The following is a 57,220-nucleotide window of genomic DNA, read 5'->3' as shown; positions in this document are numbered from 1 at the left end:
CGTCGTGCTGGTCGGCCCGTCCGGCTGCGGCAAGTCCACCACCCTGCGCATGATCGCGGGGCTGGAGGAGATCGACGGCGGCGAGATCCGCATCGGCGGCCGCGCCGTGAACACGCTGGAGCCGAAGGACCGGAACATCGCCATGGTGTTCCAGAACTACGCCATCTACCCGCACATGACGGTGCGTCGGAACATCGGCTTCGGCCTGCGCAGCGCCCGGCTGCCGCAGGCGGAGAAGGACCGGAAGGTGGAGGAGGCGGGGACCCTGCTGGGCCTGACCCCCTATCTCGACCGCCGCCCGTCCGAGCTGTCGGGCGGCCAGCGCCAGCGCGTCGCCATCGGCCGCGCCATGGTGCGCGACCCCGCGGTGTTCCTGTTCGACGAGCCGCTGTCCAACCTCGACGCCCAGCTGCGCGGCCAGATGCGGCTGGAGATCAAGAAGCTGCACCAGCGCCTGGGCAGCACCATCGTCTTCGTCACCCATGACCAGGTCGAGGCGATGACCCTGGCCGACCGCATCGTGGTGATGCGCGACGGCCACATCCTGCAGGTCGGCAGCCCGGCCGAGCTGTACCACCGCCCGGCCAACATGTTCACCGCGCGCTTCATCGGCAGCCCGCCGATGAACTTGCTGCCGGGGCAGGTCGCGGTGGTCGACGGCCGCGTGGCGGTGGCGCTGGATGGGGGCGGTGCGGCGCCGCTGCCGGCGGCGGCCGCGGGTGTCGCGCCGGGGCGCCGGATCCTGCTGGGCGTCCGGCCCGACGACCTCGCCGCGGTCGAGGGCCAAGCCGCGGCCGATGCCTTCGTGATCGAGGGCACGGTGTCGGTGGTCGAGCCGCTGGGGCCGGAAACCCTGCTGCATGTCGATGCTGCCGGCGCGGCCGTGGTCGGCACCGCCCCGGGCCGGCGGCCGCCGCCGGTGGGCGGTACGGTGCGGCTGGCCGCGGCCAACGACACGCTTCATCTCTTCGACGCCGAAAGCGAGCAGACGCTGTGCCAGGCCTGACTGCCATGTCCCCCGAAGGTTTCGTCCTGTGCGTCGGCCGCCTCTATTCCGATCTGGTCTTCACCGGGCTCGATGCGATGCCGGAGCCGGGGCGGGAGCATTTCGCCCGCGACGTCACGCTGGTGCCGGGCGGTGGCGCGTTCATCACCGCCGCCCATCTCTCCGGGCTCGGCCGGCCGGCGGCGCTGGCCGCCCGGATCGGGATCGACCATTTCGGGCGGGGGCTCGACGGGCCGCTGGCGGCCAGCGGGGTGGATCTGCGCTGGCTCGACCGCGCGGCGGATGCCGGGCCCCAGCTCACGGTCGCCATGGCGGTCCACAGTGACCGCGCCTTCCTGACCCGCCGCGCCGGCAAGGCCGAGCCGGCGACCCTCGACGCGGCGCTGGCCAGCGGCCTCGCGCGCCATCTGCACATTGCGGAACTCGCGACCCTGCGCGAGATCCCCGATCTCGTCGCCCGGGCCCGGCAATGCGGGCTGACGGTGTCGCTCGACTGCAGCTGGGATGCGGTGGCGATCGCCGACCCTGCCGCCCTGGGGCTACTCGACGGCGTCGACCTGTTCTTCCCCAACGAGGCGGAGGCCCTGGCCCTGACCGGGGCGGCGACGCCCGAGGCTGCGCTCGACGCTTTGGCGACCCGGATCCCGGCGGTCGCCATCAAGCTGGGCGGCGAGGGCGCGGTGGCCGAGGTGGCCGGCGAGAGGCTGCGCGCCGCGGCACCGCCGGTCCCGGTGGTCGACACCACAGGGGCGGGCGATGCCTTCGACGCCGGCTTTCTCGATCGCTGGCTGGACGGCGAGCCGCTGGATGTGTGCCTCGCCTGGGCCGTCGCCTGCGGCAGCCTGTCGGTGCAGCGGGCCGGTGGGGCGGAGTCCATCGGCACGCGCGACTCGATCGAGGCGACGGCTGGCCGTCTCCAGGCAACGAAGCAATCCGGCGCTGCCCGACGGAAAACCGCGACGCCCCTGACCGCGCTGACCTGAGAGGGGCGTCGTCGGCCGGGGCGGCCTAAGCCGCCTTGACGATCCTGAAGCCCTCGATCTCCCGCACCACGGGCAGGCCGGCCCAGCGGTCGCTGTCGTGCAGGATGATCAGGCGGCTCATGTCGCCGTCGATCGCGGTGTTGATGCGGTCGATCGTCTTCAGTTGTTCCCACACGCTGCCGACACCGTTGGCCAGGGGGACATAGACGCCGTCATGGTTGTGGCCGCAGACGTTGCGCGCGGCATAGACGCAGTCGCCGGAGACCACGAGACGTCCGCGGGCGGTCTCCAGGATCACGAATTGCTGGCCCAGCGTGTGGCCTTCGCCCAGGCGCAGATGCAGCCCGGGCAGGATGTCGTCGCGATCGCCGTCGACCAGGTGCAGCCGGTGTTCGACCGAGGCGTCGAAGGCCCGCCGCAGGTCGTCCGGGTTGATGATCTGGGTCAGGAAGCCGAAGCGCGGGGGCAGGGCCATCGCCTCGACCCAGCTCAGGATCTCGCGCTTCTGGATGTAGATCTGGGCGTTCGGGAACTTGCCGATCGACCCCATATGGTCGAAATGCGCGTGGCTCAGCACGATGTCGGTGACCGCCTCCGGCGTCACGTCCAGCTCGGCCAGCATGCGCAGCGGCGAGATCCAGTCCGGGATGCCGAAGCGCACGCTCATCTCGGCGCCGCTGCCCTCCTTCATGAAACCGGTGTCGATCAGCACGACCCGGCCGGCGCGCCGGGCCAGCACGAAGGAGAAGGGCAGGTCGACCACGCCCTCGTCATGGGTGCCGTGGACCAGGCTGGCCACCGGCTGGTCCTTCGAGCGGGCGAATTCGACGATATGGACGTCCCAGGTCGGGTCCGAAGGCATACCGAGATCTCCTAGCGTTCCGCGATCGTCCGGCCGAGGCTGGAAAGCCCGACGGCGATGATGAGAATGGCGCCCTGCAGCACGTATTGGGAATAGGTCGGGGCGCCGAAGATGTTCAGCCCGTTGAAGCCGAAGGCGATGATCAGGGCGCCCACCATGGTGCCCAGCACATGGAATTCGCCGTCGCGCAGCGTGGCGGAGCCGAGGAAGACGGCGGCGAAGGCGGTCAGCAGATAGCTGTCGGCGGCGCTGGTGGTGCCGCTGCCCAGGCGCGAGGCCAGCAGGATGCCGGTCAGCGCCGCGCACATGCCGGAGACGACGAAGCCCAGCGTCTTGATGCGGTCGACATTGATGCCGGCCAGGCGCGCGGCAGCGGGGTTGCCGCCGACCGCCTGGATCTCCTGCCCCAGGGCGGTGCGCTCGACCAGGATCCACAGGGCGCCCAGCACCAGCGCCATGATGATGATGTTGTTGGGAATGCCGAACAGCCAGCGGCCCAGCGAGATCTGCAGGAACGCCTCCGGCACGCCGGACACGATCGGGACGCCGGCGGAATAGGCGAAGGACAGGCCGGTCAGGATGGTGCCGACGCCCAGGGTGGCGATCACCGAATTGACCTTGATCTTGGTCACGATCAGGCCGTTGACCAGGCCGATCAGCGCGCCGAGCACCAGCACGATCAGGATGGCGACCGGGATCGGCAGGCCGTTGCCGACGATCAGCCCGGTGACCAGCACGCCGTGCAGGCTGGCGGCGAAGCCGATCGACAGGTCCAGTTCGCCCACCACCACCGCCAGGGTCAGCCCGCCGGCGATGATCATCGCCAGGGACGCTTGGTTCAGCACATTGGTGAAGTTATTGACCGTCGGGAAGGCGCGGGGGGAGAGGACCGAGAACGCCAGGATCATCAGCGCCAGCCCGAGGATGGTGGCATAGCGGGCGAACAGGCCCAGGGCCAGCTTCGACTGCGGCGACAGACGGCGGCTCGCGGCGGCGGTCTGCGTCATCGGACACTCCTTTCGGCCGCGGCCGCGGCATGGCCGGCGGCGTAGCTGGCCTCGACGATGGAATTGCGGGTGATCGCGCGCCCCGCCAGCTCCCGCACGATCCGGCCTTCGGCCATGACCAGGACGCGGTCGCACAGATCGGGCAGCTCGTCCGGCTCGGACGAGATCACCAGGATGGACATGCCGCGGGCGGCGAGGTCGCGCAGCAGGCGGTGGATCTCGCCGCGCGACCCGATATCGACGCCGCGCGTCGGCTCATCCAGGATCAGCACCTTCGGCCCGCGCAGCAGCCAGCGGCCGATCACCACCTTCTGCTGGTTGCCGCCGCTCAGCCGCCCGACCGGCGTCTCGATGCTGCGGGTCTTGATCGCGAGGTCGCGGACGATCGCCAGCGACGACGCCTCCCGCCGCCGATGGCTGATCAGGGGCAGCGCCGGGGCGCGGATGATCTGCCTGAGATTGGCGATCTGCAGGTTGAAGGCGACGCTCTTGGTCAGGACCAGGCCCTCGGCCCGGCGCTCCTCCGGCACCAGCCCCAGCCCGGCGGCGACCGCCTGGCCGGGGCTGCGCGGGGCGAAGGGCGCGCCGTCCAGCATCATGGTCCCGGCCTCGGCCCGGTCTGCGCCGTAGATCAGCCGCGCCAGCTCGGTGCGGCCGGCACCGACCAGGCCGCCGATGCCCAGCACCTCGCCGCGGCGCAGTTCGAAGCTGACGCCCTGGACCCGGGGCTGCCGGGCCAGGCCCGACACCCGCAGCACGGCATCGCCGCCGACGGGCTCGCCGCGGGCTGCGTCCGCTGGCCGGGTCTCGCCGCCGACGATGGCCTCGACCAGCGCGGCCCGGGTCAACGTGGCCTTGTCGATCTCGGCCACCGACCGGCCGTCGCGGAACACGGTGACGCGGTGGCACAGCCGTAGGATCTCGTCCAGCCGGTGCGACACGTAGAGGATGGCGACGCCCGAGGCGGTCAGGTCCTCGATGATGCCGAACAGCCTTTCGCTCTCGCTCGCCGACAGCGACGCCGTCGGCTCGTCCATCACGATCAGCCGCGCCTTGCGCACCAGCGCCCGGCAGATGCTGATCAGCCAGTTCTCAGCGATCGACAACGTCTTCGCATCGGCGTGGAGCGAGGCGGTGATGCCCACCCGCCGGGCGATCGGCGCCACGTCGCGTTCGATCGCCGGCCAGTCGACCATGCCCAGGCGCCGTTTCTTCGGCACGCCGAGCATGATGTTCTCCAGCACCGTCATGCCGGGGACGAAGGCCAGCTCCTGATGGATGAAGCCCAAGCCCAGGGCGGTGGCGTCCTGCGGCGAGGCGATGGCCACGACGGTGCCGTCGATCCGCACCTCGCCGGCGTCCGGGTGGGTGAGGCCGGCGAGCACCCGGATCAGCGTCGACTTGCCGGCACCGTTGGCGCCGACCAGGCCATGCACCCGGCCGGCGTCGAGCGAGAGCGAAACCCCCTTCAGCGCCTGGACGCCGCCATAGGATTTCGCCACGTCGCGGGCGACCAGGAAGGGGCCGGCGGATGCCGGGGAAGGGGCCTGGGTGCTCATGCGGCCGCCGATACTCTGCGCCCGCAGCTCACTTGCCCAGCGCCTCGGGATGGTCCTTCACGAACTGCTCGACCGTGTCCTTGGTGACCAGGACGGCCGGGACCTCGACCGCCTTCGGCGTCCAGCCGGCGCCGGCGGCTTTGATCTCCACCAGCAGCTTCACCATCTGGAAGCCCTCGGTGTAGCTGTCTTCCCATCCGGTCGCGTCCATGTGGCCGCTGCGGATGTTCTCGATGGCCTGGGCGTTGCCGTTGACGCCGTAGACCTTGACGTCGTCGCGGCCCTGCTGGCGCAGCGACCCGATGGCGCCGATCGCCGGGTCGTCCCAGCAGCCCCAGATCGCCAGGGGCTCGTCGCCCTGCGGGTGCGAGGCCAGCCAGGCGTTGGCGTATTCCGCGCCGTCCTGGAAATAGCCGGGGATCCGCACCTCGTTCTTGGTGACGGTGATGCCGGGGCTCTTGGCCACGATCTCGTCGAACAGCGACTCGCGGTTCCGGCAGACCTCGCCGGTGCGGTAGGTCAGGGCCAGGACGCTGCCCTTGCCGCCGAGATCCGCGACCAGCTTGTCGATCACCGGCTGGGCCAGGGGCGCGCCGGACCCGTTGGTGGCGGCCACGCTGCTGCCCAGCCCGCCGCCCCAGGTCACGACCGGCACGCCGGCATCCTTGGCCGCGGCCAGGCCTGCGCCGATCGAGGAATAGGGGAACACCATGTCGACGACAGCGCCGGCGCCGCGCTGCACGAAGTTCTGGATCGCGGCATTGGCCTGGTCGGCATTGCCGGCGGCGTCGATCACCGACACCTCCCAGCCCAGCTCCTTGGCCGCCGCGGTCGCGCCGGCGATGTAGCGGACGTTGTTGGCCTCGGTCGCGGCGATCGAGACGATGCCGAGCAGGGGCTTGTCCTGCGCCACGGCCGTGCCGGCCGGCAGGGCCAGGATTGCGGCGAGCATGCCGAACAGCGGGGTCTTCATGGTCTTCCTCCCTTTCGCGGCGTGTCGCGCAAGGTCCAGCGAACGCCATCTAACCGTTTCGCTAAACTCGACAATCTCGTTCGTTCTTGCAAGCGTAAAATTCGATGCATGTCCGCTGGACAAGGCTGTATCGATAGGCGAAAGTCGGCGAAACGATTAGCTGAGTGTTCGGTGGCAACCATCAAAGATGTCGCACGGCTGGCCGGTGTCTCGACCGCCACCGTCTCCGCCGTGGTCAACGAGACGGCCTATGTCAGCCCGTCCCTGCGGACCCGCGTGCTGGCCGCCATCAGCGAGTTGCAGTATGCGCCGTCGGCGGTCGCCCGCAATCTGAAGCGCGGCCGCAGCCAGCTGATCGCGCTGGTGGTCGCGGATCTGGCGAACCCGTTCTTCGCCCGCATCGTCTGCGCGGCCGAGGCGGCGGTGGCCGCCTGGGGCTATTCGCTGGTGGTGTTCAACAGCGACGAGAAGCCGGATGCGGAGCGCCGCGCCCTGTCGCGGATCCGGATGCTGTCCTGCGATGGGGTCGTCCTGGTGCCGGTCGGGCTGCCCTCGCACTATCTGCGGCGCGATTTCGAGGGCAATTCGATGCCCATGGTGCTGTTCGGCCGCACCGTGGACGAGGACCGGTCCGACACCGTGACCCTCGACAACATCTCGGCGGCGAAGCAGGTGACGAACTACCTGCTCGACCTCGGCCACCGCCGGATCGGCACGATCACCGGCCCGCTGCACCTGACCACCGGCCGCGGCCGTCTCGAGGGCATGCTGCAGGCGATGGCGGCGCGCGGCGCCGCCCCGCGGCCCGAGCATGTCCGCAGCGGCGAGTTCCGCGAGGACGTGGCCTATTCCGTGGCGCGCGAGTTGCTGCTGCTGCCGGACCGGCCCTCTGCTCTCTATGTCGCCAACGGCGTCATGGCCCTGGGCGCGATGCGGGCGATGGTCGATCTCGGCCTGCGCTGCCCGGACGACATCTCGATCGCATCGACCGACACGATCCCGGGGATCGGCGGCCTGCGGCCCCGGCTGACCCGGACGGAGCATCCGGTCGGCGACATGACCAACGAAGCGCTGCGGCTGCTGGTCGACCGCATCGACCGGGGCATGGAGCTGCCGCCGCGCAACGTGGTGTTCCAGCCCGCGCTGGTCCTCGGCGACAGCTGCGGCCCCATCAGCCTGTAAGGGGCATCAAAGGCTGACCGAACGTTCGGTCAATTCTGGAGCGGGGTTCCGACCCCGAGCAGGGCCTCGCCCCGGTTCACGGCCAGGCTGCTCAAGCGGTACAGAATGAAGCCGTCCTGCTGCGAGCGGATGGTCTCGCGCACCGCCCCGAAGACGTCGCGGATCTCACCGAGCACGTCGCCCGCCGCGACCGTCTGCCCGATCTCGGTTGCCGGGTACCACAGGCCGTCGGCGCCGGCGGCGGGAACCCACATCGTCACCATCCGCGGCCGCTCCTGCGGTGCCGCCGGCACCGGTCCCGGGATCATGCCGAGATGGTGCAGCACCCGGTCGATCCCCGCCGTCATCGCGGTGACGCCGGCCTCGTCCCACAGGCCGTTGCCGCCGACCTCGGCGATCAGGCTGGGCACGCCCAGCCGCCCGGCCGCATTGATGGTGTAGCCTTCGCCGCCCGCCGCGACCGCCACCGGCAGGCCGAAGGCGATCGCCAGCGCCTGCGAGGCCTCGCTGCCGCTGGGAAACAGCGAGAACGGCGCCAGCGCCTCGCTGAGATCGCCGCCATGCAGGTCGAGATAGGCGTCCGCCTGCGGATAGATCTTGGTCACCAGCCAGTCCGCCAGACGCTCGCTCAAGGTGCCGTCCGGCCTGCCCGGGAACATCCGGTTCAGGTTGCGCCCGTCCTCCGGCATCACATAGATGCTGCGCTGGCGGAAGCCCGACGGGTTCAGGATCGGCAGGACCAGGACAGTGCCCGCCAGCCCGGCCGGGTCCTGCCCGATCAGGCGCAGTGCCGCTTCGATCGAGCAGTATTCCGAGCCGTGCACCCCCGCTGTCACCAGCAGGGTGGGGCCCGGCGCCGCGCCCTCGACCAGGCCGAACGGAATCTCCAGCCCCTCGACCGGGGTGATGAAGCCGCGCTCGGAACGGGGCGTTCCGGTGTGCAGGGCCGGCAATGTGTCCATCTCGAACTCGCTGAAGGGGCTGCGGGCTGGGTAGATTGCCGCCGAGGAGGAGGCCGGGATAGCCCCTTCATGGACCGCCAGCCGGCGCCCGATGAAACCGGGCGCCGGCAACCCCGACGGATGCTACGGGGTTACGGTGGCGGCGGTCCGGCCCTTGATGCCGACCAGGATCATCAGCGCCGCCAGCAGCAGGACGAGGCCGCTGGCGGTGAAGACGCCCAGCGCGCCGCTCACGTCGAAGATGGCGCCGCCGGCGGCGGCTCCCATCGCGATGGCGAACTGGATCGCCGCGACCAGCAGGCCGCCCGCGCTCTCGGCCTCATCGGGAACCGTGCGGGTGAGCCAGGTGGACCAGGCCACCGGCACGGCGCCGAAGGCGACGCCCCACAGGGCCACCATCACCGCATTCGCCACCGGGGCGCCGCCGCCCAGGGCCACGAAGCCGAGCCCGAGCACGCCCATGGCCAGCGGCATCAGCAGGATCGCCAGCCGCATGCTGCGTTCGAGCAGCACGCCGCCGAGGAAGGTGCCGAGGAAATTGGCGATGCCGAAGCCCAGCAGGATGCCGGACACGCCGGTGATGCCGACCCCGGTCACCGTCTCCAGGAACGGGCGGATATAGGTGAAGAAGGCGAAATGCCCGGCGAACACCAGGAGGGCGGCGATCATGCCGAGCCCGACCTGCGGCCGCGCCAGCACCTCGACCAGGGTGCGCAGGCGGGTCAGCCCGCTCGGCGCCATCCGCGGCAGCGTCGCGAACTGCACGGCGAGCGCCAGCACGCCCAGCACCGCCGCCAGCAGGAAGACGTCGCGCCAGCCGATCACGTCGCCGAGATAGCTGCCGACCGGGGCGGCGACGACGGTCGCGGCGGAGACGCCGCTGAACAGCAGCGAAAGGGCCCGGGGCACCATCGCCTCGGGCACCAGCCGCATCACCGTGGCCGCGGACATGGTCCAGAAGCCGCCGAGCGCCAGGCCGAGCAGCACGCGCCCGAGCAGCAGGGCGGGCAGGCCGGGGGCGAAGGCGACCAGCAGGTTCGAGACCGTCAGCAGAACCGAGAAGGCCAGCAGCACGATCCGCCGGTCGACGCGCCGGGTCGCGGCCGAGACCAGCAGGCTCATGACCAGCGCCACTACCGCGGTCGCCGTCACCGCCTGGCCGGCCACGCCCTCCGACACGCCCAGATCCGCCGCCATCGGCGTCAGCAGGCTGGCCGGCAGGAACTCCGCCGTCACCAGCCCGAACACGCCGAGCGTCATCGAGAAGACGGCACCCCAGGCCGGTGCCTCCCGCGCCGGCGCCGCATCCGCCCGCTGTGTCCAATCGCTCATCTGTCTGTCTCTCGAAGAGGTTCTGCTGCGATGCAGCAGAAGGTAAGATGGACTCCCCGGACGATCTATGCCAGATACTCCGGAATGTTTGACCCTGCGTCCGAAATGCAGCCTGAGGCGGCCAACCCCCGACCCTCGGACGATCTCGTGAGCGAGCTGCTCCTCGGGATGCGCCTGGTCGGGGTGCAGTATCGCCGGATCGAGATCGCGCCGCCCTTCGGGATCGGCTTCGACATCGTCGAGGGTCGGGCGCAGTTCCACTTCATCGCCCGCGGCCCGGTGTTCCTGCGCACATCGGGCGGGGCGCTTCAGGCGCTCGGCACCGGCGACGCCGTGCTGCTGCCGCGCGGCGGGGCGCATGAGCTGCTATCCGCGCCGGACCTGCCCAGCCGCGACATCGCCAGCTTCGAGACCGCGCCGCTGTGCAAGACCGTCGGCGCCATCCGGGCCGTGCCGGACGAATCCGGCGGGGCGAAGGGCGTGCTGGTCTTCAGCGGCTGCATGGAATTCGACCTCGGCGGCATGCATCCGCTGGTGGCGCTGATGCCCGAGGTCATGATGGTCGGCACACTGCTCGACCGCTATCCCGAGATCCTGCCGATGCTGGAGGCCATGGCGCGCGAGGCGTGCACGGAGCGGGCGGGCTTCGCCGCGATCCTGGCGCGGCTGGCCGATGTCGTCTCGGCCTCCATCGTCCGTGGCTGGGTGGAGTGCGGCTGCGGCGGCGCTGCCGGTGGCGGCTGGATCGACGCGCTGCGCGACGCGCGGCTGGGCCGGGTCATCACCGCCCTGCACCGCGATCCCGGGCGGGACTGGACGGTGGCGGAGCTGGCGGCGGAGATGGGCAGTTCCCGCTCGGTCTTCGCCGAGCGCTTCCTGGCGGTCACCGGCCTGACCCCGCTGCGCTATCTGGCGGATCTGCGGATGCGCCTGGCGGCGCAGTGGATCGGGCGCGACCGCATGCCGATCGAGGCTGCGGCGCATCGTCTCGGCTACGGGTCTCAGGCCGCCTTCAGCCGGGCCTTCAAGCGGGTGATCGGGCAATCGCCCGGCGCCGTCCGCACCAAGGCTCCTGCCGGCGCGGGGCACGCCGCGTAGGCGGTCGCGCCGCGGGGGTGGGCGAATCGCCCGCCGACACCGTCGAGGCCTGCGCCCATCGGACAGGAGTGTTGCCAAATCGGCTTCTCTCATCCCGGTGACGACCTTTAGTCTGGAGCTATTGTCCTTCGAGCCTTGGCCGGCGCCTTGCGATCATGGGCGAGGCCGAGGTGCCGCCAGCCAGCATCGAGACCTCACCGATGAACAAGCCAGCCACGGCCGAAGACGTCGCCGCGTTGCAATTCGGCATCGGCCAGCCCGTCTCCCGCCTGGAAGACCCGACCCTGCTGCGGGGCGAGGGGCGCTACACCGACGATGTCAGCCTGCCGGGCCAGGCCTATGCCGCCTTCGTGCGCAGCCCCCATGCCCATGGCACGATCGGGGCCATCTCGACCGAGTCGGCCCGCACCATGCCGGGCGTGCTCGCGATCTACACCGCGGCCGATCTCGCCCCGATGGGTTACGGGCCGCTGAAATGCGTGATCGCGTTCCAGAACCGCGACGGGTCGCCGATGACGACCCCGCTGCGCCACGCGCTGGCCTCGGGCAAGGTGCGCTTCGTCGGCGACCCGGTCGCGGTGGTGATCGCCGAAACCGCCCATCAGGCGCGCGATGCGGCGGAGGCGGTGGAGCTCGACATCGATCCGCTGCCGGCGGTCACCAGCGTCGGCGATGCCATCCGGCCCGATGCGCCGCTTCTCTATGACGACGCGCCGGGCAATGTGGTGCTCGACTATCACTTCGGCGATGCGGAGAAGGTGGCGGAGGCCTTCGCCCGGGCGACGCATGTCACGCGGCTGGAGATCCTCAACAACCGCATCGTCGTCAACCCGATGGAGCCGCGCGCGGCGGTGGTGGGCTATGACGCCGCGACCGGCCGCTTCACCGTCCATGCGCCGAGCCAGGGCGTGTTCGGCAAGCGCAACAACCTGGCCGAGGCGATGGGCATTCCGGCCGACCGGGTCCATCTGATCACCGGCAATGTCGGCGGCTCCTTCGGCATGAAGGGCGCGGTGTTCCCGGAATATGTCTGTCTCATGCATGCGGCGCGGCTGCTCGACCGCCCGGTGAAGTGGACCGACCAGCGCTCCGACAGCTTCATGTCCGATCATCATGGGCGGGACATGGAGGTGGTCGCCGAACTGGCGCTCGACGCCGACGGGCAGTTCCTCGCCACCCGCTTCACGGGCTACGGCAATCTCGGCGCCTACCTGTCGCCGGTGGGGCCGATGATGACCACCCTCAACATCGCCAAGAACTCGATCGGCATGTACCGCACGCCGCTGGTCGAGGTGAACACGATCTGCGCCGTGACCAACACCGTGCCGATCGGCGCCTATCGCGGCGCCGGCCGGCCGGAGGGCAACTACTACATGGAGCGGCTGATCGACACGGCGGCCGCCGAACTCGGCCTCGACGGGGTCGAGCTGCGCCGGCGCAACATGGTGGCGCCGGGCCAGCTGCCGTGGCGGACGCCGGCGGGCACGGCCTATGACAGCGGCGACTTTCCGGGCCTGCTCGGCCGTGCCATCGAGGCGGCGGACTGGGCCGGCTTCGCGGCCCGCCGGGCGGAGAGCGCCGCCCGGGGCCGGCTGCGTGGCCGCGGCATCGGCTGCTATCTCGAGGTCACGGCGCCGCCGACCAACGAGATGGGCGGCATCCATTTCGAGTCGGACGGCACCGTCACCATCGTCACCGGCACGCTCGATTACGGCCAGGGCCACTGGTCGGCCTTCGCCCAGGTGCTGCATTCGAAGCTGCGGATCCCGTTCGACCGCATCCGCCTGGTCCAGGGCGACAGCGACCGCCTGATCGCCGGCGGCGGCACCGGCGGCTCGAAGTCGATCATGGCCAGCGGCGCCGCGATCCTGGAGGCGGGCGACCTGGTGATCGAGAAGGGGCGCCAGATCGCCGGCCACCTGCTGGAGGCCGGAGCCTTCGACGTCGAGTTCGAGGATGGCCGCTTCACCGTCGCCGGCACCGACCGCGGCATCGGCATCATGGAGCTCGCCGGCCGGCTCGCGGCGGGACTCAGCCTGCCGGCCGATATCCCTGACACACTCGACGTCGACCACATCTTCAAGCAGGCGCCGTCGGCCTATCCCAATGGCTGCCACATCGCCGAGGTCGAGATCGATCCGGACACCGGCATCACCGCGGTTGTCAGCTATGTCATGGTCAACGACTTCGGCACGCTGGTGAACCCGCTGCTGGTCGAAGGCCAGCTGCATGGCGGCGTGATGCAGGGCATCGGCCAGGCCCTGATGGAACGCACCGTCTATGATTCGGACGGCCAGCTGACCACCGGCTCCTTCGTCGACTACCAGCTGCCGCGGGCCGCGGACGCGCCGCCGGTCTTCACCTTCGAGAGCCGGCCGCAGCCGACCGCGACCAACCCCCTGGGGGCCAAGGGCTGCGGCGAGGCGGGCTGCGCCGGCTCGCTGCCGGCCGTGATGAACGCCGTGGTCGACGCCCTCTCCGGTCTCGGCATCCGGCATGTGAACATGCCCGCGACTCCGCTCGCGATCTGGAACCTCATCGCGGCGCAGCGGGTGTGACGGCCTGCTGCCGTTGCCTTCCGGAGGGGCGGTCTCGCCGCTTCTGAGGCCACGAGAGCAAGTTTTTTAGGCAGTCCTGTGAATGAATAAACTTTCATCATTTAGGGCTTGCCACTCTCGTCGGGAATGTGGTTATGTTGCGGTGCGGTATGCAGCGATGCTGTAGGCCGTAACGCACTTCTTGGGCGTTTCCTCCCTAAACTCGGGCCGCATCTTTGCGGCCCGTTTTCTTTTGGGGATGGCCTCCGTTCAGATCGGCACCCCACCCGATAAGACAGCAGTGCCTCGGCCCATCCGATGCGGGTGCGACAGCCGGTGCGCAGCTGATAGCCGCGGTGAAGGCGGGGTCGGCTCCCGATTTTTTCAAGGCCCGGCCTGCATTTACGCCGAATTCCTAATGTCCCTGGGTCGATGTGAATCGGCTTCAACCTGCAACATGGTCGCCCTGCGCCATTTTGACATACATTCAAGGACGTATGCATCTGTATGGTCGGCATGGGGACGAGCCGGTGAAATCAGACCGACCAACCACTCGTGGAGCCAGGAATGTACAGACGCTATGTCTTCGCCGCCGGAGCGGCCGCGCTGCTCGCTGGAACGCCAGCCATGGCGCAGCAGGCGCCCGGCATCTATGTCGGCGCCGGTGCCGGCGTCAATTTTCTGCAGGGGAACAACCTGAACAAGGACGACTATGACGTCGGGCCGGCGGGCGACCTCTATGTCGGCTACGCCTTCGGGAATGGCTTCCGCAGCGACCTGGAGGCCAGCATCCGTGAGAACAGCCATGACGGCAACAACCACCAGACCACCTACGGCCTGATGGCGAACGGCTACTACGACTTCGATTTCGGCTCGCCCTTCGTGCCCTATGTCGGCGCCGGCGTCGGCCTGGCGCTGATCGACGCCGACTTCAACCCGAGCGGCGGCGGGCGGTTCTTCGACTCGACCAAGGCGGCCTTCGCGTACCAGGGCATCGCCGGCGTGGCGTACAACTTCATGCCGAACATGGCGGCCACCCTGGAATACCGCTACTTCGGCACCCAGGGTAAGACCTTCCAGGACAATGGCGTCCGGATCAAGTCGGACAGCAACAACAACCACAGCATTCTGGTCGGCCTGCGCTACTCCTTCGGCGAGGGTGAGGCCCCGGTCGCGGAGGAGGTCGCGCCGATCGCCCAGGCCCGCAGCTATCTCGTCTTCTTCGATTTCGACAGCTCGAAGCTGACGCCGGAGGCCAAGCAGATCGTCAACTCGGCCGCCACCGACGCGCTGCAGGGCAAGGCCACGCAGATCAACGTCACCGGCCACACCGACCGGTCGGGGTCTGACAAGTACAACCAGGCGCTTTCGGTCCGCCGCGGCGAAGCGGTGCGCCGCGAACTGGTGACCGACGGGGTCGCCGACAATGCGATCGTCGTCCGCGGCGTCGGCGAGGCCGATCCGCTGGTGCCGACCGCCGACGGTGTGCGCGAACCGCAGAACCGCCGGGTCGAGATCGTCCTGAACTGAGGCCGGAGGGAAGGGGGCGCTGGCCCCCTTCCGTCAGATCAATGGGCGGCCGGGTCCGCCCTCAGCCGCCGGACGGTGTCCGCGGTGTTTTCCCAGGGCTGTCTGCCGGGGGCGAAGCGGCCGCGGATATAGGCGGCCAGGTCGGCGATCTGGCTGTCGTCCAGCACCGGGCCGAAGGCCGGCATCGCGCCGGCATGCGCCAGTGTCGGGCTGGCCGCCCCGTTCAGGATCACGCGGATCAAATTGTCCGGGTGGTCCGAATGCACATTGCTGTTGAAGGCCAGGGACGGGCGGATGCCGAACAGGTCCGGCCGCTCGCCGCCGTCATGGCACACCGCGCAGGCCCCGTCATAGAGCCGGCCGGCGCGGCTGATCTCGGTCGATGCCGACGCGGCCGAGGCCTCGATCGCCTGGACGGCCGCGGTGCGGTCGCTCTCCGCGACATCAGCGGGACCATGGGAGGCGAGATAGGTCGCCATGGCGCGGATGTCCTGGTCCGGCAGCGCCGCCAGCTCGGCCACGACAGGGGCCATCGGGCCGCCGGCGGGCCCATGCAGCGGCGAATAGCCGGTGCGCAGATAGTCGAACAGATCCTGTTCGCTCCATGGCACCGGCGCCTTCGACAGCCCGCCCAGCGCCGGCGCCTCCCAGCCTTCCGCCCACCCCCCCGCCAGGATCGCGTCCTGACCGGATTTTTCCGCGCCCAGCGCGTTGCGCGGCGCATGGCAGGCGGAGCAGTGGCCGAGTCCCTCGACCAGGTAGCGGCCCCGGTTCCAGTCGGCGGAGCGCTCAGGGTCCGGCTGCAGCTCGCCGCTGCGCAGGAACAGCGCGTTCCACCCGGCCACCAGCGGCCGCAGGTTGAGAGGGAAGGATAGCTTCGTGGCCGGCGGAGTCGACTGCACCGGCTCCTGCGCCATCAGATAGGCGTACAGCGCCTGCATGTCGGCGTCCGCCACCCGGGTGAAGTGGGTGTAGGGGAAGGCGGGGTAGAGATGGTGCCCGTCGCGGCTGATGCCCTGGCGCATGGCGCGCTCGAAGGCGGGGTAGGACCAGGCGCCGATGCCGGTCTCGACGTCGGGCGTGATGTTGGTCGTGACCACGGTGCCGAAGGGCGTCGCCATGGCATGGCCGCCGGCATTGATTACGCCGTCCGGCCCGGTGTGGCAGACGGCGCAGTCGCCGAGGGCGGCAAGCTGGCGGCCGCGTTCGATCGTCGCCGCCGAATAGACCGACGGGTCGGGGCGGGCGATCGGCGCGATGGCCGGCCGCCAGGGCAGGGCCGCCACCATGGCCCCGGCCAGGGCGGCGCCGGCGCCCAGCAGCCATGCCTTCCAGGATCGATGGCTGCGGCGCGGCGGCACGGGCTGCCCAAGCGCGGGCAGCGGGGCCGGCCTCTGCGGCGCGGGCGGCGCCAGCATGCCGTCCCGCGCCAGCGCGGCCTTCACCTTCTCCGGCGTGAATGGCGGCTCGCGGAAGCGGATGCCGCAGGCGTCGTAGATCGCGTTGGCGATCGCGGCCGCGCTGGGCACCGAGGCGGATTCGCCGGCGCCCAGCGGCGGCTGGTCCGGCCGCTCGATCATCAGCGTCTCGATCGGCGGCACGTCCGGGAACTTGATCAGGGGATAGCCGCCCCATTCCCGCACCGCCGGCATCCCGCGGTCGAAGCGCACCTCCTCGCGGGTGGCGCGGCTGATCGACTGGATGACGTTGCCGTGGATCTGGTGCTGCACCCCCGCGGGGTTGATCATCAGCCCGGCGTCGTGGCCGTTGGTGACCTTGGTAACCGCCACCTCGCCGGTCGCCCGGTTGACCTCGACATCGGCCACCCAGGCCGACCAGGCGGCGCCATAGCCGGGAAACTTGCTGTGGACGTACAGCGCATAGGCGAAGCCGCGGCCGCGCAGGATGTCGCCGTCGCCGCCCTCGGAGCCCCAGGCGGTGCGGGGCACCCACCCGGCCTCGGCGGCGGTGCGTTCGACCAGGTCGCGGGCCCGCGGGTCGTGCAGGTAGCGCAGCCGGTATTCGACCGGGTCGACCTTGGCCGCCGCCGCGGCCTCGTCGATCCAGCTTTCATGCGCGAAGCTGTTGGGCAGGGCCGAGACGCCGCGCAGCCATGACGCGCGCACGATCGGCGGCATGTCGTGGATGGTGACGCGGCGGTTGGCGTAGTCGTAGGGCGGGATCGAGGTGCGGTCCCCCATCTCGAACACCTGGGGCACCGGCGGGACCTTGCCGGTCAGCAGCAGCGCCAGGGTCGGGGCGCCGTTCGAGGGGTAGCGCGACTGGTAGTCATAGGCGATGGCGTCGCCCGCCGCGTCCAGCCCGCCATCGACCTCCATCAGCTGGGCGGTGCCCTTGGGCTCCCAGACATGCTCCTGCTCGCGGGTCAACTGGACCCGCACCGGGCGACCGACCGCGCGCGACAGCAGGGCGGCGTCCGCCGCCACGTCGTCGGCGCAGTTGCGGCCATAGCAGCCCGCCGCCTCCATGCGGACCAGGTCGACCGCGCCCTCCGGCAGGTCGAGCAGCCGGGCGATGTCGGCGCGCAGCGGATGGGGGTTCTGGGTGCCGGCCCAGACCCGGGCCCCGCCCAGCATCACATCGGCGACGGCGCAGGACGGGCCGATCGACCCGTGCAGCTGGTACGGCCAGACATAGCGGCGTGCCAGCCGAGTCGCCGCGCCCGCCAGCGCGGCCGCGACATCGCCCTTGTCCTCCAGCCGCCGCGCGGTGGAGGGGTTGGCGAGCAGGGCGCCGGCGAGGTCGTCGAGGTCCGGCAGCCGCGGCACCGGCTTCCATTCGACCCGCAGGGCGTCCATGGCGGCGATCGCCTGCTCCTCCCGCTCGGCGACGACGCCGACGAAATCGCCGATCGCCACCACGGCGACGAAGCCGGGGAGGTGGCGGACCGACGCCTCGTCCACCGCGATCAGGCTGGTGCCCACGAACGGGCCGTGGTCGACGCCGGCATAGGGCGGCCGGACCACGCGGCCATGCAGCATGCCGTCGACCCGGACGTCATGGACGAAGACCGTGCCGCCGGTGGCCTTGGCCGGGATGTCGACTCGCGGCTGGCGCTGACCGACGATGCGGTAGTCAGAGGCGGGCTTGACCGCCTGGCGGTCGTCCAGCACCAGCCGGATGCGCTCGCCCTCCAGCAATTCGCCGTAGCCGACGCGCCGGTTGCCGCCATCCACCCCGATCAGCCCGTCTTCGACCCTGAGGACGCCAGCCGCCACGCCCAGCCATGCGGCGGCGCGGTCCAGCAGCGCGGTGCGGGCCTGGGCCGCGGCCTGGCGCAGGGGCACGGCGGTGTTCTGGATGGTGTCGCTGGCGATGGTCGCACCCTGGTCCGGCGCGCGCGCGGTGTCGCCCAGCACCATCTCGACCGACGCGACGGCGATGTCGAGCTCTTCCGCCACGATCTGGCTCAGCGCGGTGCGGATGCCCTGGCCGAGATCGACATGCCCGGAATAGCCGATCACCTCGCCTTGCGCCGACAGGCAGATGAAGGGCTCGATGGCGGCCCCGTTCATCCGATAGACCAGCAGGGTCCCGGCCTCGTCGAACAATTCCTGGGCGGTCAGGCCCGCCAGGGGCGATGGCGTCATGGCGCGCGCGGCCCGCTGGTCAGGGCGACGGCGCGATGCACCGAAGCGAGGATCTCGACATGGGTGCCGCAGCGGCACAGGTTGAACCGCAGCGCCTCGCGGATATCCCGGTCGGACGGGTGCGGATTCACGGCCAGCAGCGCCACGGTGCGCAGGATCATGCCGTTCAGGCAGTAGCCGCACTGGGCGCCCTGTTCTTCGATGAAGGCGCGCTGCACGGGATGCGGGGCATCCACGGTGCCCAGCCCCTCCAGCGTCGTCACGGCATGCCCTGCCGTCGCGCCCACCGGCAGAACGCAGCTGCGCGCCGCCTTGCCGTCGACCAGCACCATGCAGGCGCCGCATTCGCCCAGGCCGCAGCCGTATTTGGGGCCGTTGAGCCCGAAATCGTTGCGCAGGACATGCAGCAGGGGCGTGGCGGGATCGGCGGGGGACCGCATCTCCGCGCCGTTCACCTTCACGACGATATCCGCCCTCGCGATCTTCACCGGGGTCCAGCCATGCTCACATACGGACGGCGAAGCGCGACAGCGCGATCAGGCCGCAGGCCAGTGTACATGTTTCCTCGGCAGGGCGACTCCAGCAGCAATCGATTATTGGCGCGCCTATTGTTGGTGTACAAATGATTTTTGCATCGGGAGCCGACACCCGGGCGGCGATCGGCTTTTCCGGGTGGCGGCGACTGCCTAGACGCCTCCGAGGGCGGGGCTTGGAGCCTTCATCGACCATGTCCAGGCGTCGCGGCGCGCGCGATGATCAGCGGCATGATTCCGCCGGCCTGCAGGACCGCGACTTCGAGCTGGGTCTCCACTGCGACGGCCGCCTCGAACGCATCGACCTGCCCGTGCGGACGCCGGATCCTGACCTGCGCGGTGCCGCGCGGGCGCAGCGCCTCGGGCGGCGCATCGACCTCGATCCAGTCCTGCGGCGTGATCGCCAGGTCGGCGGGGCGGCACCCCTCCGGCAGGCGCAGGGGCAGCACCCCCATGCCGACGAGGTTGGAGCGGTGGATCCGTTCGAAGCTGGAGGCCAGGACGGCGCGCACGCCCAGCAGCGCCACGCCCTTGGCGGCCCAGTCCCGCGACGACCCCGCGCCGTAGCGGTCGCCGGCCAGCAGCACCACCGGGATGGCCGCGTCGCGATAGCGCTGTGCCGCCCGCCACAGCGGCAGCACCTCGCCCGAGGGGGCATGGATCGTGGTGCCGGGGGCCAGCGCCGGGGCCAGCAGGTTGCGGACCGTCCGGTTGGTGTAGAGGCCGCGCCGCATCACCTCCCAATTGCCCCGCCGGGCGGCGAAGACGTTGAGGTCGCGCACATCCTCGCCGCGATCGGCCAGATAGGCGCCGGTGTCGCTCTCCGCCGGGATCTGCCCGGCCGGCGAGATGTGGTCGGTGGTGATGTCGTCGCCGAGCACCGTCAGCGCCCGCGCCCGGTAGCATCCCAGCCGGCGCGGCTGGTCCTGCGCCGCGAAGGGTGGGGGGCTGACATAGTTCGAGGCCTCGCTCCACGGGAACAGCACCGTCGCCGGGGCCTCCAGGGCGTTCCAGGCGGCGTTGTCATGCGCGGCGGCGAAGGCGGCGGCGAAGTCTTCGGGGTTGCCGGCGCCCCGCAGCGCCAGGTCGATCTCGGCCCCGCTTGGCCACAGCTCGCGCAGGAAGACCGGCCGTCCGTCCGGCGCCTGGCCCAACGGGTCTGAGAGGATGTCGCGGGCGACGTCGCCGGCCAGGGCATAGGCGACAACCAGCGGCGGCGAGGCCAGGAATCCGGCCTCGATCTGCGGATGCACCCGCCCGGGGAAGTTGCGGTTGCCCGACAGCACCGCCGCCGCGGCGAGGCCGCCCCGGATCGCCGCATCCATCACCGGCGCCAGCGGTCCGGAGTTGCCGATGCAGGTGGTGCAGCCATAGCCGACGATGCCGAAGCCGAGGGCCTCCAGGTCGGCCAGCAGGCCGCTGCGCTCGAGATAGCGGGCGGCGGCGGGCGATCCGGGCGCCAGCGAGGTCTTGACCCAGGGCGGCGGGCGCAGGCCGAACTGCCGCGCCTTGCGGGCCAGCAGGCCGGCGGCGACCAGCAGCCGGGGATCCGACGTGTTGGTGCAGCTGGTGATGGCGGCCAGGGCGACGGCGCCGTCCGGCGGGGTGGTGCTGTCCGGGGCGGGGCGCAGCGGGCGGCCATGCACCTGCTCCAGGGCACGCGGCGCCTCGGCGGGCGACAGCCGGTCCTGCGGCCGCCGCGGCCCGGCAAGGCTGGTCGCGATGCCGTCGAGGTCGATCTCGACCACATCGGTGTACAGCGGCGTCGCCTGCGGGTCGAACCACAGGCCCTGGCGCCGGGCGACCGCCTCCACCCGGTCCAGCAGGGACGGGGGGCGCCCGGTCTCGGCGAGATAGCGCAGGGTCCGCCCGTCGATCGGGAAATAGCCGGTCGACCCGCCGAACTCCGGCGCCATGTTGGCCACCACCGCCCGGTCGCCGGCCGACAGCGACGAGACACCGGGGCCGAAGAACTCCACGAACTCGCCGGACAGCCCGTGCTGGCGCAGGCGCTCGGTGACGGCGAGGGCGAGGTCGGTCGACAGCACCTCGTCCCGCAGCACTCCGGTCAGCCGCACGCCGACGATGTCGGGGATGCGCAGCATGACCGGCATCCCGAACATGACGCTTTCGGCCTCGATCCCGCCGACGCCCCAGCCCAGCACGCCGATGCCGTTGACCATCGGCGTGTGGCTGTCGGTGCCAATCAGCGTGTCCGGTACCGCCCAGGGGCCGTCCGCCCTGTCGGCCAGGGCGACGACGCTCGACAGCTGCTCCAGGTTCATGGTGTGCATGATGCCGGTGCCGGGCGGGTGGACGGTGACGCCGCGCAGGGCCTGGGTGGCCCATTTCATCAGCCGGTAGCGCTCGGCGTTGCGCTCGATCTCGCGGCCCATGTTGAAGGCCAGCGCGTCGGCCGTCCCGTAGCGGTCGACCGCCACCGAATGGTCCACCGAGACGTCGACCGGCAGGACAGGGTTCAGCGCAGCCGGGTCGCCGCCCGATTCCGCCAGCGCGTCCCGCATCGCCGCGATGTCGACCAGCGCCGGCACGCAGGTGGTGTCGTGCATCAGCAGCCGCGTCGGATGGAAGGCGATCTCCGCGTCGCTACGGCGCGTCCCGAGCCAGTCGCGGAAGGGGGCGCAGGCGTCGGGGCCGGGAGCGCAGGCATGGCGGACGACATTCTCGATGATGATCCGCATCGACCAGGGGAACCGCGTGAGGTCCGCGCCCAGCAGCGCCGCCAGGTCGATGAAGCGGACGGGCTGACCGCCCAGGTCGAGAGTGCTAGACGTCATCCAGGAACAGCCCGTCGCGAAAAGTCGATGCCTTATTGCATAGTGTTGATATATAATGCAATGACGGTCGCGTTGCCCATCCTCGGACAAGGCGCGGGCGGAGTGCAGTGAGGAAACCGATGCCGCAGTCGCCGCTGACACCGCAGATCGCCGCCCGCATCCTCGACTACGCGCGCGACCAGCCGCTGCGGGCCAACGACCACCTGCCGGCGCAGAAGCTGGCCGACCTGTTCCGCGTGTCGCGGTCGCCGATCAACGATGCGCTGAAGCTGCTGGAGGCGAAGGGCATCGTCCGCCGCGAGGCCAATCGCGGCTTCTTCCTGGCGCAGGACCCGGCGGCGCTGGCGGCCGACATCTCCGGCGAGGGAAGCCCGGAGGCCGGTGAGGAGGTCTATTTCCAGATCGCCGATGATCGCCTGTCGGGCCTGCTGCCGGACCGCATCAGCGAGAACGAGGTCATGCGCCGCTACGACCTCTCGCGCAGCGAGGCGATGCGGATCCTGACCCGGATGACGCGGGAGGGCTGGATCGAGCGTCTGCCCGGGAAAGGCTGGGGTTTCCTGCCGGTCCTGACCTCCGGCGAGGCCTATCGCATGGCCTATCTGTTCCGCATCGCGATCGAACCGGCCGCCATCCTGCAGCCGGGCTTCACGGTCGACGAGGAGGCGTTCCGGCGCGCCCGGGCGCAGCAGCAGAGCCTGCTGGACGGCGACTATCGCACCCTCTCGCGCACCAAGCTGTTCGAGATCAACTCCCAGTTCCACGAGATGATCGTCGCCGGCTCCGGGAACCTGTATTTCGTCGAATCCATCCGGCGGGTGAACGCCAGCCGCCGCCTGGCGGAGTACCGCAAGACGGTCGACCGCAGCCGCCTGGTCGGCCAGTCGCTGGAACATCTCCGCATCCTCGACCTGCTGGAGGCGGGCGAATTCGCCAAGGCGGCCGAGTTCATGCGCTTCCATCTGGAATACGCCCTCCAACTGAAGTCCGATGGGACCCTGGGCTAGGCTTCCGACCGGTCCGTCAGGGTCCGGCGCGACGACAACGGTGGTTTGCCCGAAGAAACAAATTGACTTACGTAAAATCAATATGCAATCGATCGGACAGCAAGGGCACCCCAAGGCTTGAGGGTCGCCCATAGGGACATTCCCGGCGGGACGCCATCCAACCGGTGTTCACGCCTGACGATCTGGAGGGTCCGGAAATGCCAGAGGAACGATCGGCATGAGCCTGCGGCGCTTTCCGCGCTTCCGCGTGGCCGCCGATCGGGGGCGGGCCGGATGATCGCGCCCTACGATCCCAGCCGGAATGCGGTGCGGTCGCTGCGCGAGCTGGCGGAATGGCAGGCGGATGACCTGGAGCCCGCGCTCGACCCCGGCCTCCCCATCGTCGACACCCATCATCACCTGTGGCGGCGCGACCGCGGCGACTACCTGCCGGCCGACCTCACGGCGGATTTCGGCGGCCACAATGTGGTTGCCACTGTCAGCATCGAATGCGGCGCGGGCTATCGTCCGGACGGTCCGGAGGAGATGCGCCCGATCGGCGAGACCGAGTTCATCGCGGCGGAAGCCGCGGCTGCCGGCACCGGGACGGGCCTGTGCGCCGGCATCGTCGGGCGGGCCGATCTCCGCCTCGGCGACCGGGTGCAGGCGGTGCTCGAGGCCCAGATCGAGGCTGGGCAGGGCCGTTTCCGCGGCATCCGCCAGCCGCTGCGCTGGGATGCGGCCGGCATCGGCATGTTCGGCCAGCCGGGGCCGCGCGCCCTGGCGCTGGATCCGGCCTTCCGCGACGGCTTCGCCCGGCTGGCGCCGCTCGGCCTCAACTTCGACGCCTGGGCGTTCCACCTGCAGCTGGAAGCGGTGGCGGACCTAGCCCGCGCCTTTCCGGACACTATCATCATCGTCAACCATGTCGGCGGGCCGCTGGGCGTCGGCCCCTATGCCGGCCGCCGGGACGAGGTGTTCGCGCTGTGGCGCCGGGGCATCGCCGCGCTGGCGCAATGCCCCAATGTGCTGATGAAGATCGGCGGGCTCGGCATGCTCTATTACGGCTTCGGCTTCCACGAGCGGGCCGCGCCGCCGGGATCGCCGGAGCTGGCCGCCGCCTGGAAGCCTTATATCGACGAATGCTTCGAGCGCTTCGGCGTCGGCCGCTGCCTGTTCGAGAGCAACTTCCCGGTCGACAAGCAGAGCTGCAGCTACCGGACGCTGGTCAACGCCTTCAAGCGGCTGACGCACGGCTTCTCCGCGGCGGAGAAGGCGGCGTTCTTCAGCCGCAACGGCGCGCAGGCGTACCGGATCGATCTCGGCCGGGCGCCCGTGCCGCGCCCCCGCTTTTCGCCGACCAGGAGATGAAACCATGACCGACGCCGCCCTGGCCCGTGACCCGGCCGCCGAATTCGCCGAGCGCAACCGGGCCCAGTTCGATTTCGACCGCACCACCATCTTCGCCAGCAAGGCCGATCCGCGCTTCGCCTATTGCCTGTACGTGCCGCCGATCGCCCCGGGCGGCACGGCCCCCGACCTGGTCGTCGCCATGCACGGCACCGGGCGCGACTTCGTCGGGTACCGCGACGCCTTCGCCGAATTCGGCCGCTGGAACAACTGCATCATCCTGGCGCCGCTGTTCCCGGTCGGCGTGCTGGGCGACGGCAACCGCGACGGCTTCAAATACATGCGCGAAGCCGGCATCCGCTACGACCAGGCGCTGCTCGACATCGTGGCGGAGGTGGGCGAGCGCTACGGGCAGGCCTTCGACCGCTTCGCCCTGTTCGGCTATTCCGGCGGCGGCCATTTCACCCATCGCTTCCTGATGCTGCATCCCGACCGGCTGTGGGCGGCCTGCATCGGCGCGCCCGGCTCGGTCACCCTGCTCGACCCGACGCGGGACTGGTGGGTCGGCACCCGGAATGTGCAGGCGCTGTTCGGCGCCGCCGTCGACACGGCCGCACTGGCGCAGGTGCCGGTGCAGATGGTGGTCGGCGCCGCCGATCTCGAGACCTGGGAGATCACCCACCGTCCGGGCAGCCGCCACTGGATGCCGGACGCCAACCACGCCGGCAGCACCCGGCCGGAGCGCCTGGCCAGCCTGAAGGCGTCGTTCCAGGCGGCGGGCGTCGCCGTCCGCTTCGACCAGGTGGCGAACATGGCCCATGACGGAATGCAGGCGGTGCCGCCGGTCCAGACCTTCCTGGCCGAGGTGCTGGGACAGCGCAGGGCGGGCCGCAACGCGACCTGACCGATCACAAGAGCAGGCGCCGAAGACAAGGGCGCCGCCGAGAACCAAACAGGAGGCTGACCATGAAACGCTTGCTGCTGGCCACTACGCTTGCTGGGGCCACTGCATTGGCCGGGCTTGCCAGCCCGGCCTTCGCCCAGACCATCACCGCCGCCCTCAACCAGGACATCCGCAGCTCGAACCCCGGGGTGAACCGGGACGGCAACACCGACATCGTGATCCTGCACGTGGTCGAAGGCCTGGTCGGATATTCCGAGGGCGGAGAGGTCGGGCCGCTGCTGGCGCAGAAGATCGACGTCTCGCCCGACGGCAAGACCTACACCTTCACCCTGCGCAAGGGGGTGAAGTTCCACAACGGCGCCGCGATGACCTCGGCCGACGTGCTGTGGAGCTGGAACCGCTACATGGACCCGAAGACGGAATGGCGGTGCCTGCCCAGCTTCGACGGCCGCAACGGCATCAAGGTGGTGTCCGCCACGGCGCCGGACCCCGACACCTTCGTGATGACGCTGGACGAGCCGAACGCGATGTTCCTGAACACGCTGGCGCTGACCGATTGCGGCGGCACCGGCATCCTGAACCAGGAGTCGGTCAAGGCCGATGGCAGCTGGGACAAGCCGATCGGCACCGGCCCGTTCAAATTCGGCGAATGGAAGCGCGGCCAGTCGGTGACGCTGGACGCCTTCGACGACTATGTCTCGCCCCCGGGCGACAAGCGCGACGGGTTCCTGGGCCTCAAGAAGGCGCTGGTGAAGCAGGTGCGCTTCCTCGCCGTCCCCGACGCCGCGACCGTCAAGGCCGGGCTGCAATCCGGCGCGATCGACGTGTCGTCGGTGCCGGAAAGCGAGGTGGCGGAGCTGCAGGCTGACCCGAACCTTGCGGTCGAGCTCGGCACCAACCCGGTCCGCCACAGCATCATCCTGCAGACCCGCGATCCCGTGCTGAAGAACATCAAGATCCGCCAGGCCATGGCCGCGGCGATCGACTATGAGGAACTGGTCAGCGCCGTCACCGACGGGCTCGGCAAGGTGAACAACTCGCCGATCTACCGGACGTCGCAATATTACGGCCCGGTGGAGCAGCAGGGCTTCACCTACGATCCCGAGCACGCCAAGAAGCTGCTCGAAGAGTCCGGTTACAAGGGCGAGCCGATCACCATCTACGCCAACAAGCGGTCGACGGTGCCCAGCTTCAACACCGCGGTCATCGCCCAGCAGATGTGGCAGGCGATCGGCCTGAACGTCCAGATCGAGGTGCTCGACTGGGCCACTCAGCTCGATAAGTACAACACCGGCGCCTACATGATGGAGGCGACGTCCTATTCGCTGCGCTTCGATCCGGCGCTCGGCTTCGAGCAGATCTCGGGCCCCAAGGACAAGCAGCCGCGCAAGGTGTGGGAGAACCCGGAGGCCCTGGCCCTGATCGACAAGGCGATGAAGGTCACGGATCCCAAGGAACGCCAGGCGCTGTTCGACACCCTCCACAAGATGCTGCTGGAGGATGTGCCGGTCATCTTCACCCACAACGACAACGACTGCCTCGCGCACAACAAGCGCATCACCGGCCTCAAGCCCTGGGCGTCGAACCTGATCCTGTGGGACGTGGGCAAAAGCTGACCGGCCGCGCCAGAAGGTCCCCCATGCAAGAGACGATGACATGCTCCGCTTCGCGCTGACGCGCATAGCCATGGCGGTGCCGACGCTGCTGATCGTCGCAGTGTCGGTGTTCGTCCTGATCCGGCTGATCCCGGGCGACCCGGCGTCCCTGATGCTGGGGGACCTCGCCGACCCGGCCAGCCTGGCCGACCTCAGGGCCAGGCTCGGCCTCGACCAGGGCATCGTCGTGCAGTTCGCGATCTGGTTCGGACATCTGCTGCAGGGCGACCTCGGCCAGTCGATCACCTCGGGGGAGGCGGTGCTGCCGCTGATCCTGTCGCGCTTCACGATCAGCGCGCAGGTGGTGCTGGCGGCGGTGCTGCTGGCCAGCCTGGTGGCGGTGCCGGCCGGGGTCATCGCCGCCTGGCGCCAGAACAGCAAGACCGACGTCGCGGTGGTGGCGACGGCGACGCTGTTCCTGTCGGTGCCGACCTTCTGGCTCGGCCTGCTGCTGCTGCTGTTCCTCGGACTCAAGCTCAGCTGGCTGCCGGTGGTCGGCTACGTCTCGATCGGCGAGGACCCGATGCGGGGGCTCCTGTACCTGGTCATGCCGATCGTGACGCTGTTCCTGCACGAGACCGGGGTGATCCTGCGCATGGCCCGCGCCTCGACGCTCGAGGTGCTGCGGCTCGACTACATCACCCATGCCCGGGCCAAGGGCCTGTCGGAATTCGCGGTGCTGCGGCGGCACGCCTTCAAGAACGCCTTCGGCCCGACCTGGACCCTGATCGGCCTGGTGCTGGGCAATTTGCTCGGCGGCATCGCGGTGGTGGAGACGGTGTTCACCATCCCGGGCCTGGGCCGTCTGCTGGTCGATTCGATCTTCGCCCGCGACTATCCCGTCATCCAGGGGTGCCTGCTGTTCGTCGCGGTCACCTATGTCCTCGTCAATCTGATCGTCGATCTCTGCTACCCGATTTTCGACCCCAGGGTGGCCGTCGAATGATGAACCCTTCCTTCAGCGCCGCCACTGGCGGCCACCCGGGGGTGGCCGTGGAATGAAGAAGCACCTCTCCTTCAGCGCCGCCATCGGTGGAATCATCATTGGCACTCTGCTCGTCGCCGCATGCTGCGGCGCCCTGTGGACGCCCTACGACCCGCTGGCGCTCAGCTTCCGCGCCAAGCTGGCGGCGCCCAGCGGCCTGCACTGGCTCGGCACCGACGAATTCGGCCGCGACGTGCTCAGCCGCCTGATGGCCGGCGCCGCGACCAGCGCCTGGATCAGCCTGCTGACGGTCACCGTCGCGGTCAGCCTGGGCACCGTCATCGGCGTGTTCTCCGGCTATGTCAGGGGCTGGGCCGACCGCATCATCATGGCCTTCAACGACGCCCTGCTGGCCTTCCCCGGCATCCTGCTGGCGCTCGGCCTGCTCGCCGTCGTCGGCGCCAACAAATACGGGATCATCGTGGCGCTGGGCCTCGCCTACACCCCGTCGGTCGCCCGCATCATGCGCGGCACGGTGCTGTCGCTGCGCGAGCTGGAGTTCGTCTCCGCCTCGCGCGTCATCGGCAATTCCGAGGCCTACACCATGGCCCGCCACATCATGCCGAACTGCATCGCGCCGCTGACCGTGCTGGCGACCTCGATGTTCGGCTGGACGCTGCTGGCCGAAAGCTCGCTGTCCTTCCTCGGGCTCGGGGTGCCACCGCCGGCGCCGACCTGGGGCAACATGCTGGCCAGCAGCCGGCCCTACATCGCTCAGGCGGTCTGGCTCGGCATCTTCCCCGGCCTGTGCATCTCGCTCACCCTGCTGGGCATCAACCTGCTGGGCGACGCCATCCGCGACCGGCTCGATCCGCGCATGAGGGGCACGCGATGACCGCCCAGGACGCGCTGCTCTCGGTCCGCGACCTCACGCTGCAGATCGCGGGGGCCGGAACCGTCGTGGTCAACGGCATCAGCTTCGAGGTCAATCCCGGCGAGATCGTCGGCATCGTCGGTGAATCCGGCTCGGGCAAGACCCTGGCGGCGCGTGCCGTGATGGGGCTGGTGCCGCCGGCCGTGCGGCGGGCCGCGGGGTCGATCCGGTTCGAGGGCGAAGAGGTCACCACCATGGCCCCGAAGCGGCTGCGCGCGCTGCGCGGCGCCCGCATCGGCATGGTGTTCCAGGAGCCGATGACCTCGCTGAACCCGTCGATGCTGCTGGGCGAGCAGCTGGATGAGGGGCTGGCGCTGCACCGCAAGCTGAAACCGGCCCAGCGCCGGGCGCTGATCCTCGACATGCTCCGCCGGGTCGGCCTGGGCGACCCGGAGCGGGCGCTGGCCTCCTATCCCCACCAGTTCTCCGGCGGCATGCGGCAGCGCATCATGCTGGCCTCGGTGATGCTGCTGCAGCCGGCGCTGCTGGTGGCCGACGAACCGACCACGGCGCTGGACGCCGTGGTCCAGCGCGATGTGCTCGAACTGATGGTCGGGCTGACCCGCGAGCACCGCACCGCCGTGCTGATGATCAGCCACGACCTCGGCATGGTGGCGCGCTACAGCGACCGGGTCATCGTCATGTGCCAGGGCGAGATCGTGGAGCAGGGCGCGACCCGGGACCTGCTGGCCGGGCCGCGCCACCCCTACACCCGCAAGCTGCTGGCGGCGATGCCGCTGCGCGGGCCGTCGCGCAGCTTCCCGGCCGACGAGACGCCGATCGTCGCGGTGCGCGACCTCGTGGTCGACTATCCCGGGCGCCGGCGCCTGCTGCGGCGGGAGGAGGGCAAGCGCGCCCTGCACGGCATCAGCCTGCAGGTCGCGCCGCGCCAGGTCGTCGCCGTGGTCGGCGGGTCGGGTTCGGGCAAGACCACGCTCGGCCAGGCCATCGCCGGGCTGGTCAAGCCGACCGGGGGCGAGATCCTGTTCGACGGCCAGCCGATCACCCGCAGCGAGACCGGCTACTGGAACTACCGGCTGAACTGCCAGATGGTGTTCCAGGATCCGTACTCGTCGCTCGACCCGCGCATGACCATCGGCGGGCTGGTCGGCGAGCCGCTGCGCTTCGTCGAGGGCATGGGCCGGGCCCGCAAGGCCGAGCGCGTGCGCGAGGTGCTGGGCGAGGTGGGCCTCGGCGAGGCCTTTGCCGGGCGCTATCCGCATGAGCTGTCGGGCGGCCAGCGCCAGCGCGCGGCGATCGCCCGCGCCCTGGTGCGCCGGCCGAAATTCGTCATCGCCGACGAACCGGTCTCGGCCCTCGACGTCACCGTCCGGGCGCAGATCCTGGAGCTGTTCGCCGGGCTACAGGCGCGGCATGGCTTCTCCTGCCTGTTCATCAGCCATGACCTCGGCGTGGTCGAGCAGGTGGCCGACCGCGTCGTGGTGATGAGCGAGGGCCGGATCGTCGAGGAGGGCACCCGCGACCAGATCTTCGACGCGCCGAAGGATCCCTATACAAGACGCCTGCTGTCGGCCGTGCCGGCGCTGGAGAACGCCCCCAATGGCGGGGTGCGCCTGCTGTGGCGGCTGGACGGCGACAAGGCGGCGGCGCGGACGCCGGCAATGGCCGAGGCCCTGTAGGGCCGGCACGGAAGCGAGGATCGCGGCATGAGGGTGGTGGAACTTCCGGAGATCCTGGCGGCCCTCGACGAGGACGCGGCCCTGGCGGCGGTGGAGGCGGGGTTCCGCCGTTATTCCGCCGGCGAGGTCGAGGTCACCGCGGTCGGCCATCTCGGCTTCACCGCCCCGCCGGGCGACTGCCACGTCAAGGGCGCGCATATCGCCGGCGACGACGTGTTCGTGGTCAAGCTGGCCACCAGCTTCTACCGCAATTCCGAACGCGGCCTGTCCTCCAGCAACGGCTTCATGGCGGTGGTCAGCGCCGAGACCGGCGAGATCCTGGCGGTGCTGCACGACAAGGGCCAGTTGACCGACCGGCGCACCGCCATGGCCGGCGCCATCGCCGCCCGGGCGATCGCCCGGCCCGGTTCCGCCACGCTCGGCATCGTCGGTGCCGGCATCCAGGCGCGGCTGCAGGCGCAACTGATCGCCCGGGTCCTCGGCCTGCGCACCGTGCTGGTCTGGGCGCGCAACGGCGATCGCGCCGAGGCCCTGGCGGCGGAGCTGGGCGGCCAGGCCGTCGGCCTGCCCGCGCTGTGCACCCGCGCCGACCTGATCGTGACCACCACCCCGGCGACGGCGCCGCTGCTGACCGACGCCATGATCCGCCCTGGCGCCCGGATCGTGGCGCTGGGTGCCGACAGCCCGGGCAAGCAGGAGCTGGAGGCCGCGATCCTGGGCCGCGCCCGGATCATCGTCGATTCCCGCGCCCAATGCGTGGATCACGGCGAGGCCGGATGGGCCGTGCGCGCCGGGCTGGTCGATGCGGCGGCGCTGGTCGAGCTCGGCACCCTGCTGGCATCGCCGGTCGCCTTCCGGCCAGACGACATCGTCGTGGCCGACCTGACCGGCGTCGCGGTGCAGGACGCCGAGATCGCCAAGGTGGTGTGGCGCGGCCTGCGGCCGGACGCAGAGGCATAGGTCATGCGGGCCTGAACGCGGCCCGCCGGTGCGACAACCAAGACAAACACGGGGGGTCTCCGATGAAAGCGATCGTACGGACCATTTTGGCGGCCTGCCTCGCGGCCACGCCGGCTTTGGCCGGCGGCGACACGCTGCTGGTCCGGCTCAACGCCGACATCCGCTCGCTCGACCCCGGAACCAACCGGGACGGCAACACCGACCTGGTGCAGACCCATCTGTTTGAGGGGCTGGTGGCGTTCAAGGAGGATGCGACGGTCGGCCCGCTGCTGGCCAAATCGGTCGACGTGTCGCCGGACGGCCGGACCTACACCTTCGTGCTGCGCGACGGCCTGAAATTCAGCAATGGCGAGCCGGTCACCAGCGCCGACGTGCTGTTCGACTGGAAGCGCTACACCGACCCGGACACCGGCTGGCGCTGCCTGACCGAGGTCGACGGCCGCGGCGCGGTGAAGGTCACGGATGTCACGGCGAAGGACGACAAGACGGTCGTCTTCACCCTGGAGAAGCCGTCGGCCCTGTTCCTCGGCACGCTGGCCCGGCCGGATTGCGGCGGCACCGGCATCTACCATCGCAGTTCGCTGGGCCCGGACGGGAAATGGGCCACGCCGGTGACGACCGCCCCGTACAAGCTGGGCGAATGGAAGCGCGGCCAGTACATCGAATTGCTGCGCAACGACCATTATTCGTCTCTGCCGGGCGACCGCGACGGGCTGACCGGCAACAAGACGGTCGCGATCCCCAAGCTCCGCTTCCTGGTCATCCCCGATGAATCGACGGCCAAGGCCGCGCTGCTGACCGGGGATATCGACCTGAACTACGACGTCGAGAACGCCGATGTGGCGGAGTACCAGTCCAACCCGGAGCTGGTGACCGACACGTCGCCGACCATGAACATCAGCGACTTCCTGTTCCAGACCAACGACTCGCTGCTGTCGGATGTCCGCATCCGCAAGGCGTTCCTGCTGTCGCTGGACATGGAGGAGCTGGTCGGCCAGGTGACGTCGGGGCAGTCGCAGCCGAACAACTCGCCGATCCCGCCCCCCAGCGCCTTCCACAAGGCACCGCAATCCGCGCTCGTCCAGCGCGACATTCCCGCGGCGAAGCAGCTGCTGGCCGAGGCCGGCTATGACGGCCGACCGATCAAGATGATCACCAACAAGCGCTACCAGCCGATGTTCGACCAGGCCATCCTGGCCCAGGCCATGGCGCAGGAGGCCGGGCTGAACATCGAGCTCGAGGTGATCGATTGGGCGACCCAGCAGGACCGCTACCTCGCCGGCAACTACCAGATCATGTCGCATGGCTTCTCCGCCCGCCTCGACCCGTCGCTGTCCTTCGAGATGTTCTCGGGCGACAAGACCAAGCAGCCGCGCAAGGTGTGGGACAACCCGGAGGCGGCGAAGCTGCTCGCCGCCAGCATGGAGACCTCCGACACCGCGCAGCGGCAGGCGCTGCTCGACAAGCTGGAGGCGCTGTATCGTGACGACGTCGCGATGATCACCCTCTATTCCGGGGTGCGGACCGGCGCGGCCCGGGCCAATGTCGTGGGCTACAAGGGCTGGGCCCTGGGGACGCCGCGCGCCTGGGGCGTCTCGTTCAAGCCGTAATCCGGAAAGGTCGCCGCCGATGTCCTCCGCACGAGCGCTTGCGCAGATCATCGGCGCGATCGGGGATCCGGGCTTCCCGGCGGTCGCCGCTGGTGCGGTCGGCGGGCTGGTCGGGTTCGACCTCGCCGCGGTCGTGATCCACGGCCGCGGCCGGCGCCCCGCCCTGCTGTTCGACAATTTCGACCTGGCCGGCGGGCGGCAGGGCATCGAGACCTATGTCCGCGTCACCCATGCCGCCAACCCGATCCTGGCACGGCCCCCGGCCGCGGGCGCGTTCCGGGCCCGGGACTTCGCCCGCCGGCCGCCGCCCCGGCGCGGCCCCGTCGCCCGCCACACGGTGCCGGCACCGGAGGAGGAACTGGGCTTCCGCACCATCGGCTGGCCGGAACGGCTGGAGGAGATCGGCCTGCATCTCGAGGTCGGCGACGGCATCGTCGAATTCGGCTTCTACCGGCAGCGGCGGGCGCGCCCGGCCACGCTGCGCGACCTGCGACCCCTCGACGACCTGCAGGCGCCGATCGCGGCGGCATTCGACAAGCACCTGTCCCTGTCACGGGCCGCGCCGCCGGCGCCCGGCCACGGCGTGCTGTCGCCGCGCGAAGGCGAGGTCGCCGGGCTGCTGCTGGCCGGCTGCTCCTCCGACGCCGTGGCCGCGCGCCTGGCCATCAGCCGCCACACGGTCAAGGACCACCGCAAGCGGATCTTCCGCAAGCTCGGCATCGGCTCGCTGGCCGAACTGTTCGCCTGGTGCCGGGCCACAACGTCACCCCCCTCCCTGGAGGGATGGCGCGGCGGCGCGGCGCCCGGCACCATCGCGGCCCAGACGTTGCGCGGGAGAGTGAGATGACATCCCTGTTCGATCGGATCATGGCGGCGCATGAGGCGATCCGGCCCCAGGTGCTGGTGACGCCGCTGGACCGCAGTCGGGTCCTGTCCGACGCGCTGGGCTGCGAGGTGCTGCTGAAGGCGGACCACCTGCAGCCGACCGGGTCCTTCAAGCTGCGCGGCGCCACCAACAAGATCCACACGCTGCCCGAAGCCGAGCGGCGCAAGGGCGTGATCACCGCCTCGACCGGCAATCACGGCCAGGCCCTGGCCCGGGCGGGGGCGCTGGCGGGCGTTGCCGTGACGGTCTATGTCGGCGCCTCCGCCGCGCGCTCGAAGATGGACGCGATCCGCAGCCTGGGCGCCGAGCTGGTGGTGATCGACGGTCCGCCGATCGCGGCCGAGCTGGCGGCGCGGCGGGATGCGGGCGCGCGGGGGCTGACCTATGTCTCGCCCTACAACGATGCCGATATCGTGGCCGGGCAGGGGACCCTGGGGGTCGAGCTGATGCAGCAGGCGCCCGACCTCGACGCCGTGTTCGTCTCGGTCGGCGGCGGCGGGCTGGTCGGCGGCCTGGGCACCGCGATCAAGCAGATCCGGCCGCAGACCCGGATCGTCGGGGTGTGGCCGGAGAATTCGGCCGCCATGCTGGGCGCGCTGGAGGCCGGCGAAATCATCGACGTCGAGGAGCGCGACACCCTGTCCGACGGCACGGCGGGCGCGGTCGAGCCGGGGTCGATCACCTTCCCGATCTGCCAGGCGGTGATCGATGACCGGGTGACCGTCACCGAGGCGGAGATCGCGCAGGCCATGCGGCGGATCGCCGGGGCGGAGCGCTGGATGGTGGAGGGGGCGGCCGGTGTCGCCCTGGCCGGGTTGGTCCGGCAGTCCGAGGCGTGGCGCGGGCGCAAGGTCGCCGTCGTGCTGTGCGGCCGCAACATCGCGCTCGACACCTTCATCAAGGCGGTCGCCGCCTGAGCGGGCGACCCCGATATCAGAGGTTCTTCAATGCGATATGCGCGCATGCCGATCGAGGTGGAATCGCCCGAGGAGTACGGTTACGGGCTGATCCGCTATAATCTCTCCGAAAGCTCGGTCGCGGACCGGACGATCTCCAGCCTGGGCCTGCAGATCCCGGACCTGACCCTGCTGTACGGCACCCATCGCGGCAGCGAGGGGCTGCGCGCCCTGATCGCGGCCGATGGCGAGGGGCTGAAGCCGGATGACGTGCTGATCACCGGCGGCGCTGCCGGGGCCCTGTTCATCATCGCCACCGTGCTGCTCGGCCGGGACGACCATCTGGTGGTGATCCGCCCGAACTATGCCACCAACCTGGAGACGCCGCGGGCGATCGGCTGCGGCATGACCACGATCGACCTGCGCTTCGAGGACGGTTTCCGCATCGACCTGGATGCGATCGCCGCCGCGGTCACGCCGCGCACCAGGCTGATCAGCGTGACCTGCCCGCACAACCCGACCGGGGTGATGTGCAGCGAGGCGGAACTGCGCGGCCTGGCCGACCTGGCCAGCCGCACCGGCTGCCGCCTGCTGGTCGACGAGACCTATCGCGACCTGTCTTTCGACGGCGCCCTACCGCTGGCGGCGTCGCTCGGGTCCCATGTCATCAGCGTGTCGTCGCTGTCGAAGGCCTATGGCGTGCCCGGCATCCGGATCGGCTGGATCATCACCCGCGATCCGGCGCTGCAGGAGGTGTTCCTGGCCGCCAAGGAGCAGATCAGCATCTGCGGCAGCGTGGTCGACGAATGGATCGCGGAGCAGATCCTGCAGAACCGGGCTGCCATCCTGGAGCCGACGCTGGCCGAGATGCGGCGCCGGCGCGGCATCGTCGCCGACTGGATCGCGGGGGAGGACCGTCTCGACTGGGTGGCGCCGTCGGGCGGCGTGGTCTGCTTCCCGCGCATGCGGGTGGAGCCGCCGGGCGGCGCGGGCGCGTTCTACCGGCGGCTGCTGGACGTCCATGGCTGCTATGTCGGCCCCGGCCATTGGTTCGAGATGCCCGACACCTTCTTCCGGCTCGGCTATGGCTGGCCGACCGGCGAGGAGTTCGAGGCCGGCCTGCAGGCGATCTCGGCCGCGCTGCGCGGGTGAGGGTGGGGCGGCAGCGACACGACGCGACCCGTCACCGTCGTTCGGCGTCGATCCGGCGGGTCTCGCCGGTGGCGACGAGGGTGCGGGTCGCGTCGACCGACGCATATGTCCAGAAGATCCGCAGCCGCCCGGTGGCGGAGGCGTTGACGAAGCGGTGCGGCACCTCTGCCGGCACCCAGGTGGTGTCATTGGTGCCCATGCGGTGGGTGATGCCGGCGATCTCCACCAGCGCTTCGCCCTCCAGCACCATCACGCTTTCCTCGCAATTGTGCGTGTGCAGCGGGATGGCGCCGCCCGGGCCGAATTCGGTGATGCCGTTGAGCAGGCTGGTGGAGCCGATGCGCCGGGCGACCAGCGGGATGGTCCTGGCCCCGCCGCCGCGCTCATGCGGGGTGATCTCCGCCGGGCGCAGGATCGCGGCTTCCGGGGCGCTGCGGGTGTCATCGGCCATCGCTGTTCTCCGTTCAGCGGCCGGCGATCGCGGCGACCACCGCCGCGGTGAAGTCGCCCGTGCCCTTGGTCCCGCCGATGTCGCGGGTGCGGGACTCCGGGGTGGCCAGCACGGCCTCGACGGCGGCCTCGATCAGCCTGGCGGCCCCGACCAGCGCCGCAGTCCCGTCCCTGCGGCCGCGCCAGTCCAGCAGCATCGCCGCCGACAGGATCAGCGAGGTCGGGTTGGCGAGGTCGCGGCCCTGGATGTCGGGGGCCGAGCCGTGCTGCGCCTGGGCGACGCAGAACTCGTCGCCGGCATTGATCGACCCGCCGAGGCCGAGGCTGCCGGACAGCTCCGACGCCTCGTCGGACAGAATGTCGCCGAACATGTTGGTGGTGACGATGACGTCGAAGCGGTCGGGGCTGCGGATCAGATGGGCCGCGGCCGCATCGACGATCAGCTCCTCCAGCGCCACATCCGGATAGTCCTGCGCCACCTTGCGCACCTCGCGCAGGAACAGCCCGTCGGACAGCTTCAGCACATTGGCCTTGTGCACCGCCGTGACCTTGCGGCGCCGGCCGCGGGCGATCTCGAAGGCCGCCCGGGCGACGCGGGCCGACGCCTTGGCGGTGACCTTACGCACCGACAGGGCCATGTCGGGGTCCGGCATGAACTCGCCGGTGCCGGCGAACATGTTGCGGTCGGAATAGAAGCCCTCGGTGTTCTCACGCACGATCACCAGATCCATCGGCTGGCGCAGCAGGCTGAGGTCGGGGCGCGAGCGGCAGGGCCGGATGTTGGCATAGAGCTCGAACCTGGTCCGGAGCTCGCCCGACGGGTTGATGCCGCCCTGGTCGCGGGCCGGGTACTCGTAATGCGAGACGGGGCCGAGGATGACGCCGTCCGCCTGCGGCACCGCGGCCATCACCTCGGCCGGCAGGGTGGTGCCGCGGGTCTTCAGCGTCGCCAGGCCGATGTCGCGCTGTTCGAAGGCGAAGCCGAGCGACAGGCGCCGGCCGGCCGCCTGCAGCACGGCCAGCGTCGCCGTGGTGATCTCGGGGCCGATGCCGTCGCCGGGAAGGACCAGGATCTTCATATCCGCCTCACGGGGAGCTTGGGGCCATGCCCGGTGTCGGCATCGTGCTGCCGGGGCATGCATCGTCACGTGGCGCCTTCTCTGGCACCGTTATGTATTTTGATCAACAATATTCATTAATCATGGGCGAAGGACGGCTTCAGCCGGCTGGCGCGTTCGAGATGGCGGCGCATCAGCAGGGCGGCCAGCTGCACGTCCCCGTCCTCCAGGCTGTCCAGGATTCCCATATGCTCGACATGGTTGTCATGGACCCGCTCGATCCCATGCTTCCAGTTGTAGACGGAGAACCGCCGCATCCGGTTCTGGCGGCGGATCGCCTCCAGCAGGAACCGGTTGCCCGAGGCCTCCGCGATGCCCTCATGGAAGGCCGCGTTGATCTCGAAGAAGGCGAGGCTGGAGGTCTCCTCCCACGGGGCGGCCAGGATGCGCTGGTGCTGCCGCCGCATCTCCGCCGCCCATTCCGGCGCCAGGCGGAACTCCGGCTCCAGGATCGCCGCGGGCTCGACGATCATGCGGTAGCGATAGGAGTCGCGGCGGATCTCGGCGCTCCAGCTGGTCAGGAACCGCCAGCCATAGCCGGGCTTGCGCTGCACCATGTCGAGGTCGGCCAGCCGGTCCAGCGTGGCGCGCACCACCGGGCGGGCCACGCCGTAGCGTTGCATCAGCTCAGTCTCCGAGACGGTGTCCTCCAGCAGGCTGCGGTCGCGGTCGCGCGCGATCAGCACCAGCAAATCCTCGCCCGCCGCGGCGTCGGCTCCGTTCGTCGCTGCAGCCTCGGGCAGGGCCACCAGCTCCACGCCGCGCTGCGGTCGCCGGATCACGATGCCGCGGGCGGCCAGGGCGTCGAGCGCGGCCCGGACCGGCGATCGCGACACGCCGAGCCGCTGGGCCAGAGGCTGCTCGTACAGCCGCTGGCCCGGGGTGACGCCGTCGGCGCGGGCCAGGGCGACGATGCGGTCGGCCAGGTCCTCCTGCAGCCGCGTCGCCGGGTCGCTCCGCTTCTCTTCTCTGGACATCGTCATCCAAAAAACATTCTATGGCCCTGGGACCAGGGTATGACGCCGGGCGGCGGCAGCGCAACCGGCGGGCCCGATCCTGCCATGGCTGCGGCCACGGCGCGGACCCTGTCGAGGAGAGCGGAGCAGAGATGACCAGCATCAGATTGCCGCGCGCGGCGCCGGCCGCGAAGAACGTCGATCCCGCCGGCATCCTGGCCTTCCTCGACGAGATCCGCGACGGGGGGCTGGAGCTGCACAGCTTCCTGCTGTTCCGCGCCGGGGCGGTGGTGGCCGAAGGGTTCTGGCAGCCCTATGGCCCCGACCGGGTGCACATGCAGCATTCCGCCACCAAGAGCTGGACCGCGACTGCGATCGGCCTCGCCATCGGCGAAGGACTGCTGACCCTGGAGGACAAGGTGGTCGGCTTCTTCCCCGACCAGCTGCCGGCGGAGGTCGGCGCCAACCTGGCGGCGATGACGGTGCGCGATCTCCTGACCATGCGCACCGGCCACCGCTCCGGCATTTCCGGCGGCGAATGGCGGCAGATGAAGGACAGCTGGGTTGCGGCGTTCCTGCGCGAGCCGGTGGATGAGGCACCGGGGCAGACCTTCATCTACAGCAGCGCCTCCAGCTACATGCTCTCCGCCATCGTCACCAGGGTGACCGGCCAGACCGTGCGCGACTATCTCGAGCCACGGCTGTTCCGGCCGCTCGGCATCGGGCCGGTGCGGTGGGACGTCTCGCCCGAGGGGCTCAGCACCGGCGGCAACGGCTTGAGCTGCACCACCGAGGATGTCGCCAAGTTCGGCGTGCTGCACCTGCAGGGCGGGATGTGGGAGGGGCGGCAGATCCTGCCGGCGGAGTGGGTGCGGGAGGCAACGCGCAACCAGGTCGACGAGGTCTGGATGGCCGCCCTCGACGGCAAGCGGTTCCGGCCGCGCGACCCATCCGAACGCTCGGCCACCGAGCGGCGCGAAGGCTATGGCTACCAGTGGTGGATGGCGCCGCATGGCGGCTATCGCGCCTCCGGACTCTACGGCCAGCAGTGTGTGGTGCTGCCGGAGCAGGATGCGGTGATCGTGTTCACGGCGGCGATCCGCAACGGCGACCGGCGCCTGTTCCCCGCCGTCTGGACGCATCTGTTCCCCGCGCTCGGGGCGGTGGGGCCGGATGCGGACCGGGTGCAGCCGGTGCTGGCGGGCCGGCTCGCCGCCCTGGCGCTGCCCGAGATCGAGGGGGCTGCCCAGTCCCCTATGGCGGCCACGGTCGACGGCCGGCGCTTCCGGTTCGAGCCGAACGAGGACGGCGTGTCCGGGATCTCGCTGGCGTTCTCGGCGGATCGCTGCGTCTTCACCCTGTCCGACCATCGCGGCACCCACCGGATCGCGGCCGGGCTGGGCCATCGCGTGGAAGGCGACACCACCATGACCGGCAACCTGCTGCATCACGAATACCAGCCGGATGTGCTGCGGGTGGTCGCCCGCGGCGTCTGGCTGGATGAGCGCCGCTTCGTCATGACCTGGCGCTTCGTCGAGACCGCGTTCTGTGACACCGTGACCGTGACCTTCGGCGACGGCGACGTCCGGCTGGACCGCCGGGTCAACACCAATGCCGGGCCGCTGGAACGGCCGACGCTGCTGGGGCGGGCAGTGTGAGACCGGGGAGACCGCTTTGACCGGGATAAAGACCATCCTTGCCTTCGGCGACAGCCTGACCTGGGGCGCCGACCCCGAAAGCGGCGGCCGCCACCGTTACGAGGATCGCTGGCCCAGCGTGCTCGAGGCCGGGCTGGGCGGATCGGCCCGGGTGATCGCCGAAGGCCTCGGCGGGCGGACCACGGTCTTCGACGACCATGCGGCGGCCGCCGAGCGGAACGGGGCGCGCATCCTGCCGACTCTGCTGGGCAGCCATTACCCGCTCGACCTCGTGATCATCATGCTCGGCGCCAACGACCTGAAGCCGCATGTCTGCGGCAGCGCCATCGGCGCCGGGGCGGGGATCGAACGGCTGGTCGAGATCGCGAAGACCTATCCCTATGGCAGGGGCGCCGCCGCGCCGCAGGTGCTGATCGTCGGCCCGCCGCTGTTCGGCGAGACCCTGGCCGGGGACCGCCAGCCGGCCGGCGGCCGCAGCATCGCCGAATCCAGGAAGCTGGCGGCGCGCTACCAGGACGCCGCGACCTATTGCGGCTGCGCCTTCTTCGACGTGTCGCGCGTGGCGGTGGCCTCCCCGATCGACGGCGTCCATCTGGATGCCGGGAACACCCGGGCCATCGGCAGCGCCCTGGTGCCCGTCGTGGCCGGCCTTCTCGGCCTGTGACCGGGACCTAGAGCAGGGCGCCGGCGGCGGTGGAGAGGATGAAGGCCTCGTCCTCGGCACCCAGGCCGGCGTCCCGGACCGTCCGCACCGGATCCGGGTCGGCCATGTCGAAGGGGTAGTCGGTGCCCAGCAGCACATGCCCCGGGGCGCTCTCGCCGACCAGGAAGGCCAGGGCGGAAGGGGAGTGGGTGACGCTGTCGAAATAGAGCCGGCGGAACGAGTCCGCGACCGATCCCTGCAGCCGCGCCCGGGCCTCCGGCCGCACCTCGTGGCCGTGGCGCAGGCGGCCGAGATTGTAGGGCAGCAGCCCGCCGCCATGCACCAGGCACAGGCGCAGCCGCGGGAACCGCTCCAGCACGCCGCCCAGGATCAGCCGCGCGCCGGCCACCGTTGTCTGCAGCGGGTTCTGGATCAGGTTGTTGAGGTAGTAGGCGCCGAACGGCCCGGTCGCCGGCTCCAGCGGCGGATGCACCATGATGAAGGCGCCCAGCGCCTCGGCCGCCTGCCACACCGGGTCCAGCGAGGGATCGTCGAGATAGAGGTCCGGGCCGACCGAGGTCGCGATCTCGATGCCGGCGAGGCCGAGATCGGTGACGGCCTCGTGCAGCATCGCCACGGCCAGGTCGGGGCTGTGCAGCGGCACGGTGCCGAGCCCGGCATAGAGCGTCGGCGCGGCCCGCACCACCGCCGCGATCTCCAGGTTCACGGCGCTGTGCAGCCACGCCGCGTCGGCCTCGCCCAGGCTGCAATCGCACAGCGCGATCCAGGGCGACAGGATCTGGGCGGCGACGCCCTGTTCGGCCATCGCCCGCTCGCGGATCGCCATGTCGTGCATGCCCGGCGCCAGCGGCACCCGCGCCGCCTTGCCGGCCAGGGTGACGCGGACGCCATCGGCGCCGCGCTGGACCGCGAAGCCGGCCCGCTCGCCGGCCTTGAACCGGCGCAGCAGCCCCTCGGGCACGATATGGGCGTGGGTGTCGATCGGGCCGGGGCGCAGACGGGTCATGCTTTCACGATTGTGAGTTCGAGCGGCCAGGTGTCGACGCATTCGCGGCCGTTTTCGGTGACGATGAAGGTGTGGCCGACGAACATGCCGAGAGTGCCGTCGGCGGTGATCGGGTTGGGCTCGGCCATGATCACCATGCCGGGCTTCATCACCGCCTCATAGGGCTCGACATCGATGTGGTCGGCATAGACATGCGGGCCGTCCGAGACGAAGTCGATGCCGTGGACATGGATCGGCCGCGACTGCACCCCGTTCTGGCGGAAGAACTCGCCGGCGGTGCGCAGCGCCTCGACCGGCCGGCCCGGGCCGATCTCGGCCACCATCTTGGTGTAGCCGGGCTCGGCGATCTCATCCCAGAACCGGCGGACCTGCGCCGGCGGCTCGCCCAGGCAGATCGGCTGGCCGATCTGGGCGCTGTAGCCGCGATAGCCGGCGGCCAGCTCCATCAGGATGATGTCGCCGGATTCGAGACGGCGGCTGGAGGGGCGGGGGTTGCCGAACACCATCGCCGGGTCGGCCATCGGGGTCGAGCCGATGATCAGGAAGTCGATGTCGCCATTGCCTTCCAGGATGGCGGCGCCGGCCGCGGCCCGCAGCTCGTATTCGGCCACGCCCGGCCGCACCCGCTCGGCGATCGCCTCCATCGCCCGGGTGCACAGCTTGCCGGCATGGCGGATGCAGTCCAGCTCCTCCTCGCTGTGCACCGACAGCAGCTCGTGCATTAGCCGCCGGGTGAACACCAACTCGGCCTCCGGCAGCTGCTCGCGCAGCACATTGTACTGGTTGACCGGCATGTAGTCGCCGTGGCGCGGGTCGATCTCCATCAGCCCGATGCGGCCGCGCTCCAGGCCGAGTTCGCGCAGCCGCTCGACCATGACCTCGGCGAACTTGCCGCTGCGGCTGGGGCGGACATCGGACAAGGCGCCGGCGGTCTCGCGCCGCACCGCTTCGATATGGGTGCCGCCCATCGAGTAGATCAGGGTCGGCTCGCCCTCGCGCGGGAACACCACGTAGTTGGCCAGGGCGTGCCATTCCCAATGGCCGGACAGCCACAGCATGCCGCCGCCGAAGCTCCAATGGCTGGGGCCGCCGCCGGCGATGACGCAGTCCAGCTCCAGCTCCTGCATCTTGGCGCGCAATGCGGTGTGGCGGCGGGCGTATTCCTGGGGCGAGAACTGCTCGTAGCGGGCGTGGCGGTAGTAGGGCGTGCCGCGCATGGCGTTGAAGGCGGGGCTCTGGTCGAGCCGCGTGCGCAGCTCCTCCCAGGGCAGGGCGGCGCGGGGCGTGGGGGTGTGGTTCATCGCGATGGTTCCCCGCTCAGGCCGAACAGCCGTTGATCTCGGTCGGGCCGCCGACCTTCTTCAGCGCGGCCTCGGCGATGGATTGGTCGACCAGCTGCTCATAGGTCAGGTTGCGGTCCGGCGGGATGTCGCCGAGCTCGACGCTGTTGGCGATGGTCCATTCCGTGCGCTTGCGGTCCAGCCCGATATTGACCGACCAGATGCAGTTCTTGGTCAGCTCGGCCCAGGCGAACTCGACCGCCTCCTTCGGCTTCTCGCTGGCCTCCATCATGATCGGGATGACCTTGTCCTTGTCGCGGTAGATCATCCGGTTGGCCTCGATCATCGCAGCGACGGCGTCGGTCAGCAGGTCGCGATCGTTCTTGATGAACTCGTCCGACGCGCCATAGATGTTGAACACATAGTCCGGCATCGCCTGGGCCAGCACCACCAGGACATGGGCCCCAGGCTTCTGCTGCGCCGCCAGGAACACGTCCTCGGGATGCAGCGACACGCCGTCGAGCTGGCCGGCGACCAGGCCGGGCAGGCGGCCGGCCAGGCCCTGGGACACGAACTGCGCGTCGTCGACGGTCAGGCCGGCATCGTGCAGCAGGGCCCGGGCCATCAGCCAGTTGAAGCCGCCGACGCCGCCGCCGGCCGCGCTGAGGCGCTTGCCCTTCAGGTCGGCCTTGGTCTTGATCTCCTCGGCCACGACGTAGGATTGCGGCAGCCGCGGCGCGAAGCCCCAGATCTGATGCGCCTTCATGCCGGACCCGACCATGGCGGCGGTGACGTTGGCGATGATCTTGCCCTGCTGCAGCGCGGCGATGACGGTGGCGGAGGATCCGCCCTCGAAGGCGATGATGTTGGCGTTGATGCAGTGCTTCTCGAACAGGCCCAAGCTCTTGGCGATGTAGGGCGTGGTGTGGACCACGTTCGGCGGCACCACCGACACGCCGATGTTCAGGTCGCGCAGCCCGTTGGGGCAGTCGGCCGCCTGCGCCCCGGCCGCGGCGCCGAACAGGGCGGCGGCGAAGGCGGACACGGCCAGGGTCGAGCGGATCCTTGGGAACGGCATCGTCATCGATTGTCCTCCCTGTGGCCCGGCCTCGGCCCGCGATGGTCGGGCTGCCGGGGCTGTCGACAGTTTCTTGTCCGCCAGCCTGTCCGGCCGGCGGTTACTCGCGGTGGGCGACGGTCCAGGGCGCGACCTTGCGCTCCAGCAGCCGCAGCAGGGCGGTGGTCAGCACGCCGAGCAGGCCGAGCGTGACGATCGGCACGAACATGCGGTCGATCTGGAAGGTGCTGGCGGTGCGCAGGATCAGGTAGCCGATGCCGGAGATCGCGGTGTAGAGGTCGGCCAGCACCATGCCGATCAGGCCGCGGCCGACGGCCAGGCGCAGGCCGGTGACGATGAAAGGCAACGCCGCCGGGATGATGATGTTGGTCCACAGCTGCCGTTCGGAGCAGCGGAAGGCGCGGCCGACATCGAGCAGGCCGGGGTCGACGTTCTTGACCCCCTGGTAGGTGTTGATCGCCAGCGGGAAGAAGGCGAACAGGAACAGGATCACCACCTTCGCCGTGGTGTCGAACCCGACCCACAGCACGATCAGCGGCACGATCGCCACCGTCGGGGTCGAGTAGAGGAAGGTGATGTACATGTCGAAGGCGGCGTCGAGCATGCGGTAGCGGGCCAGCGCCAGGCCAACGGTGATGCCGAACACGGCGGCCAGGGCCAGGCCGTAGACGAACACCAGCAGGCTGGGGCCGAGATAGCGCCACAGCTCGCCGCTGCCGATCATCAGCACCGCCGCCTTGGCCACGGCGATCGGGGTGGTGAACAGGATCGGGTCTATCCGGGCGCCGACCACCTGCCACAGCACCAGCATGATGGCGAGCGAGGTCAGGCGGATGGCCATGAGCTGCCGCCCCTGGCGCCGGCGGCGGCGGGCGCTGGCCTGCTTCGCCCGCGCCTGGTCGTCGGCGATGCCCTGGTCGGCCGGCGTCGCCGGCATGGGAACGGTCATGGTCACGCCACGGCCTCCTTAGCTCTGGCGCCCGCGCGCTGCGGGCGAAGCTGGTTCCAGATGTGCTCGCGCAGCGCGGCGAAGCGGGGGTCGGCGCGGACCGCGTCGACGTCGCGTGGCCAGCCGAAAGGCAGGTCGATGATCTCGGCGATGCGGGCCGGCCGCGCGCTCATCACCGCGATGCGGTCGCCGAGGATGATGGCCTCGTCGATCGAATGGGTGATGAACACCATGGTCTTGCGCTCGTCCGGCCGCTGCATCAGGGCCAGCAGCTCCTCCTGCAGCACTTCGCGGGTCTGGGCGTCCAGCGCGGCGAAGGGCTCGTCCATCAGCAGGACCGACGGGTTGGTGGCCAGGGCGCGGACCAGCCCGACCCGCTGCTGCATGCCGCCGGACAACTGGTAGGGATAGTGCTTCTCGAAGCCGGTCAGGCCGGCCAAAGCGAGATAGTGGTTTACCCGTTCGCGGATGATCGTCGACGACGTGCCGGCCATGGCGAGGCCGAAGGCGGCGTTGTCGTAGACCGTCTTCCATGGCAGCAGGCCGAAATGCTGGAACACGGTGGCGACGCCGTCGGGCGGGCCCTGGACCGGCTTGCCATGCACCACCAGCCGGCCGTCGCTGATGTCGGTCAGGCCGGCGATGCAGCGCAGCAGGGTGGTCTTGCCGCAGCCGCTGGGGCCGACGATGCACAGGATCTCCCGGCTGCGGACCTCCAGGCTCAGCCGCCGGAAGGCGACCACCGCGCCGTCTGCGAACAGCTTACTGGCATTGTCAGCCACGATGGCCGGGCCATGCTCCGTCATCGGATGTCCTCCCAATGGGCGCCTTGTGGCGTTCTTATGCGAACGATTGCAGGCTAATCGAACGAAACCCGGAGCGTCAATAGCCAACTCGGCGAAAATCGCAGGCAGGCGAGCTGCAGCCGCGAGAGTAAGCCGGTGTCAGGAGGGTTTCTGGTGGAGTTGCCAGCCGCTGGACCGCCCCGGGATCGGCAGGTTTCCGAGCTTCCAGGCCGCGGAGGCTCTTCGGTTTTGATAACGATTGCACAAGCCCCTATACTGGGGCCGGACCAGGGAGGCGCCAGGGGCGATGAGGAAGCGGGTGACGCTGAAGGATGTGGCTGCGGCGCTGGGGGTGCATGTCTCCACCGTGTCGCGGGCGCTCGACCCCAAGACCCGGCACCTGATCACGCCGGAGGTGGCCGAGCAGGTGGTGGCGGCCAGCGAGCGGCTGGGCTACCGGCCCAACGCGGCGGCCTATTCGCTGAAGACCAACCGCACCCGCACCATCGGTGTGATCGTGCCCGACATCACCAACCCGGTGTTCCCGCCGATCTTCCGCGGCGCCGAGGACGCGCTGATGCGGCACAGCTACATCGCGATCCTCGGCAACACCGACAGCAGCCTGCGGCGGGAGGCGGCGATCGTCGACACGCTGCTGGCGCGGGGCGTCGAAGGCCTGATCATGGCCAGCGTCACGGCCAATGATTCCGTGGTCGGGCGGCTGGCGCAGGAAGGCCTGCCGATGGTCACCGTGAACCGCCGGGTCGACGATGCCGGCATCGCCTCGGTGGCGCATGACGAGCGCGAGGGGGTGCGGCGCATCCTGACCCACCTCGCGTCGCTGGGCCATCGCCGCATCGCCGCGATCGCCGGGCCGCAGGACCTGTCGACCGGGCGCAGCCGCCACCAGGCCTTCCTGGAGTACCGGGCGGCGATGGGGCTGGCCGAGGATGACGGGCTGGTGGTGTTCGCCGGCGGCTTCACCGATGCCGAGGGCGAGCGCTGCGCCGAAGAGCTGCTGGCCCGCGACCGCGGCTTCACCGCCCTGGTCTGCGCCAACGACCTGCTCGCCATCGGCGCCATCGCGGCGCTGCGGCGGCGGCGCCTGTCCTGCCCGGAGGACGTGTCGGTCACCGGCTACAACGACATGCCGCTGGCCGACCGGCTGTTCCCGCCGCTGACCACCATCCGGGTCGAGCAGTACAGGGCCGGCCACGCCGCCGCCGACCTGCTGATCGAGATGCTGGCCGAGCGCAGCGGCTCGGCCGAGCCGGCCCCGGCCCGCCACATCGTGCTGCCGGTCGAGATGGTGATCCGCGGCTCCACCCAGGCCCTGCCCGCGGTCAGCGTCGCCCGCGGCCGGGCCAAGGCGTAAGGCCGCGGTTGGTTCCTGCCGGCCTTATGACCCGGCGGCGACCTGCTGCTGGGGCTGCACCGGCATGCCGGGGTAGAAGATCTTCTGCAGGTTGCCGGTGATGACTTGGTCGCCCTCGGCCACGCCCTTCTCGATGGCGACCAGGTCGCCATCGGTCGGCCCCAGGGTCACCAGGCGCTGTTCCGCCCGGTTGTCCTTGCTGACGACATAGACGTAGCGCCCGAACTGGCTGGCGGCGACCGCGACCTGCGGCACCATCAGGGCGCCCGGCTGCGGCTCCAGATGGACCCGGACGCGGACATACTGGCCGGGCAGCACGCCGAAGTCGCCGTTGCCGACGGTGGCGCGCGCCAGGATCGTCCCGGTGCGGTTGTCGACGGAATTGTCCAGGAAGGTCAGCTCGCCCTTATGCGTCGCCTCGGTCTCGCCCGGTAGCAGCACGTCGATCGCGACCTTCCCCGCGGTCTTCGCGGCCCGGATCTTGGCCAGCTCGGCCTCGCTGGGGTTGAACGTCACATAGATCGGGTCGAGCTGCACCAGGGTGTTGACCGGGCTGCCGCCGTTGGCGATCAGCGTCCCCACCGGCGCCTGGTTGCGGCCGAGCCGCCCGGCGAAGGGGGCCCGGAGCTCGGTGTAGCCCAGGTTCAGCTCGGCCTGGCGCTGTGCCGCCTGGTCGCTGGCGAGGGTCGCCTGGGCCTGCTTCAGATTGCTCTGGCGCTGGTCGTAGGTGTCCTTGTCCAGCCAGCCGTTCTTGGTCAGCTCGCTGCCGCGGTCATAGTTCGAGCGCAGATAGTCGATGTTGGACTGGTCTCGCTGCAGCTGGGCATTGGCCTGGTCCAGCGCGGTCTGGAAGTCGCGCGGGTCGATCTTGTACAGCAGGTCGCCCTGCTTGACGTCGGTGCCGTCGGCTGCCGGCTGCGACAGGATATAGCCGGAGACCTTGGCCTGCAGGCTGATGGCGGCGATCGATTCGGTGCGCGCGGAGTAGTCGAGATAGATCGGCAGCGACCGCTTGAGCACCGCCGCCACCGGCACCGGCATGGCGGGGGGCGCCCCGGTCGGCGCCGCAGCTTCTGCCTGCACCGGGCTGCTGAGCAGCAAGCCCAGGGGCAGGTGGCCGGTCTGGTACAGGCCGGCAGCAACGGCGGCGACCACGGCAATCGATCCCAGGATGACGGTACGGACGCCCATGGCGCGGTTCTCCAGTGCTTATTCGGCCGGGCCGGCCTTCGGCTCGAGCCGATGGCCGTCGGTGGCATGGGGGCTGTTCGTGTCGCCGCGACGTTCGCGCAAGGATTCGATCACGGCGTAGAACACGGGGACGAAGATCAGGGTCAGGATGGTGGCGGCCAGCATGCCGCCGAACACGGTGGTGCCGATCGACTGGCGGCTGGCGGCGCCGGCACCGGTGGCGATCATCAGCGGCACTACGCCCAGGATGAAGGCGAAGGCCGTCATCAGGATGGGACGCAGCCGCAGCCGACCGGCTTCCGCCGCTGCTTCGACGATGCTGTGGCCTTCCTCGCGCAGCCGCTTGGCGAACTCCACGATCAGGATGGCGTTCTTGGCGGCCAGGCCGATCAGCATGACCAGGCCGATCTGCGAGTAGACGTCGATCTGCATCGACCGGGCCCACAGCGCGGCGAAGGCGCCGAACAGGGCCAGCGGCACCGCCAGCAGCACCATGAACGGCATCGACCAGCTTTCGTACTGGGCCGCCAGGATCAGGAACACGAAGATGATGGCCAGCCCGAACACCAGGGCCGCGACCGATCCTGCCTGCAACTCCTGGAAGGTGATGCCGGTCCATTCATAGGTGAAGTCGCGCGGCAGCGCCGTGGCGGCCGCCCGCTCCATCGCCGCGATCGCCTGGCCCGAGCTGTAGCCCGGCGCCGGGGCGCCGTTGATCTTCGCCGAGGTGTAGTTGTTGTAATGCGGCACCGTGTCCGGCCCCGCGATCGGCTTCAGGTCACCCAGCGTGCTCAGCGGCACCATCCCGCCCGAGGAATTGCGGACATACAGGCGGGTGATATCGGTCGCCGACCCGCGGGCATCCTTGTCCGCCTGGATGGTGACGCGGAAGGTGCGGCCGAACAGGTTGAAGTCGTTGATGTACAGCGACCCCAGATAGATCTGCAACGTGTTGAAGACGTCGGGCAGGGTCAGGCCCAGCATCTTCGCCTTGTTGCGGTCCAGGTCGTAATTGTACTGCGGCGTGGTGGTGCTGAAGCTGCTGAACATCTGCTGGGCATCCAGCTCGGGCTGCTTCCGGGCCTCGGCCAGCACCGCCTGGGTTGCCGCGTTCAGGGCTATGGCGCCCTGGCCGGACAGGTCCTCGATCTGGAATTCGAAACCACCCGTGGTGCTGATGCCGGGGATCGACGGCGGGTCGAAGGCCAGCGCGAAGGCGTCGGGGATCTGCCACAGCTGGGCGCCGACCTGCTTGGCGAGGGCCGATGCGCTCTGGTCCGGGCCGCGCTCGGACCAGGGCTTCAGGATGGCGAACTGGGCTGCGGAGTTCGACTGGGCGGCGCTGGTCAGGAAGTTCAGGCCGACGATCTCGCCGACCGTCTCGACACCCGGCGTCGCCTCCAGGATGGCTCGGGTCTTCTTCGCCACCGCCTCGGTGCGCTCCAGCGAAGCGCCGTCGGGCAGCTGGATGACGACGAAGAAATAGCCCTGGTCCTCGACCGGAAGGAAGGTCGAGGGCAGGCGCGTCGACACCCAATAGGTCAGGCCCAGCCCGGCCACGAACAGGATCATGACCAGCCAGCGGATCCGGATCAGGAACCGCACCAGCGCCGCATAGCCGTGCGACAGCGCGTTGAAGCCGGCGTTGAACCAGCGGAACAGGACGAAGGGGGTGTGCGGCCGGTGCCGCAGGAACGCGGCGCTCAGGGCCGGGCTCAGCGTCAGCGAGTTGAAGGCCGACAGGCCGACGGAGATGGCGACGGTCAGCGCGAACTGGTTGTACAGGCGGCCCGATACGCCGGGAATGAAGGCGACCGGGATGAACACCGCCATCAGCACCGCGGTGGTGGCGATGATCGGGCCGGTGACCTCGGTCATCGCTTTGCGCGTTGCCGCCAGCGGCGGCAGGCCGGCCTCGAGCTGGCGTTCGACGTTCTCCACCACAACGATGGCGTCGTCGACCACCAGGCCGATGGCGAGCACCATGCCGAGCAGGCTCAGCATGTTCAGCGAGAAGCCCATGCCCTCCATGATCACCAGCGTCGCGACCAGCGACACCGGGATGGCGATGACGGGGATCAGGGTGGTGCGCCAGTTCTGCAGGAAGATGAAGACCACCAGCACGACCAGCGCCAGCGCTTCGAGCAGCGTCTTCAGCACGTCTTCCATCGCCGCGGAGACGAAGCGGGTGGTGTCGTAGTGGATGCCGTATTCGATGCCCTTGGGGAAGCGCTGCTTCAGCTCATCCATCTTGGACTGCACGGCCTCCTGCAGCGCCAGGGCGTTCGACCCCGGCTGCTGGAAGACGGCCACGACCACGGCCGGCCGGCCGCCGAAATAGCCCGAGGACGAGTATTGCAGGGCGCCCAGCTCGATCCGGGCGACGTCGCGCAGCCGCACCACCGATCCGGTCGCCGGGTCGGCGCGGACGACGATGTCGCCGAACTGTGCCGGGTCGCTCAGGCGGCCGGTGGCGTTGACCTGCAGCTCGAAGGCGGTGCCTGCGGGGGCCGGCGACTGGCCGATCTTGCCGGCCGCCACCTGCACGTTCTGCTCGGCGACCGCGTTCTGCACGTCGACCGCGGTGACGCCCAGATTGGCCAGCTTGTCGGGGTCTAGCCAGATGCGCATGGAATAGCGCCGCTCGCCGAAGATCTGGACATTGCCGACGCCCGGCAGGCGCTTGATCGGGTCGACGATCTGCAGATAGGCGTAGTTGCTCAGCTCCACCGGGTCGACCGACCCGTCCGGCGAGGTCAGGTCGACGATCAGCACGAAATTCGGGTTCTGTTTCTGGATCGTCACGCCGCCCTGGTTGACGATCGCCGGCAGCGAGGAGGCCGCCTGCGACACGCGGTTCTGCACGTCGACCGCGGCGATGCTGAGGGGGTAGCCGACCTGGAAGGTGACGGTGATGTTCGAGGTGCCGTCATTCGACGAGGTCGACGACATGTACATCATGCCCTCGACGCCGTTGATCTGCTGCTCCAGCGGCGTCGTCACGGTGTCGGCCACCACCTGGGCGCTGGCGCCGGGATAGGCCGCGCTGACCACCACCTGCGGCGGCGTGATGTCGGGGAACTGCGACACCGGCAGCAGGAAGTAGGAGATGCCGCCCGCCAGCACCATGATGACGGCGATCGCCGAGGCGAAGATCGGGCGCTGGATAAAGAAGTTGATCATGACCCGTTCGACCTGGCCGCGTTGCAGTTGCAGAGGATCCAGGCATGATCGAGCCGTCCGGCGCCGGATCGACGCAGGCTGCACAAACGTGCCGAGGCCGTCGGGCGACGGGCCATAGTGAACCCCCAGGTTAATTAACCTTATGGTTGATTATCGTTCGGCCGGGGCGTCGTCAAGCGAAGCTTGAAGCCGCCCCCAACACCCTTGGCCGGATCAGGTCTTGACCCTGTTCCGCTGGGGTGTTACCGGTAAGTAACATGCATATTGGTCTAGACCGAGACTACGGTCAAGGACGTTTCAAGGCTATGACCACCATCACACCCCCGAAGGACGGCCTGCCAGGCCCCAGCGGCGAGCTCCGGCCCCGCGACCGGATCCTCGGCACCGCGCGCGACCTGTTCCACAAGCATGGCTTCCGGGGGGTCGGCGTCGATGCGATCGCCGAGGCCGCCGGCACCAACAAGATGACCCTGTATCGTCACTTCGGCTCGAAGGACGACCTGATCGTCGAGTGCCTGCACCGCTTCGCGACCGAAGCCGACGAGATCTGGGCCAGGTTCGAGGACGAGCATCCTGGCAACCCGCTGGCGCAGCTGCACGACTGGGTCCGGATGGGCGCCGAATGCGCGATCGCCGACAGCCGCGGCTGCGACATGGTCAACGCCGCGATCGAACTGACCGAGGATGGCCATCCCGCCCGGCGGGTGATCGAGGACTTCAAGACCGCCCAGCGCGACCGCCTGGTGCGGCTGTGCCGGGCCGCCGGCGCCACCCAGCCGGAACTGCTGGCCGACACGCTGTGGCTGCTGCTCGAAGGCGCCCGCGTCAGCCGGCAGAGCGTCGGCGCCGAGGGGCCGAGCGCGCGCTTCATCCGAATGGGCGAAGCCATCATCGCCGCCTTCCTGACACGCCAGCCCGCCACGGCCTGACCGGGGCTACTGCCTGTCGGGACCGTCCTCAGGCGGACCGGTCCGGCGTGGTGTTCGGCTCCAGCGGGGCCTCCGCCTCGTCCTCCTCCGGCAGCCTGTCGCCATGGATGGCCACGGGTGTGCCGATCCAGACCGCGTCGGCCAGGTGGTCGCGGCGCGGATTCGTGGTGTTGGGATGGACCAGGATGCTCAGGCCGCCATGGTTCAGCATCAGCCACGGCACCAGCGTCGCGAACGCCTCGGCGGCGAAGGCGATCTGGTACATCGCTTGGCCGTGCGGCCCGACCCTGACGTCGTGCCAGCGCCCCAGCCGCACCCGGAAGCGCTCGCCGATCCAGCCGCGCAGCCGCTCCGCCCGGTCGCGGGTGGCCGGGTCGTAGTAGACATGGGCGTGGTAGCTGGCGATCTCCGCGATCGGTCGTGGCGCCATCGGCCGGGTCTCCTCTCGTCCTTCGCTCGGGCCAAGCATGCTCGACCCGGCATCCCTCTGGGAAGGGATGAGATGGGTTTTCGGCCAGGCCTCAGATCAGGCCGAGCCCCAGCAGGATCCGGGCCAGGGCGTCGAAATGCTCGCCCGGAACCGCCTCGCCGGCCCCCGCCTTGGCGTGCAGCTGGCGGGCCAGCGACGGGGCGGTCTCCACCGGCACGGCGCTGCCGGCGACCCGATTCCGCGACTTGCTGACCAGCAGCGGCACCGGCGTGTCGCCGGGCACGAAGCGGATGCCGACCGTGACGGTGCCGTCGGTCAGGTACAGCGTGGCGGCGCCGGTGCCGGTCGCCATGGCCTGCTGCCGCCGCTTGCGGGCGCTGCGGATCTGCGGGTCGCCCTCCTGCTCCTTGCGCTCACGCTTCATGTCGGTGCGCGTCATCCGCTGGTCGCGCAGGAACAGCCAGCGCTGCAGGCCCATATCGGCCAGGGCGAAGACCAGCAGCACCGCGGCGATGCCGATCAGAACCGGCTTCAGCGTCGCCACCAGCACCTGCCCGATGCAGTCGCGGCCGCATTGCGGCGCGACCAGCAGCGCGTGCAGCGCCCCGATGGCCAGCAGCCCGATCACCGTCAGCAGGGCGCAGACCTTGAGGATCGCCTTCACGAACTCGATCACGTTGCGCAGGCTGAACAGCCGCTGGAAGCCGGTGACCGGATTGATCTTGTCGCCCCGCGGGACCAACGGGTCGAGCGACAGCGGGATGCCGCGCAGGAACGCGACGTTGGCGAGGATGCTGGCGACGATGACGATCGCGACCAGCGGCGCCACGATCCGCGCCGCCAGCGCCAGCATGGTCGGCAGGATGGTGTAGGTGTCGCGGAACGGCTTGCCGGTCAGCCCGATCGGCTCGACCAGGATGGCGCGCAGCGTCTCCATGATCGCCGAACCCTCGACGGCGAGGTACAGCCCGCCGGCGATCAGCGCCACCACGGTCACCAGGTCGCGGCTGTGGGCGACCTGGCCCTTGCGCCGCGCGTCGGTCAGCTTCTTGGCGCTGGCGGGAAGGCTTCTTTCCTCGCTCGGCTGGCTCATGGCAGCACCGTGCGGGCGAGGTCGAGCACGCCGTGGATCGAGCCGAGGCTCTCGGCGAAATAGGGCACCAGGAAGACGGCGTAGACCGGCAGCACCAGCAGCAGCGCCGCCGTCTTCACCGACAGCGACAGGTCGAAGACGTTGAGCTGCGGCGCCATCCGGCCGATCACCGCCAGGGTGATGTCGCCCAGCAGCATCACGATCACCAGCGGCGCCGCCAGCAGCAGCGCCAGCCGGACCACACGGTCCAGCAGCCCCAGCAGCAGTGCCGGGGTCTCGCCGGTGAAGGGCGGCAGCAGCGCCGTCACCGGCCACAGCGCGTAGCTGCGGTACAGCGCCTCCGCCAGCAGGCCCATGCCGTTGCCGGCGAAGAACAGCGCCAGCAGGACCATGACGAACAGCGTGCCGATCGGTGAGGCCTGGCCCGAGGCGTTGGGGTCCAGCAGATAGGCGCCGTTGACGCCGCGCTGCATGTCGACGATCTCGCCCGCCGCCTCCACCGCCCAGAAGGGCACGCCGAACAGCAGCCCCAGCAGCACGCCGATGATCGCCTCCTTGGCGACCAGGACCAGGGTCTGCGCCGGGCCCAGCGGGGTCAGCGCCGCCAGCTCCGCCGTCGCCTGGGGCAGCATCGGCAGGGCGATGGCGATCATCACCGCGTTGCGCAGCAGGCCCGTCAGGCCGAGCCGGCTGAAGATCGGCAGCACCGTCGCCATGGCGATGGCGCGGGCGACCGAGACCGCGAGGCCGTTGAGATAGGGGCCGAACAGGTCGACCAGACCGTTCAGCGAGTCGAGGTTCACGGCCGGTCCGCCGCCGGCGGCACGGCGCCGCGTGTGATCTGCGGGAAGTCGGTGAAGATGCGTTCGGTGTAGCGGACCAGCGGGCTGGCCAGCAGCGGGCCGAGCAGGACCAGGCTGAGGACGACGGCGATGACCTTGATCGCCATCGGCAGGGTCTGGTCCTGGATCTGGGTCACCGCCTGGAACAGGCCGACCAGCAGCCCGACCGCGGCGGCGATGCCCAGCGCCGGCAGCGACAGGAGCAGGGTGAGGCTCAGCGCCTCCTGCAGCAGATGCGCGATCACCGCCTGGTTCATCGCCGTCTCAGCTGTAGCTCAGGATCAGGCCGTGCAGCAGGCGCGACCAGCCGTCGACCATGACGAACAGGAACAGCTTGAACGGCACCGAGATGGCGAGCGGCGACACCATCATCATGCCCATCGCCATCAGGATCGCCGAGACGATCAGGTCGATGACGATGAAGGGCAGGTACAGCAGGAAGCCGATCTCGAAGGCGCGGGTCAGCTCCGAGATCACGAAGGACGGGATCAGGATGACGAGGTCGTTCGGCGTGGCGGCGGCGCTGGCCTCGGCCGGCCACACCTTAGCGGTGGCCGACAGCAGGAAGTCGCGCTCGGCCGGGTCGGTGAAGCGCAGCAGATAGGCGCGCACCGGCTCCGCCGCGGATTGCAGCGCCGCCTGCCAGTCGGTGACGCTGCGCAGGCTGAGCGACGGGTCGCTGACCCGGGCGTAGATCTCGGAGAACACCGGGCCGGTGATGTAGACGGTCAGCATCAGGGCGATGCCGTACAGCACCATGTTCGGCGGCGTCTGCTGGATGCCGAGCGCGTTGCGCAGCAGCACCATGACCACCGAGATCTTCAGGAAGGCGGTCAGGGTGACCATCAGGAACGGCATCAGCCCGACGATGGCGACGATGCCGAGCAGCGGCAGGATGTCGGGCTGCGCCTCAGTCATCGCCGAACAGCCGCACCACCCGCACGCCCAGGGCGTCCTCGATCCGCACGATCTCGCCGCGGCCGATGCGGCGCCCGTTGGCGACGATGTCCACGGCCTCGCCGGGATCGCGGCCGAGGTCCAGCACCGCGCCTGGCGCCAGCCCCTGCACCGCCGCGAGCGGCAATTCGCTGCGGCCCAGCTCGAACACCAGCGTCACCGGCAGATCGTCCAGCCGCTCCGCCGACGGCGCCTCGGCGCCGCTGTCGGGATCCGCCATCCATTGTCCTCCATCCTGCAGGTCCAGGCGCTGCCGCGGCGTCGTGATCACGATCGACGCCCGGTCGCGCTTGGCGGTGTGGGCCCAGCTGTCGCCGAACACCACCAGGGCCTCGCCGGCGCGGCAGGCGACGTCGGGGAACACCACGTCGCCCGGCTCGAGGCCCCTTAGATCGGCCAGGGCCAGGCGCACGGCGCCGATGCGGACCGCCAGCGGCACCGGCAGGCCGGCCAGCGGCGCGTCCTGCTTCGGCGCGGCGTCGATCAGGCGGCGCAGGGGCGGCCAAGCGGCGGCATCCGCGGCGACGTGCAGCGCCGCTTCGGAAAAGCCGTGGCGGAGCCCGACGCTGCAGTGGAAGGCCGCCGGCGGAGCTTCGGCCGGGGCCCAGCCGACCGCCTCGATCGCGATCGGGACGCCGCCGGCGGTTTCCAGCGCCGGCAGCAGCCCGGCCAGCAGGGCCTCCAGCAGCAGGGCCGCCAGATCGGGCTCCAGGTCGCGCGCCGGCAGGCCGGCCGCCTCGGTCAGCAGCGCATCGACCAGCATTCCGGGCGCCAGGATCACCACGCGGCCGGTGCCGAGCCGGCAGGTGATCGCCGCCGCCGTCGCATCCTGCGGCAGCCCGAGGGTCGGGGTGACGTGCAGCGGGGCCGCGATCTCCTGCCCGCCGATCTTGATCTCGAACGGCCGGCAGCGCCGGGCCGCGGCGTTGGCGTCGCCGGCCTGCGCGCTGGTCAGCCGGGGCGGGGTATAGGCGATGCCGGCGGCAGCCGGCGGCGACGTCAGAGCGTCGGCCTCGCGAATCTGCGCCGGCGGCGTGGCGGCGGTCATGTCCGGCCTCCCCGCGGTGCCATGCTCGCCTCGTCCTCGACCGCGAGGTCGTCGCGGATCTCGGTGGCCTTGCGCCGGGCGGCGCCCTGACGGTCGGCCAGCTGGTCCAGCCGGTCGGCGTCCCGGCGCCGGCCCCGCCAGCCCTGGCGCGCCGCCGCGGTGTCGGCCTCGGCCCGGGCGGTTTCGCCCTGGCGCTCCCGCACCGTCGCCGCCTGGCGCCGCGATCCCGCGGCCAGGCCGGACACCCGGTCGCCCAGCCGCTCCAGCGCATCGGCCCGCACCGGCTGCTCCAGCGCGGCGGCGTAGAGCCGGGCCTCCTGCTCGGCGCGGTCGCGCTCATAGGCGGCGCGGTCGGCC

At 70.2% G+C, this 57,220-nt stretch carries 48 protein-coding genes (2 of these 48 cut by a window edge); 22 read left to right on the top strand and 26 right to left on the bottom strand.

Annotation, left to right across the window (positions count from 1 at the left end; translation table 11 throughout):
• Together AB4112_RS09985 and AB4112_RS09980 are read left to right on the top strand one after the other, a co-directional pair.
• A protein-coding gene (locus tag AB4112_RS09985; RefSeq protein WP_441719108.1) for an ABC transporter ATP-binding protein crosses the window boundary here: on the top strand, nt 1–1,006 show its 3' portion. The gene continues 92 nt to the left of window position 1, outside the view; the window shows 1,006 of its 1,098 coding nt (coding positions 93–1,098); the start codon falls outside the window, past its left edge; its stop codon occupies nt 1,004–1,006.
• 5 nt (nt 1,007–1,011) lie between these two features.
• On the top strand, nt 1,012–1,989 hold the full coding sequence (locus AB4112_RS09980) for a carbohydrate kinase family protein (RefSeq protein ID WP_441719105.1): 978 nt from the start codon (nt 1,012–1,014) through the stop codon (nt 1,987–1,989).
• A gap of 25 nt (nt 1,990–2,014) precedes the next feature.
• Here the strand turns inward: AB4112_RS09980 and AB4112_RS09975 are convergent, their stop codons facing one another.
• From AB4112_RS09975 to AB4112_RS09960, 4 genes are read right to left on the bottom strand one after another with little or no spacing between them, the layout of a single operon-like run.
• Complete coding sequence (locus tag AB4112_RS09975; protein ID WP_441719103.1) at nt 2,015–2,851, bottom strand: N-acyl homoserine lactonase family protein; 837 nt, start codon at nt 2,849–2,851, stop codon at nt 2,015–2,017.
• 11 nt (nt 2,852–2,862) lie between these two features.
• Nucleotides 2,863–3,858: an ABC transporter permease gene (locus tag AB4112_RS09970; protein ID WP_441719100.1), complete on the bottom strand. Its 996-nt coding sequence runs from the start codon at nt 3,856–3,858 to the stop codon at nt 2,863–2,865.
• On the bottom strand, nt 3,855–5,417 hold the full coding sequence (locus tag AB4112_RS09965; RefSeq protein WP_441719099.1) for a sugar ABC transporter ATP-binding protein: 1,563 nt from the start codon (nt 5,415–5,417) through the stop codon (nt 3,855–3,857). The genes AB4112_RS09970 and AB4112_RS09965 overlap by 4 nt, the downstream gene beginning before the upstream one ends.
• 28 nt (nt 5,418–5,445) lie before the next feature.
• Nucleotides 5,446–6,390: a sugar ABC transporter substrate-binding protein gene (locus AB4112_RS09960; protein ID WP_441719096.1), complete on the bottom strand. Its 945-nt coding sequence runs from the start codon at nt 6,388–6,390 to the stop codon at nt 5,446–5,448.
• Nucleotides 6,391–6,561: 171 nt separating this feature from the next.
• Between AB4112_RS09960 and AB4112_RS09955 the strand changes: the two genes are divergently transcribed.
• Nucleotides 6,562–7,572, top strand: coding sequence for a LacI family DNA-binding transcriptional regulator (locus tag AB4112_RS09955; RefSeq protein WP_441719093.1), 1,011 nt, complete (start codon nt 6,562–6,564; stop codon nt 7,570–7,572).
• A gap of 29 nt (nt 7,573–7,601) precedes the next feature.
• On the opposite strand, the gene AB4112_RS09950 is transcribed toward AB4112_RS09955, so the two are convergent.
• Nucleotides 7,602–8,534: a succinylglutamate desuccinylase/aspartoacylase family protein gene (locus AB4112_RS09950; RefSeq protein WP_441719090.1), complete on the bottom strand. Its 933-nt coding sequence runs from the start codon at nt 8,532–8,534 to the stop codon at nt 7,602–7,604.
• A gap of 123 nt (nt 8,535–8,657) precedes the next feature.
• Nucleotides 8,658–9,866 carry an MFS transporter gene (locus tag AB4112_RS09945; protein ID WP_441719087.1) on the bottom strand — a complete coding sequence of 403 codons (1,209 nt, stop codon included), beginning with the start codon at nt 9,864–9,866 and terminating at the stop codon, nt 8,658–8,660.
• Between the two features lie 147 nt (nt 9,867–10,013).
• Between AB4112_RS09945 and AB4112_RS09940 the strand changes: the two genes are divergently transcribed.
• The 3 genes from AB4112_RS09940 to AB4112_RS09930 all read left to right on the top strand — a co-directional run bounded on the left by AB4112_RS09940 (nt 10,014) and on the right by AB4112_RS09930 (nt 15,031).
• On the top strand, nt 10,014–10,964 hold the full coding sequence (locus AB4112_RS09940) for an AraC family transcriptional regulator (protein WP_441719084.1): 951 nt from the start codon (nt 10,014–10,016) through the stop codon (nt 10,962–10,964).
• 200 nt (nt 10,965–11,164) lie between these two features.
• Nucleotides 11,165–13,522, top strand: coding sequence for a xanthine dehydrogenase family protein molybdopterin-binding subunit (locus AB4112_RS09935; protein WP_441719081.1), 2,358 nt, complete (start codon nt 11,165–11,167; stop codon nt 13,520–13,522).
• Between the two features lie 546 nt (nt 13,523–14,068).
• Nucleotides 14,069–15,031, top strand: a complete 963-nt coding sequence (locus AB4112_RS09930; RefSeq protein WP_309800019.1) for an OmpA family protein — start codon at nt 14,069–14,071, stop codon at nt 15,029–15,031.
• Nucleotides 15,032–15,069: 38 nt separating this feature from the next.
• Here the strand turns inward: AB4112_RS09930 and AB4112_RS09925 are convergent, their stop codons facing one another.
• The 3 genes from AB4112_RS09925 to acnA form a co-directional block, all read right to left on the bottom strand.
• Nucleotides 15,070–18,642 (bottom strand): molybdopterin cofactor-binding domain-containing protein, encoded by a 3,573-nt coding sequence (locus AB4112_RS09925; RefSeq protein WP_441719078.1) that lies wholly within the window; start codon nt 18,640–18,642, stop codon nt 15,070–15,072.
• Entirely contained in the window at nt 18,639–19,103 is a 465-nt protein-coding gene (locus AB4112_RS09920) for a (2Fe-2S)-binding protein (RefSeq protein ID WP_441719075.1), read from the bottom strand. Before AB4112_RS09920 ends, AB4112_RS09925 begins: the two co-directional genes overlap by 4 nt.
• A gap of 257 nt (nt 19,104–19,360) precedes the next feature.
• The gene (acnA, locus tag AB4112_RS09915) at nt 19,361–21,973 is read right to left on the bottom strand and encodes an aconitate hydratase AcnA (RefSeq protein ID WP_441719073.1); all 2,613 of its coding nucleotides are present in this window, start codon (nt 21,971–21,973) and stop codon (nt 19,361–19,363) included.
• Between the two features lie 119 nt (nt 21,974–22,092).
• On the opposite strand from acnA, the gene AB4112_RS09910 reads away from it, so the two are divergent.
• The 12 genes from AB4112_RS09910 (at nt 22,093) to AB4112_RS09855 (ending at nt 35,871) form a co-directional block, all read left to right on the top strand.
• Nucleotides 22,093–22,980, top strand: a complete 888-nt coding sequence (locus AB4112_RS09910; RefSeq protein WP_309800026.1) for a GntR family transcriptional regulator — start codon at nt 22,093–22,095, stop codon at nt 22,978–22,980.
• A 273-nt stretch (nt 22,981–23,253) separates the two neighbouring features.
• Entirely contained in the window at nt 23,254–24,330 is a 1,077-nt protein-coding gene (locus AB4112_RS09905) for an amidohydrolase family protein (RefSeq protein WP_309800028.1), read from the top strand.
• A 4-nt stretch (nt 24,331–24,334) separates the two neighbouring features.
• Nucleotides 24,335–25,213, top strand: coding sequence for an alpha/beta hydrolase (locus AB4112_RS09900; protein WP_309800030.1), 879 nt, complete (start codon nt 24,335–24,337; stop codon nt 25,211–25,213).
• A 62-nt stretch (nt 25,214–25,275) separates the two neighbouring features.
• Nucleotides 25,276–26,829, top strand: coding sequence for an ABC transporter substrate-binding protein (locus AB4112_RS09895; RefSeq protein WP_441719068.1), 1,554 nt, complete (start codon nt 25,276–25,278; stop codon nt 26,827–26,829).
• Nucleotides 26,830–26,869: 40 nt separating this feature from the next.
• Entirely contained in the window at nt 26,870–27,814 is a 945-nt protein-coding gene (locus AB4112_RS09890; protein ID WP_309800033.1) for an ABC transporter permease, read from the top strand.
• Between the two features lie 52 nt (nt 27,815–27,866).
• Entirely contained in the window at nt 27,867–28,688 is an 822-nt protein-coding gene (locus AB4112_RS09885; protein ID WP_309800035.1) for an ABC transporter permease, read from the top strand.
• Entirely contained in the window at nt 28,685–30,367 is a 1,683-nt protein-coding gene (locus tag AB4112_RS09880; protein WP_441719063.1) for an ABC transporter ATP-binding protein, read from the top strand. The genes AB4112_RS09885 and AB4112_RS09880 overlap by 4 nt, the downstream gene beginning before the upstream one ends.
• A gap of 27 nt (nt 30,368–30,394) precedes the next feature.
• On the top strand, nt 30,395–31,327 hold the full coding sequence (locus AB4112_RS09875) for an ornithine cyclodeaminase family protein (protein WP_441719061.1): 933 nt from the start codon (nt 30,395–30,397) through the stop codon (nt 31,325–31,327).
• A gap of 62 nt (nt 31,328–31,389) precedes the next feature.
• Nucleotides 31,390–32,937 carry an ABC transporter substrate-binding protein gene (locus AB4112_RS09870; RefSeq protein WP_441719058.1) on the top strand — a complete coding sequence of 516 codons (1,548 nt, stop codon included), beginning with the start codon at nt 31,390–31,392 and terminating at the stop codon, nt 32,935–32,937.
• 19 nt (nt 32,938–32,956) lie between these two features.
• The gene (locus AB4112_RS09865; RefSeq protein ID WP_441719056.1) at nt 32,957–33,784 is read left to right on the top strand and encodes a helix-turn-helix transcriptional regulator; all 828 of its coding nucleotides are present in this window, start codon (nt 32,957–32,959) and stop codon (nt 33,782–33,784) included.
• The gene (locus AB4112_RS09860; protein ID WP_441719053.1) at nt 33,781–34,740 is read left to right on the top strand and encodes a threonine/serine dehydratase; all 960 of its coding nucleotides are present in this window, start codon (nt 33,781–33,783) and stop codon (nt 34,738–34,740) included. The genes AB4112_RS09865 and AB4112_RS09860 overlap by 4 nt, the downstream gene beginning before the upstream one ends.
• A gap of 45 nt (nt 34,741–34,785) precedes the next feature.
• Nucleotides 34,786–35,871, top strand: coding sequence for a pyridoxal phosphate-dependent aminotransferase (locus AB4112_RS09855; protein WP_441719050.1), 1,086 nt, complete (start codon nt 34,786–34,788; stop codon nt 35,869–35,871).
• Nucleotides 35,872–35,902: 31 nt separating this feature from the next.
• On the opposite strand, the gene AB4112_RS09850 is transcribed toward AB4112_RS09855, so the two are convergent.
• From AB4112_RS09850 to AB4112_RS09840, 3 genes are all read right to left on the bottom strand, one after another.
• The gene (locus AB4112_RS09850; protein WP_309800050.1) at nt 35,903–36,322 is read right to left on the bottom strand and encodes a cupin domain-containing protein; all 420 of its coding nucleotides are present in this window, start codon (nt 36,320–36,322) and stop codon (nt 35,903–35,905) included.
• Nucleotides 36,323–36,335: 13 nt separating this feature from the next.
• Nucleotides 36,336–37,400 (bottom strand): isocitrate/isopropylmalate dehydrogenase family protein, encoded by a 1,065-nt coding sequence (locus tag AB4112_RS09845; RefSeq protein ID WP_309800052.1) that lies wholly within the window; start codon nt 37,398–37,400, stop codon nt 36,336–36,338.
• 116 nt (nt 37,401–37,516) lie between these two features.
• Complete coding sequence (locus AB4112_RS09840; RefSeq protein WP_309800054.1) at nt 37,517–38,422, bottom strand: GntR family transcriptional regulator; 906 nt, start codon at nt 38,420–38,422, stop codon at nt 37,517–37,519.
• 125 nt (nt 38,423–38,547) lie between these two features.
• On the opposite strand from AB4112_RS09840, the gene AB4112_RS09835 reads away from it, so the two are divergent.
• Complete coding sequence (locus AB4112_RS09835) at nt 38,548–40,053, top strand: serine hydrolase domain-containing protein (RefSeq protein ID WP_309800056.1); 1,506 nt, start codon at nt 38,548–38,550, stop codon at nt 40,051–40,053.
• Between the two features lie 16 nt (nt 40,054–40,069).
• A complete protein-coding gene (locus AB4112_RS09830) occupies nt 40,070–40,717 on the top strand; it encodes an SGNH/GDSL hydrolase family protein (protein WP_309800058.1) in 648 nt (215 codons plus the stop codon).
• 7 nt (nt 40,718–40,724) lie between these two features.
• Here AB4112_RS09830 and AB4112_RS09825 read toward each other — a convergent pair whose 3' ends face one another.
• The 5 genes from AB4112_RS09825 to AB4112_RS09805 all read right to left on the bottom strand — a co-directional run bounded on the left by AB4112_RS09825 (nt 40,725) and on the right by AB4112_RS09805 (nt 45,836).
• The gene (locus AB4112_RS09825; protein WP_441719044.1) at nt 40,725–41,723 is read right to left on the bottom strand and encodes an amidohydrolase family protein; all 999 of its coding nucleotides are present in this window, start codon (nt 41,721–41,723) and stop codon (nt 40,725–40,727) included.
• A complete protein-coding gene (locus AB4112_RS09820) occupies nt 41,720–43,024 on the bottom strand; it encodes a M24 family metallopeptidase (protein WP_309800063.1) in 1,305 nt (434 codons plus the stop codon). The genes AB4112_RS09825 and AB4112_RS09820 overlap by 4 nt, the downstream gene beginning before the upstream one ends.
• Before the next feature lie 16 nt (nt 43,025–43,040).
• The gene (locus AB4112_RS09815) at nt 43,041–44,087 is read right to left on the bottom strand and encodes an ABC transporter substrate-binding protein (protein ID WP_309800066.1); all 1,047 of its coding nucleotides are present in this window, start codon (nt 44,085–44,087) and stop codon (nt 43,041–43,043) included.
• A 94-nt stretch (nt 44,088–44,181) separates the two neighbouring features.
• On the bottom strand, nt 44,182–45,030 hold the full coding sequence (locus AB4112_RS09810; protein WP_309800309.1) for an ABC transporter permease: 849 nt from the start codon (nt 45,028–45,030) through the stop codon (nt 44,182–44,184).
• A 2-nt stretch (nt 45,031–45,032) separates the two neighbouring features.
• Nucleotides 45,033–45,836, bottom strand: coding sequence for an ABC transporter ATP-binding protein (locus AB4112_RS09805; protein ID WP_309800068.1), 804 nt, complete (start codon nt 45,834–45,836; stop codon nt 45,033–45,035).
• A 286-nt stretch (nt 45,837–46,122) separates the two neighbouring features.
• Here AB4112_RS09805 and AB4112_RS09800 point away from each other — a divergent pair, with 286 nt between their 5' ends.
• Nucleotides 46,123–47,190 (top strand): LacI family DNA-binding transcriptional regulator, encoded by a 1,068-nt coding sequence (locus AB4112_RS09800; RefSeq protein WP_441719039.1) that lies wholly within the window; start codon nt 46,123–46,125, stop codon nt 47,188–47,190.
• Between the two features lie 24 nt (nt 47,191–47,214).
• Here AB4112_RS09800 and AB4112_RS09795 read toward each other — a convergent pair whose 3' ends face one another.
• Nucleotides 47,215–48,381: an efflux RND transporter periplasmic adaptor subunit gene (locus tag AB4112_RS09795; RefSeq protein WP_309800072.1), complete on the bottom strand. Its 1,167-nt coding sequence runs from the start codon at nt 48,379–48,381 to the stop codon at nt 47,215–47,217.
• A gap of 18 nt (nt 48,382–48,399) precedes the next feature.
• On the bottom strand, nt 48,400–51,564 hold the full coding sequence (locus AB4112_RS09790; protein WP_309800074.1) for an efflux RND transporter permease subunit: 3,165 nt from the start codon (nt 51,562–51,564) through the stop codon (nt 48,400–48,402).
• Between the two features lie 305 nt (nt 51,565–51,869).
• Between AB4112_RS09790 and AB4112_RS09785 the strand changes: the two genes are divergently transcribed.
• Nucleotides 51,870–52,493, top strand: a complete 624-nt coding sequence (locus AB4112_RS09785; protein WP_309800077.1) for a TetR/AcrR family transcriptional regulator — start codon at nt 51,870–51,872, stop codon at nt 52,491–52,493.
• 28 nt (nt 52,494–52,521) lie between these two features.
• Here AB4112_RS09785 and AB4112_RS09780 read toward each other — a convergent pair whose 3' ends face one another.
• The 7 genes from AB4112_RS09780 to sctO all read right to left on the bottom strand — a co-directional run.
• Nucleotides 52,522–52,923, bottom strand: a complete 402-nt coding sequence (locus AB4112_RS09780; protein ID WP_441719036.1) for a DOPA 4,5-dioxygenase family protein — start codon at nt 52,921–52,923, stop codon at nt 52,522–52,524.
• Nucleotides 52,924–53,014: 91 nt separating this feature from the next.
• The gene (locus AB4112_RS09775; protein ID WP_441719033.1) at nt 53,015–54,016 is read right to left on the bottom strand and encodes an EscU/YscU/HrcU family type III secretion system export apparatus switch protein; all 1,002 of its coding nucleotides are present in this window, start codon (nt 54,014–54,016) and stop codon (nt 53,015–53,017) included.
• Nucleotides 54,013–54,819 carry a type III secretion system export apparatus subunit SctT gene (gene sctT, locus AB4112_RS09770; RefSeq protein ID WP_309800082.1) on the bottom strand — a complete coding sequence of 269 codons (807 nt, stop codon included), beginning with the start codon at nt 54,817–54,819 and terminating at the stop codon, nt 54,013–54,015. Before sctT ends, AB4112_RS09775 begins: the two co-directional genes overlap by 4 nt.
• A complete protein-coding gene (gene sctS, locus AB4112_RS09765) occupies nt 54,816–55,115 on the bottom strand; it encodes a type III secretion system export apparatus subunit SctS (RefSeq protein WP_309800084.1) in 300 nt (99 codons plus the stop codon). The genes sctT and sctS overlap by 4 nt, the downstream gene beginning before the upstream one ends.
• A gap of 7 nt (nt 55,116–55,122) precedes the next feature.
• Nucleotides 55,123–55,776 (bottom strand): type III secretion system export apparatus subunit SctR, encoded by a 654-nt coding sequence (gene sctR / locus AB4112_RS09760; RefSeq protein WP_309800086.1) that lies wholly within the window; start codon nt 55,774–55,776, stop codon nt 55,123–55,125.
• On the bottom strand, nt 55,769–56,863 hold the full coding sequence (gene sctQ, locus AB4112_RS09755; protein WP_309800089.1) for a type III secretion system cytoplasmic ring protein SctQ: 1,095 nt from the start codon (nt 56,861–56,863) through the stop codon (nt 55,769–55,771). The genes sctR and sctQ overlap by 8 nt, the downstream gene beginning before the upstream one ends.
• On the bottom strand, nt 56,860–57,220 hold the 3' portion of the coding sequence (gene sctO / locus AB4112_RS09750; protein WP_441719028.1) for a type III secretion system stalk subunit SctO. 125 nt of this gene lie beyond the right edge of the window; the window shows 361 of its 486 coding nt (coding positions 126–486); the start codon falls outside the window, past its right edge; its stop codon occupies nt 56,860–56,862. Before sctO ends, sctQ begins: the two co-directional genes overlap by 4 nt.

The sequence above is a fragment of the Inquilinus sp. 2KB_23 genome, assembly GCF_052115705.1.
Taxonomy (GTDB): domain Bacteria; phylum Pseudomonadota; class Alphaproteobacteria; order DSM-16000; family Inquilinaceae; genus Inquilinus; species Inquilinus ginsengisoli_A.
Note: the sequence above shows the minus strand (reverse complement) of the source record. Positions and strands in the feature narration are given on the sequence as shown.

Coding starts and splice junctions, on each gene's coding strand:
- AB4112_RS09790 (WP_309800074.1), bottom strand. CDS start 51,564: ATGATCAACTTCTTTATCCAGCGCCCGATCTTCGCCTCGGCGATCGCC.
- AB4112_RS09870 (WP_441719058.1), top strand. CDS start 31,390: ATGAAAGCGATCGTACGGACCATTTTGGCGGCCTGCCTCGCGGCCACG.
- AB4112_RS09825 (WP_441719044.1), bottom strand. CDS start 41,723: ATGACCCGTCTGCGCCCCGGCCCGATCGACACCCACGCCCATATCGTG.
- AB4112_RS09960 (WP_441719096.1), bottom strand. CDS start 6,390: ATGAAGACCCCGCTGTTCGGCATGCTCGCCGCAATCCTGGCCCTGCCG.
- AB4112_RS09800 (WP_441719039.1), top strand. CDS start 46,123: ATGAGGAAGCGGGTGACGCTGAAGGATGTGGCTGCGGCGCTGGGGGTG.
- AB4112_RS09795 (WP_309800072.1), bottom strand. CDS start 48,381: ATGGGCGTCCGTACCGTCATCCTGGGATCGATTGCCGTGGTCGCCGCC.
- AB4112_RS09930 (WP_309800019.1), top strand. CDS start 14,069: ATGTACAGACGCTATGTCTTCGCCGCCGGAGCGGCCGCGCTGCTCGCT.
- AB4112_RS09820 (WP_309800063.1), bottom strand. CDS start 43,024: ATGAACCACACCCCCACGCCCCGCGCCGCCCTGCCCTGGGAGGAGCTG.
- AB4112_RS09865 (WP_441719056.1), top strand. CDS start 32,957: ATGTCCTCCGCACGAGCGCTTGCGCAGATCATCGGCGCGATCGGGGAT.
- AB4112_RS09970 (WP_441719100.1), bottom strand. CDS start 3,858: ATGACGCAGACCGCCGCCGCGAGCCGCCGTCTGTCGCCGCAGTCGAAG.
- AB4112_RS09950 (WP_441719090.1), bottom strand. CDS start 8,534: ATGGACACATTGCCGGCCCTGCACACCGGAACGCCCCGTTCCGAGCGC.
- AB4112_RS09855 (WP_441719050.1), top strand. CDS start 34,786: ATGCCGATCGAGGTGGAATCGCCCGAGGAGTACGGTTACGGGCTGATC.
- AB4112_RS09925 (WP_441719078.1), bottom strand. CDS start 18,642: ATGACGCCATCGCCCCTGGCGGGCCTGACCGCCCAGGAATTGTTCGAC.
- sctR (WP_309800086.1), bottom strand. CDS start 55,776: ATGACTGAGGCGCAGCCCGACATCCTGCCGCTGCTCGGCATCGTCGCC.
- AB4112_RS09785 (WP_309800077.1), top strand. CDS start 51,870: ATGACCACCATCACACCCCCGAAGGACGGCCTGCCAGGCCCCAGCGGC.
- AB4112_RS09900 (WP_309800030.1), top strand. CDS start 24,335: ATGACCGACGCCGCCCTGGCCCGTGACCCGGCCGCCGAATTCGCCGAG.
- AB4112_RS09975 (WP_441719103.1), bottom strand. CDS start 2,851: ATGCCTTCGGACCCGACCTGGGACGTCCATATCGTCGAATTCGCCCGC.
- AB4112_RS09810 (WP_309800309.1), bottom strand. CDS start 45,030: ATGACCGTTCCCATGCCGGCGACGCCGGCCGACCAGGGCATCGCCGAC.
- AB4112_RS09805 (WP_309800068.1), bottom strand. CDS start 45,836: ATGACGGAGCATGGCCCGGCCATCGTGGCTGACAATGCCAGTAAGCTG.
- AB4112_RS09935 (WP_441719081.1), top strand. CDS start 11,165: ATGAACAAGCCAGCCACGGCCGAAGACGTCGCCGCGTTGCAATTCGGC.
- AB4112_RS09895 (WP_441719068.1), top strand. CDS start 25,276: ATGAAACGCTTGCTGCTGGCCACTACGCTTGCTGGGGCCACTGCATTG.
- AB4112_RS09875 (WP_441719061.1), top strand. CDS start 30,395: ATGAGGGTGGTGGAACTTCCGGAGATCCTGGCGGCCCTCGACGAGGAC.
- AB4112_RS09840 (WP_309800054.1), bottom strand. CDS start 38,422: ATGACGATGTCCAGAGAAGAGAAGCGGAGCGACCCGGCGACGCGGCTG.
- AB4112_RS09775 (WP_441719033.1), bottom strand. CDS start 54,016: ATGAGCCAGCCGAGCGAGGAAAGAAGCCTTCCCGCCAGCGCCAAGAAG.
- AB4112_RS09880 (WP_441719063.1), top strand. CDS start 28,685: ATGACCGCCCAGGACGCGCTGCTCTCGGTCCGCGACCTCACGCTGCAG.
- AB4112_RS09945 (WP_441719087.1), bottom strand. CDS start 9,866: ATGAGCGATTGGACACAGCGGGCGGATGCGGCGCCGGCGCGGGAGGCA.
- AB4112_RS09910 (WP_309800026.1), top strand. CDS start 22,093: ATGCCGCAGTCGCCGCTGACACCGCAGATCGCCGCCCGCATCCTCGAC.
- sctQ (WP_309800089.1), bottom strand. CDS start 56,863: ATGACCGCCGCCACGCCGCCGGCGCAGATTCGCGAGGCCGACGCTCTG.
- AB4112_RS09835 (WP_309800056.1), top strand. CDS start 38,548: ATGACCAGCATCAGATTGCCGCGCGCGGCGCCGGCCGCGAAGAACGTC.
- AB4112_RS09980 (WP_441719105.1), top strand. CDS start 1,012: ATGTCCCCCGAAGGTTTCGTCCTGTGCGTCGGCCGCCTCTATTCCGAT.
- acnA (WP_441719073.1), bottom strand. CDS start 21,973: ATGACGTCTAGCACTCTCGACCTGGGCGGTCAGCCCGTCCGCTTCATC.
- AB4112_RS09815 (WP_309800066.1), bottom strand. CDS start 44,087: ATGACGATGCCGTTCCCAAGGATCCGCTCGACCCTGGCCGTGTCCGCC.
- AB4112_RS09850 (WP_309800050.1), bottom strand. CDS start 36,322: ATGGCCGATGACACCCGCAGCGCCCCGGAAGCCGCGATCCTGCGCCCG.
- AB4112_RS09885 (WP_309800035.1), top strand. CDS start 27,867: ATGAAGAAGCACCTCTCCTTCAGCGCCGCCATCGGTGGAATCATCATT.
- AB4112_RS09890 (WP_309800033.1), top strand. CDS start 26,870: ATGCTCCGCTTCGCGCTGACGCGCATAGCCATGGCGGTGCCGACGCTG.
- AB4112_RS09780 (WP_441719036.1), bottom strand. CDS start 52,923: ATGGCGCCACGACCGATCGCGGAGATCGCCAGCTACCACGCCCATGTC.
- sctS (WP_309800084.1), bottom strand. CDS start 55,115: ATGAACCAGGCGGTGATCGCGCATCTGCTGCAGGAGGCGCTGAGCCTC.
- AB4112_RS09965 (WP_441719099.1), bottom strand. CDS start 5,417: ATGAGCACCCAGGCCCCTTCCCCGGCATCCGCCGGCCCCTTCCTGGTC.
- AB4112_RS09845 (WP_309800052.1), bottom strand. CDS start 37,400: ATGAAGATCCTGGTCCTTCCCGGCGACGGCATCGGCCCCGAGATCACC.
- AB4112_RS09860 (WP_441719053.1), top strand. CDS start 33,781: ATGACATCCCTGTTCGATCGGATCATGGCGGCGCATGAGGCGATCCGG.
- AB4112_RS09905 (WP_309800028.1), top strand. CDS start 23,254: ATGATCGCGCCCTACGATCCCAGCCGGAATGCGGTGCGGTCGCTGCGC.